The sequence below is a fragment of the Intestinimonas sp. HCP28S3_D6 genome, assembly GCF_052065695.1.
In the GTDB taxonomy this organism is placed as follows: Bacteria; Bacillota; Clostridia; order Oscillospirales; family Oscillospiraceae; genus Intestinimonas.
The window spans coordinates 1-45176 of record NZ_JBQHTM010000029.1; the positions used below are offsets into that span (position 1 = coordinate 1).

The window sequence follows — 45176 nt, forward strand, 5'->3', positions numbered from 1 at the left end:
CGCGGGGTTTACCGCGCTATGGTTTTTGCACCCTTGAGATGCCCTAATCTCTTTCGATTCCCATTTGCCTGTTTGCGGGCCGCTCTTTCCAACTGTTTTGCTCATCTCTTTCTTGCGTCAGATGCTCTGATGGGACGCCGCACCGCTCCAGCAGACGCACGGCCTCCATGTAGCGGGCAAACTCATCTTCCATGCCGGACAGCCCGTTCTCATAGAGTGCCTTGGCCGGTGCCAGGGCCTCCACATCCGCCAAGGCGTCGTACAGCGCCTGCTGCTTCTTTTTGTGCACATTGAGGATGGTGCGCTGCTTCATCAGATTGGCCAGCGTTTCCTCTGTGCGGCTTTGATAGGCGGTCATTTCGTCAGTGGTGGAAATGTTGTTCTCTCGCAGGAAAGCGAACTGTGTCCGGTACTGCTCAAATTTCATGACTTCCTGCCGCAGGTGCGGCGTCATCCTGGGGGGATACTGTCGCTGTTCGATTTTTCCCAACAGGTAGAGATAGTGAACGTACAGGGCCAAAAAGCCCGTGTATTTGGGGTGTCTGCGGTAGGGACGAAACATGGGTCTGTCCACAAAAGCGGCCCGTTGACCTGTCTCGATTTCCTCCAAATTGCCCAGGATGGCGGCACGGATACCGTCCTCTGTGAAGGCAGCATTTTTTCTGTCTGGATACTGAAACCGCTCCTGCCCCCGCAGACGGAATCCCAGACGGTTTCCGTGGCGGATCTCGTAGCCCTTGTGCTCCATGAGCAGGAAGAAGTGTCCCAGGTCATTGGCGTCCTCAATGGACTCCCGGAGATCCGCCTCCAGCATGGAGCGGAAGGTGGGTTGACCCTTGGATTGACGTAGCCACTCTACATAGCTCATGGATTTGGAGGTCTCTCCGGATAGGATCACGGAGAGGCCGTGCTCCCGGCACAGCCGGTCTGAGATGGCCCGGATCTGGCAGTAATAGCTTCTGGCGTTGCTATGATATTTCTCGCCGGTGTCTGCGTTTACGGAGTTGAACACAATGTGCGAGTGGATATGCCCCCGATCCACATGGGTGGCAATTACTGCCTCGTAACCGTTCAGATGCTCCGCAGCGAAAGTCTTGGCAATTTCCAGAGCCAGCTCGGGAGAGATTTCACCGGGCTTGAAGGACTGGACAATATGGTAATACTGGACGCCCCCCATGTTTTCGGTGTCCCGTTTCGTCTCCAGCATCTGACGGCACTCCCGGCCTGGCTCACAGCCCTGATGGGCAGTGAGGATCTTCTGCTCCGTCTTATCGCCATTCAGGATATAGTCGATCCCGATATCCAACCGACCTTTCCGAGCCAGGATCTTGGTGACGGCCATTACGGATTGGCCACCTGGTACATCAACTCATAGACTTTATCCAGCAGGAACAGTCCACGCCTGGCATCCTCTGCCGTGGCGATACCGGCATTGACGCTGCGGGCGATCTGGTTGATGTTATTGCCAATGTGATGGATCTCCGTGCGGAGGTCCTTGATTTCCTGGGAGGGTCTGGCCCGGATCGGAGTCCCGTCGATGAGCCGGACGATATAAGCCCGTTTACACAGCCCGCAGAGTTTGGCCTGACGACAGAGCTGCTGATACTGCTCCGCCGTCAGCTCAATGTGCAGATGGTGTTTTTCTTTTGGGAGCCCCAAGCGTGCCTCCTTTCTGCGGCTCTGCCGCAAACCTTCCGCCCGCAGGCGGCATTGGGGTCAGGGGTTTCCCCTGCAAGCGCGCAAAATGTACATTTGCGCTATGCTTGCCCAACGCCGCCCCAGGCGGCGTTGGCTCGGCCCCGCCGAAGCGGGGCCTTTTCTCATGCGGTAGGTGGATTATGATCCGGGCAGGCAGAGCCTGCCAACTCCTCGAAAAAGAAAAATCACCGCTCTGGACCAGAGCGGCGACGCTTATTGTGGGCTGGAATGCTCAATATTCCTCTGGCATGATCATCTCCACACAAGGGTGTCTATGTTAGCACCCTGAATGTCAAAAAATCCGGGCAGGGTGTCTTATGTGACACCCTGCCCGGATTGTAGCTATATATAATGTACCCAATAATGTAGACAGTTTATTGAAAAAACGACACCCTAATGATACGCTAATAAAACCCCGTTCTGTAGACAGTGAGGGTGCTAAAAGCAGGAGAGCGTATCCGCCCGGACACACTCTCCTGCGTCATCAACGCTCTGGCTCCGCAACTTTCCTTCCTGGCTGCATCCTTCGTTCCGGTGTCAGCTCCAAAAGCTGCCGCACACGTTTTTGCAAGTGCCGTTCAATCGCCCTCAGCCGGTCATCGGGCAGGTTCAGTCTAGGATGCCTTTGGAATGTAAAGCCAATCAGCTTGCGAAGCTGCCGCATCTGAACCGGCCCCATTACCTCCTGGCACACAGTTTCAAAGCTGATGCCATAGGGGGTCCCTCTGGTTCTGGCGTAGCTGTCCAAATCCTTGAAATCGTCTGGCATAGCGAAGTTGAATAGGGACAGACCATTGTCAAAAATCGGAGCCGCTCCGATCACCACTCCGCTGTGATTATCCCGCAGGACACCAAAGTTACCGAAGTGTCGATCCTCATTGTAGATCACAGCGTCGAACACCAGCATACTCTTGATATGTTCATACGTCTCCGGTCCCAGCTTCTCATAGTAGCCCAGGCAGGCTTTCAGACCACCCTCCCGCACAATACGGCCAATGGGGATATAAGATGTGTCAATATCGGTGAACAGTTTGCAGCGGGAGGCAAGGATGCCCTTCCAGTTCTCCAGCTCGTAGGGCACTGCGTTCAGGCCCATGGCCTGGGCCACCTGACTGGCGTAAAACTCACTGTATGGCTCGTTTCCGGTGTTTGCCGCACCGAAGGTTCCCCCTTTGTACAGGTAGATCCCCTTGCCATCTATGAAGCGCCATGCCTTGGGCAGCATCCCGTTGGTCGTCAGTTCCGGCGAGGTGGTAAAGGCGGCGTCACTTTGTCCGATGCCGGTGTAAGCCACCAGAGAGAGGATCTCGGAGAAGCGATTCTCATACAGATTATACTGTGCGAAGGTTCCAGAGAAGTCTCCAGGCACTACCCAGTAGCTGTCGTTGAGGGACAGCCCCTTGCACACGTCGATGATCCCTTTGGTATCATTGATGCTCAGGCCGAAGGTTTTCAAAATTTCCGCTACATAGGCTCTATTCTTGGGGATGACCCGCTTCTGGAGCCATTTCAACACACCGGCATCAGACAGCTCCATGTCCAGGGGCAGGAGCTGCCTGTGTTCCTCATTGGTCCACAGCAGCTTGGCCTTCAGACCTTCGATGCCCTGCTCCGCCAGGGAGAAAGACAGCAGATCCATATCATATAGACGCAGCATGTATTCCTGCTCCATGCCATGTTCACCTCCATTTCAGACAGTCAGAGATTTCTGGAATCGTATCAAGGTATGCATAAAACGGCTTTTTTATTTTCCTACTGTGGTACCCCGCAGCATCCAGACACTTTCCCTGCCTGAGACAACACATCTTCCTGTGTACCGTCATCATCATACCAAGTGCAGGAAGCCGCAAACTTGGGAAACCAATCTGTCCGAAGCAACGCCATCAAAATGGCCCACATATTAGAGAAATCTTCTTTGTGTCCGCTGTCTGTAAAAGTCATCGGCACATTGGCGGAGGTACAGCGCAGGCCCTTTGCGACAAAGCCTCTGAGAATCGTCTGCTTCACCGCATCCACAGTATATCCGTACTGCTGGATCTGCTCCTTATCAAAAGTGAACTCAACTTTCATGCACGCACCTCCTCCTGCTGTTTCATTATACCCGCCTGTTGGGGTGTTATCAAGGGCAATCTGCAGACATCCCTGTTCAAGCTAAGTGTTGATGGAAAAAAGTCCGTCGGTTTCACTAAATAGCAGTCCCTAACTTGAAAGCAGCCATGAGCAGCAGGTATTTTCCTAAAGCTCATGGCTGATTCTCTTTCTTGTAAGATTTAACTATCAATCAGAAAGTTGAGTTGATATATACCTACCCCTCCGAGCAGTTCTACTACCCGGTTACTTGGAAAAGTCTTTTACGACGGCCGCTGATGCTGGACACCAAGCACATGCTTCCAGATAGGGTGTAATACATAGGCAGCTGGTCGCAAGCTGATAATAATACCTTGCAGAAAGCCTTTTCATATTTTATGGCAATAAAAATGGAACATATTGAATTATTTTGCGTCTACATCAATAGAAACACATCTTAGATTGGAGGTATAGACATGAAAAAGTTAATAACACTGACCTTGACATTAATAACACTGTTCGTTCTTGCAGGATGTATGAATAATGGACAGTCAGATAAGCCTGCAGCTTCAGCAGGTAACACTTCAAATGTCAATAATACTGTGGCAACAAAAACACCTGATGACGCGATTAACGACAGCGGCAACAATGCGTGGACAGTCAAAATAGGGCATACAGTTGAGAAAATAGGAGAACTCTCACAAAAGGATATATCAACAATTTCTGATATATTAAATAGCGGTAATTGGATCAATGATGTGACAAAGTGTGCAAGTAATTGCGTGATTACAACAGCGGACGGTGAAGTATATGACTACCATTCTACCTGTGGTACATTCAATGATAACAAGAACCAGCGAAGTATGACCGTCACCAATGAAGAAATGAGAATGATAAACAGCATTCTCGTTCAGTATGGTGATTTAGAGGCAAACGATTGGGGATTAAGTCTCTCTGTGAAAAATGTTGCTTCCGCTGGTGCCACACTGGTAATTTCCCAGTCTAGCGGCAGTCCGTCCGGAGAGTTGTGGTATGGGCCAGCGTATAAAATCCAGTCTCTAAATGGGGATACCTGGGAAGATGTACCTTATGTTACTGAGGCTGATGTAGAGTGGACAGAAGAAATCTATATGGTAGAAATGGATACAGATTGCGAAATTGTGTTATCTTGGGATTGGTTATACGGCAACCTACCGGAAGGGCCATATCGTATCGTCAAGCAATTTATGGACGTCCGTAGTTCTGGAGATTATGATAAGGAAACCTATTATGCAAATTTTGAAATAAAGTAGCGTCAACGCTTAGAGCTAAGAGGACTGCGATTCATCAGAATTGATTGAGAATCAAAGGAGCCTTATCCTAAATTGGATAGGGCTTCTTTTCTTATCTAACTATGTTCCCGTCAAAAAGACGAAAAATTTCAATTTTCCTTGAAATCAACACCTTCCTTGAACTGGGAGCTGCAGACAGAAGACCGTCACGCACTCTGGGCCAGCTCCCGTGCAATCCGTTCTCTGGACAGAGCGGCGTAGGCGTCGGTGACCTCGATGCCGGTGGCGGAGTAGCCCTCCAGCACGGCGGCCAGCACTGTGCTGCCGGAACCGGCAAAGGGGTCCAGGATACGACCGCCCGACTCCGTGATCTTCACCACATCCCGCATGAGCTGCAAGGGCTTTTCCGTCAGGTGGATGCGGTTCTGGGGATTGCCATACTTGAATACGCCGGGCAGACAAGGGACAGGTCTACTGATGGGCATATCCCCGTTGGAGCCCCAGACAATGTACTCAGCCTGCTGGCGGAAGCGGCCCTTCTTGGGACGGCTGTTGCCTTTGTCCCAGACAGCTGTACCGCGCCAGATCCACCCCGCCCACTGGAGCGCATCTGTGGCTGCAGGGAGCTGCCGCCAATCGATGAACATGCACACAGGGGCACCGGGTTTACAGACCTTGCGGGCGTCATAGAGCCATTCAGCGGCCCAGCGGGTCCAGGAACGCTGATCCTTGGAGTCGCCGTCAAAGGGAGGGGGCGCGCTTTCCCCCATGCTGGAATATTTCTTGTCGGTGGACTTGTTTTTCTCCGCCTGGGTCCGGCCCCCGGAGGCATAGGGGGGATCGGTGATAACCGCATCAAAGGTATTAGGGTCGAACTCGCGCAGGACCTTCAGTGCGTCGCCGTGGATGATCTCCCAACTGGGACGGATCGCAGTGATGTTATCGCTCATAGGCATGTTTCTCCTTCTTTCCTTTGGATTGATTTTGGAGCGCGGGCAGATCCGTCTCCACATATTCGCTGATGATACACAGCGCCTCATGGTAACTGTGGCAATTCCCTCCGGTGATGCGGTCGCACATCTCTTTGGCTTGGTCACCCATGCCATGCTCCCGGAGCGTTCTGGACGCTGCCCCCATCAGGTTGAAGATGTTACCGTCTTGTTCAATCAGCGAACAGTACGGTTTTGCTCGCTCCTGCTGGTTCGGCTGATCCGGGAAACCACCCAGCCGATTGGGCACATAGTCGGACAGCCAAGTGCTGCCAAACTGGCTGTGTGTCTGAATCCGCCACACCGCAAGCTTTCCCACATTCAGCTGTACCCCCTCAAAAGAGAACAGCAGGTTTGTGAGGCCGTCGTGCTGGAATGTGGCCGCATGTTCAAATTTGGTGCCATTCAGCAGGATTCCTTCCTGGGTGAGCAGATCATTGATTCCGTCCACCCATTCCTGAAGGTCGCCGCCGCAGCCCTGGAGGATCAGCCCCTCCTCATCGGTCATGTGCCGCAAGTCCTCCGTGGTCTTTTCTCGGATCATTTGACCTCCTCGCGCTTGGCGCTTTTCTTTCTTCTGGGCGAAGTACGTCCCTTCGTTTTCAAATCGGTTACCACTGGGATATCCAGTTTATTGGCGCGATGGATCTCCGCCCACATCCCTTCCGTGACCGGTCCATAGACATTGACCTGCTGGCACTTTTCTACCAGCCGCAGGCCCATCTCCCGTGCGGCCTGATCCTGCACCGGATCGCCCGGATCTGCGATGGGCGGGAACATGAGATGGGGGCAGGCCGGGATGTCGCCCGCCTGAAAGACTTCCTGGGCTTTCTGTCTGGCAAACTCAATGTTTTTCTCTACCTCGCCTCGAAGGGGCGCACAAATGTACACCAATTTGGGGCCATGATCCTTCGCCGGGACTTGAATACGGAAGGTCTCCACATAGTCGCTGGCCATTTGCCGGAGCTGCCGGTAGTCCTCCTGGGAGGGATGGTAGGCATACCAATCGATCCGGTCACCATCTACCCAAATATGCGGATCAACGCCATCCCGCAGGTAGGGGTTGTTGGGGATTTTCTGTTTTCCCCATACATCCTTGAACCGAAGAGTCAGCTTGTCCACCACACCCTGATTGCTGTCCAGCAGCGTCAGGCGGAGAGCCGCATAATGATCCGCATGGCCCAGTGTAACAAATTCAGCCCTCACCTGACGATTTCTGTCCAAGCCACCCAGGCAGGCGCGGCCTACAAAGACCGGATCATGGATCACAGACCCGTCCGCAAACAGTTTGCGGAGTTCCTGCTCAAAAAAGTTGCTCATCTGCTTATCTCACAGCCTTTCTGTTTCTTTGGAGGAGAAGGAACTGGCTGTTGAGGAGCCAGTTCGTCTCGGGACGAATCCCGGATCACAGAACGGTTTTTCCCGCTGATCACCAGAGTATCCAGTGTATCATTGCGGATCTCCTCACCGCTGATCACCAATGCGCTGCCTGTCAGACGCACATCCCCGGATACTTTGCCATAGACCGCGCAGTGGCCAGACAGAATGGGAACACCCATGGTATCTTTGTCATTGAGGATCATGGAAAAACCGGAGGCCCTGGCAGAGGCGCTGAGCACAGCGCCGCGTATATAGGCATTGTCCTCTGCCCGCGCATGACCGGAAAGGACAGCGCCCATAGAGATATAAGCGTTGTCGCAGACGACCGCCTCTCCGCGCAGAACAGCCCCCTTGTCAACATAGGCGTCATTGCAGGCAATGGCATCGTCAAAAATCCATGCGGTATCGTCCGGCTCAAAGGAAAGGTTGCTCTCGCTCTCCACGAAGCCACCTAAATCACCGGCTTTGACCTCCGCACTCACATCCCGGAGTGCCCGGATACGATGAAGAAAGGGATACTTTTCGTGCGAGATCTCCGTGATTTCATATTTCTGATTGCTCGTTGTTCTCATCTCCTTTTTTATGCAGCATTTTGGAACAGACTCTCCTGCGCATCTTCCAGACGGAACTCCGCGTCAATGTCGGAGAAGGTCTCGCTGCGATTGAATTTCTCGCTCACCTTGTTGGGTAAGGCCTGCAGCTCCAACATCCGTTCCCACAGGTTCGAGTGGTAGTCATAGAGATGGCGCAGTTCTTTTCTTTTGGCGTTAGGGCAGAACCAACAGCCCCCGCGGGTTGTAAATGTGTAGACAGGCGAAAGCAGCCCTGCCCGCTGGCAGAGCTGCTTTGCATCTTCCTCTGTACAGTTGTATTTGTCCAGTACTGGGCTACCGGTGCGGAAAGGGAGAGCTGCACATTACCGGACTGTCCCTCCACACTGCTGGCGGGATAGAGCACCTTGAATGTGCCCGCGTAGCCATCCGAGGTGGGCTGGGTGGTAACGGCGGGGATCTCGTTGTTGTTGGCATCCACGATCTTTGTGCCATCCGGAACACTGCCGGGATCAGAGAACGATACGGTCACATCATAGTCGTACACCCAGGTCTCGCTCCAGACAGTAAATACCTGTTGCAAGTATGCCTGGCCGTCGATGGTCACGGGGTAGGCCGTAGACTTGTCCGCTGTGACGGTCATCCGGGGAGAGAGCATATAGTTGTAGGTCGTACCCCGCTTATAAATGTCCTTGGCAGCGGCTAGGATGCGATTGCCAATGTCCAGTTCAGAGCCGGTCAGGCCGGGGGCTACCTTCAGATTGGCGATATTCCAGTTTGGGAGCAGGTAGCACCAAAGGGCCATTTTGGTGGCGTAATATGCCTGATATTTGTTGTCCAGGTTTAGCTCCCCCAGGCTGCGGTGAGGGTAGCCGTTGGAGATGATACCCACCACTTTGGGGTCGCTGGCCTTTTCCTCGGCCAGGTACTTGATGCTCTCACCAGGGCCTACGCTCTGCGGGACGCCGGGGGTGGTGGGGTTGACGCAGTAGGCTGGGGACTCCTTTGTTGTTCCATCATTGGATTCGTACAAAAAGTAGGTGTATGTCTGCTTTTTGACTGCTCCGTTGATAGAGAGGTAGCCCAGTTCATAGTCTCCATTGTAGATGTTGACCTCGCCCAGGGCTTCTTCCACACTGTCTGCGGCAAAGACCGATGTGGGTAGGATGCCAAGCAGCAGGATACAGGCCAAAAACAGGGATAGCAGTTTTTTCATAGCGCCTCCTTCAAAATGGGCGGAAAGAGGTGTTGAACATACGTTGCTCATCACCTCTTTCTAAACATGATTTAGTTAAGATTCAGAAGAAGCAAAGAAAAAAGCGCAGTGCGTTTCCTTGTGTTGAGAGAAAACGCTCTGCGCTTAAAGTTCTACGGCCCGGACGCACCAGCGGTATGCCCGCTGATCCCGCACACAGGTAAACAACGTGATACGGTTGTCACTGGTAGTGGCGGTGCCGCTGGTATCTGTCTCCAATACCTTTTCTACACTGACCACCTGATAAGTGCGTGTGCCCAGCTTGGTGGTCCAGGTAATGGTATCGCCTGGCTCCAGGGTGTGCAGGTCTCCAAAATCATCCCGGACCCCGCGGTTGTGACCCGCAATGCAGCAGTTGCCGTCCCAGATGCTGGTGCCAGGGAAATGACCGGCCCCTTTTGACAGAGTGCTGCTGTCTGTCCCTTCGTAGACCTTGGTAGACAGGCCGATAGCCGGGATCTTGAGCGTCCCCAGATGTCCGCCGGAGTAGTAGAGATCGCTGGTGACGGCAGTATAGCCGACGTCCTGGCCAGAACTGCCCCCATTTCCTGTGTCGATCACAGGGTAGTTGACGCTCCCTGTCTGGGACACCAGCCCGCCGCCATCCAGAGCACCGGGGATGAGATTGGGCGTCAGAGGGTCGCCGCTGCCGGGGAGATAACTGGTAGGTGTGCCAAATCCAGGCGGGATCAGGGCGGTGTTCTTACTCCGGTCTACATTGGGATCTTCCCATTTGTAGATGGTGTCATCGCTGGTAGGTCTGCCGAATAGGTAATCGTCCGGGGCCTCCATGGTATATTCCAGGGCGCTGGCCTGTCCCACGCACAGGGCGCATAGCATTGTGGCCAGCAGAAGTGCTCTCAGCTTCAGTTAAATCAGCTCCTTCCTTTATACCGCTTGAACAGGAAAACCCCACCTGCAGTCAGCAAGAGAATCGCGCCGCCAATCAGGAGGGGCTGTTTGATGTCGATATCTGCCATGGCCCCGTTTGAGCTTTCGCTGGAAGGGGTATCTGTGGGGGCCGAGTCTGTCTGCTCCTCGGGAACCTCCATGCTGCCGAAAATGGCGGTATAGGTCAACACAGAGCAGTTGGTTTTGGAAATTTGGCCGGTATAGTCTGCCGTAACAGTGTAGCCAGTAGCATAGGTGCTGCTGGTAGTGCCGGTATATTTGGCAGTGGCGGTATAACGGGTGACGGCCCCATCCGCCCCGGCTTCACTGGTCTCGGCCCACTGGACGTCTGCCAGAGTCAGGCTTTTCCCATTGTCCTCAATGCTCTTTGGAATCAAAGATACATCCGCTTCCGAGAGATTGGGATAGGTGCGGGTGGCGGAGAGATCCTTTGTCCGGGTAGCATAACCGTCTGCCGCTACCTTAACCGTGGTATGATCCAGTGTCAGAGTGCCGGTATAACCGTCCTCTGTGGTTACCTCCAGCTGCGGTTCCAGACTCTGGAGGATCTTCTCCATATTGTTGGTCTCACTGGCCAGAGTTTTGGTCTGGGTGATGGTCTGAATGTCCACCCCAACCTCGTCCTTCCGCGTCATGTCCAGCAGATAATAGAGGCGGCCATCCCGCTCAAAATCCTCGGTGGGAATCTGGGAGGGGTCATCTGCCAGGGACAGCTGGTACACTTTCTTGATCCTGGGGCTGTCTCCCTCCATATACTCCTCCACCGATGTGGGGTAGTAACTGGCACTTTGCTCCGGTTCGGCGGCCAGAGCAGGGACAGATGCCGCCAGGAGCAGGGTCAGGGCGCACATTGTGGTCAAAATGCGTTTCATACTGGATTCCTCCTACAACAATTTTTCTTTTGATTTGCCGGAAATCATATTGTCATTTCTTCTTTTGGAAATTGTCACCCCCTTTCCCGGAGCACATTTCGTTGCAGCAGATACTCATTCCAATCCTTTCCCTGTGGCGGAAGTTGTTGAGACACCTCATAGCCCTCTACGCAGAACATTTCTCGGAGTTTTTGGGCTGCCTGCCAACCATGTTCATCGTTATCCAGGCACAGAATAATCCGGCGTATGTGTGGGTTGTCTCGCAAATAGGTCCGCAGTCCTCCTTCGTACAGCCCGCACAGCGCCACTGCGTTGGAGGTTACTTTCCGGTGCAGGGTGCAGAAGCTCATCAGGTCGATTGGGGCCTCAAAGACAAAACTGCATCATGCTTCTTGCTGCAGTGAAGACGAAATGCGATGTCCTTATTGCTGCCTGGGACATCCCCCTTAAAGCTGCTGCCGTTCCAATCATAGGTTCCTCGTTGATTGGCAAATACCGGCGCTCCTGATTGGTCCCGGCCAACAAAGACACAGTTGTGATGTTGGGCGTCCTCGTACAGCAATCCAGCCTCCACAAAGCCCCGGATCACTTGGGGTGCGATCCCACGCTTGCGGAGATAGGCAAACACCCTGCGGTGATCCACGTTGGCAGGTGGGAGGGTAAAGGGGACCTTTTCCTTGGTCTGCCGCGGAGTGCTCACCGGGGGAGAGTCACGGGCGCGGCCATGCCAGGTCAGCAGGTACTCCACGGCCTCCGGGAAACTTTTGTTATAGAACCGCTGGAGGAATGTGATGGCATCTCCGCCGATGCCCTCTGAGTAGCGGAACCAGGTACGTCTGTCCTTGATCCGGATGCTATCCATCTCCTGCGTGGTGTAGTACCTGCCGATCCGCTTCACCTGGTAGCCCAGGGAGATCAACAGATCCGGAAGGTCCGTGTCTCGGACAGTGGCCATTTCAGCCTCTGTAAAGCGCGTCCTTTCTGCTGTTTGCATCATGTCACCTCCTTCTCGAAAAAACAAAAAAGGGGCCGGAGGACACATCCGCTTGAGATGTGTTCTCCGGCCCCTTGCTTTGACTCCTTGTGTTATTGTTCGATGTCCGCTGTGTCTCTCTCCGCCTCCGCACTGGCCTCGCTGGCGTCTGGGGTGGTACCGGCGGCTCCACTGTCCTCCGGGGCTTCCTCGGTGCTCTCAGGGGCCTCCTGTGGGGCCAGGCTGGCTTCGGCTTCCGCCAGCGCCTGTTCGATCAGGCCCAGGACGAAGTCCCGCTGGGTGAGCTTTACGCCGGTCCGAGCCGTTTCTCTGGCCAGGTGGGTCTTGATGCGCTGGAAGAGTTCCTCGGGAATCTGGAATGCCATCGTTCTGCTGCCTGTCATGTTGATTCCTCCATTCTCATCTTTCATCTTGTAGTATTCAGTGAGCAGTGCTGCGATGTACTGGCTGGTAGTCATCTCCAGGCGGTCTTTTTCTTCTGTTACCCGGTTGTGCAGGGCGATGTCGATTTGAGCGCATAGGTTTTTCTTGTCTGCCATGGTCTGCTCTCCTTTCCTCGTTTTGCAACGCAAGTATATCCAAAACCATGGCAGAAAGCTATTACCAAGACCACCAAGGAACCAAGGACAAAGCAAGTAATACCACCAACTGAAACAGCTACGTAATAAAAAGAGAGAAGCCCCCGTTGGCAGTTCGATTTGAACTACCAGCGGGGGCTTCTCTCGCTGTTTTCTCTTTGCTCAGAGGTTCGAATCACACCACATCACGAAAATGGCCTTTTGCATCTCCATCTCGGCTGGTGCTCGATTTTTCCCTCTAAGACGGCTGAAACCCTTGCCGCAGCAAGGGTTTCAGGGGTTGCATCTTTTTCAGCAACCTTAGTTGGTCCGAGTGGCGCGACTCGAACGCGCGGCTTCCACATCCCAAACTTTTGAATAAAAATTTTTCTACTTTTTCCGACGCTTTATAGCCGTTTTTGCTTTATTATTGACGCTCTTCGCAACTCTTGGCTCCACTGTTTCCGCACACTCCACGGCTGTCTGTAGTCAAACATGTGGTCAAAAACCGCTTTCTGAACACCCTCGTGACAGGGGACAGAAAGCGGTTTTTCATAGTCTGCCGGAGTGCCGCGGGCAGGTAATCCGGCCCCCCGGTTTGCCGCATTGTACCTCTGATGAGGTGGTTAAGCAAGCCCTTTATGCAGGGATAGGCGGCGCAGAATTTGCATCGCTATAGACAAAGAATAGAAACTTTCCCTTAATACGAACTGCGTTTTAAGGGAAAGCGCACCAGAAGTAAGGGAAAGTGTCTGCGCTCTGCGAGTAAAACGCTGTTGACTTTCATCATAATTTTATCATGAATATTTTTCGATTGGTACTCAAAGCGAGGATAACCCGCAGGTTGGGTCAGGCATAATCTTCCTTCATCAATGGTGATCAATTCATAATCCTGAAACGGGTTTGCCCTATAATTCATTGTCTGACCTCCGTTCACTTTGCCCTCGCTATGAGGTGTTGGCATTGTAGCTCTGACTGCACGGAGGTTCAACTGTTTTTGCCTTGCGCTTAAATGCTGAACAATTCCTGCAAAACGGTCATATTCACCCGAAGTATAAGAGACTGTATTGAATAGAAGCCCGGCTTGTGCTACAATATAAATTAGGTTTATTATACATACTTTGCTGAGGTGAAAAGCATGAAAGCAAGCTACAAAAAATTGTGGAAGCTGCTCGTTGACAAGGAAATGAGCAAGGGTGATCTTCATAAAGCATCAGGGCTTTCGTCCAGCACGATGACCAAACTCAGAAAAGGCGAAGATGTGTCAATGGAAGCTCTGCGCAAAATCTGCATTTGCCTCGACTGCAATATCGGTGACATTGTGGAGTTTGTGGACGAAAGCAAGTAAGAGTCCGCTTTATGGGACAGCTAATATGATACAATAACAGCGAGCTTGGAAAACAAGTTCAGATGGAGAAACGCATGGAAAGATCCTTAATCTATAATGGGACGATCACGGCGGAACAGTTCCTCTTCTATGAAATCCGCATTGCATCGAAATATTACCTCGATGGGACATCCGTAGAGGACGCTATCGAAGAAATCAAAGAGAACAATCTGTTTCAATACCCGACCGAGCGGCTTGTTGCCCGCATGGCGCGAAGCTGCTACAAGCGGCTGGACGCATTAGACGATGAACAGCTCCGGCAGGAATTATCATCGGCTCCGGCTGAGATCGCAAAGCAGATCAACCTCTATGCCATGATGCGCTACAACCGCATTGTCTGGGACTTCATGGTCGGCGTGATCGGAGAAAAGTTCCGGAGTCAGGACTTCGAGTTTTCGCGGAAAGACCTGAATGTCTTCTTCTCCCACTTGCAGGAGCAGAACGACGATATTGCCGGATGGAGCGAGTCAACGGTCAATAAGATCAAGCAAGTGCTGACGAAGATTTTAGTTGAGGTTGAGATCCTTGACACCTTCAAATCGACGCGGCTCAATCCGCTGTTCCTCTGCGAAGAGTTGGAAGAAGGCATTCGCAGAAATAATGATCTCGAAGCACTCGTGGCTTTTAACTGCTTTAGATAGGAGGCTCTGGCATGAGTGACATCAAGCAAGAGTTAGATAAAATCAGAGGACGTATTTCCGAACCAAGTTTTCTGAAAAACGAAGGCTTGAGCAACGAGGTTGGCATTCATGTGTTCTGCTATGATCCGGCAGACGAGTTGATCGTCAGAGACTTCGTTTCCCGGCTGAAAGCGGAGAGCGGAACGCCATACCACATTAAGGAATGTGACCTCTACGAGATTTTCCTGAGACTCTTGGAGGACAAGCGTGTTCTGAAATCCGTGGACGGGCTGGAAGAAAAGCGCGGAAAGGAATACCTTCTCAAGCAGCTTCAAAAGATCGCAACGCCGGAGGCACTTCTGGAATACATGAAGTATGAGCCGCATGAGTACGGTGATGTTCTCTTCCTGACCGGCGTGGGAAAAATCTTCCCGTTTATGCGCTCTCATAAAATGCTGGACAGTATGCAGCATCTCTTTGAGGACATCCCTATTGTGATGTTTTATCCGGGATCGTTCAACGGGCAAGACCTCGGATTGTTTGGAAAGTTTCTGGACGGACACTACTACCGGGCATTCAACCTTTTGTAATTGGAGGAAAGCGGCATGAAAATACAAAGTATGTTCCAAAAGGACATTGACCGCCCTATCAACGGCGTTGTTAAGGTCATGCAGGATGACCAGCAGAGCTTAAAGGATGAACTGAGTGAATACATCATCACGAAGGAACTACGGCGTCACTTTGCCACATTCTTTGATAACTACGTCAAGGCGATTGATACCCCGACCGATAAGATCGGCGTCTGGATTTCCGGCTTCTTTGGCAGTGGTAAATCTCACTTCCTGAAAATGCTCTCCTACCTTCTCTCCAACAAAGAGGTGGACGGCAAACACGCCTTTGATTACTTTGCGGACAAGTTTGATGATCCGATGATGTATGCGACGGTGCAGAAATGCGTTCGCATTCCCACGGAGTCCATCCTGTTCAACATCGACATCGAGGGACCGATCAACAAGGACAAGACCGCCGTGCTGCGCGTCTTTGCGAAGGTATTCTACAATCACTGTGGCTTCTATGGCGAAGACCTCAAGGTGGCGAAGCTGGAACGCTTCATTGATAAGCAGGGCAAGACGGATGCTTTCCGCGCCGCATTCAAGGAAGTCAACGGGGAAGAGTGGGTCAACGCCCGCGATTCCGCCGCCTTCTTCGAGGATGATGTGGTTGAGGTTTTGCAGTCTGTTCTCGGCATGAGCGAGACAGCAGCCCGCAACTGGTTTAACGGCGAAGAGAACGCCGACATGAGCATCAAGCAACTCGTCTCCGAGATCAAGGAGTATGTGGACAACAAGGAAGGCAACTTCCGCCTTCTGTTCTGCGTGGATGAAGTCGGTCAGTACATCGGTGACGATGGTGATCTGATGATGAATCTGCAATCGCTGGTGGAAGAGATCGGTGACAAATGCCGGGGCAAGGTCTGGGTCATGGTCACCAGCCAGGAAGCGATTGATTCCGTTGTGAAAATCACCGGCAATGACTTCTCCAAGATTCAGGGACGCTTCAACACTCGTCTGAGCCTTTCTTCCTCGTCTGTCGATGAGGTCATCAAAAAGCGTGTTCTGGCGAAGACAGAGGACGCGGATCACCTCCTGCAAATGGAGTACGAGAAAGAGGCTTCCGGCTTAAAGAGCCTGTTTGCCTTTGATAATCCGATCCTCGATATCAAGGGCTTTACCAGCGCGGCGGAGTTCAGCGCGACCTTCCCCTTTGTGCCGTATCAGTTCATCGTCATCCAGAAGGTTCTCGCAGAGATCCGCAAGCACGGCAACTCCGGCAAGCACCTTTCGGGCGGCGAACGCTCCATGCTGTCCGGCTTCCAAGAGGCGGCGCAGAAAATCGAAAACAAGGATGAAAACGCCCTTGTGCCGTTCTATCAGTTCTATGACACGGTACATACCTTCTTGGAGAGCACCATCCGCCGGGTCATCGACCGCTGCCAGAATGCGGCGGATGCCAACGACGGCTTGGAACAGCAGGACGTGAATGTCCTCAAGTTGCTCTACCTTGTCCGCTACATTGAAGATGTCAAGGCGAACATCGAGAACATCGCCATCCTGATGATCGACGATATTCACACGGACAAGATCGCCCTCCGCGCGTCCATCACGGCTTCTCTGGAACGCCTTCTGTCTCAGAACTACATCTCCCGAAATGGCGATACCTACGCCTTCCTGACGGACGAGGAACAGGATATTGCCATCGACATCAAGAACACGCCGGTTGACAGCGCACAGATCGTCCAGAGTATTTCTCAGACGGTCTACGGCGAAATCTATCCGGCAAAGAAATATAAATACGGCAAGTATGACTTTGCCTACGATCAGTACGTTGACGAGACGCTGAACGGCGCGTCCACTGGCGGAATGCGGCTTCGCATTGTCACCGTGGCAAGCGACCTCTACGGCGTTGGAGACCAGCGGCTTATCATGGACTCGCAGGTCAACAACGAGGCAATCGTTGTTCTCTCGGCGGACACGCCCTATTTTGATGAGCTGGAACAGGCGATGAAGATCCGCAAGTATGTCAAGCAGCGGAACGTGTCGCAGATGCCGGAGAGCATTCAGCGGATCATCCGCGACCGTAACGACGAGGCACGGAAGCTGGAAAGCCATGCGCGCAGCCTGATCGAAAAAGCCATCGTCGAGGGCAAGTTCTATGTTCACGGCGAAATCCTCGACCTGAAATACGGCTCCGCAAAGGACAAGCTGGATGAGGCTATGAAGAGCCTTGTCGAGAGCGTCTATTCCAAGCTCAACATGGTCAATCAGTTTGTGGACAGCGACGCCGATATTCTCGCCATCCTTAACGGCGCGTATGAAGATGTCAGCTTTACCGGGCTGGGCGCGAACAACGAAGACGCCCTCAATGAGATCAGTCAGTGGTTGGAGCTGCAAAACCAGAAGATGCTCAAGACCTCGATGGGCGATGTGCAGCGCCGGTATCAGGCGATCCCCTACGGTTGGAAGGAAATCGACATTGCAGCCCTGATTGCCCGCCTGATCGTCCAGCAGAAGATCCAGATCAACTATGGCGGCGCGGTGGTCGGCAAGGAAGAACGCCGTTTGGTGGACTTCCTGCGAAAGAAGACCGAGATCGACAAAGCCATCGTCGCACGGCGCATTGCCCCCTCCGAAGAGCTGATCCGCAAGAGCGTCAACTTCCTTCGGGACTATCTGGGCGCGATGGACATTCCCTCCGACGAGGACGGGCTGATCCGCTTTGTCCTGAGTACCTTTGAAACCAAACAGAGCCACTATCAGAAGCTCCTTGACGAGTTCTACTCCAAAGAGCGTTACCCCGAAAAAGAAACCGTCACCGCTGCCCGCGACCTGATGAACGATGTTTTGAGCCAGCGCAAGGACAATGTTGCATTGCTCAAGCGGATGGTGCAGCGGCAGGACGATCTTCTCGATTCCGCCGAGGATATGGAAGGCGTGGAGATGTTCTTCAAGGCGCAGCGGACGGTGTTCGACGATGCCAAGAAGCGCCTTGCCAGCATTCTCAAGGAAAGAGACTACTTTGCGGCGGACGCAGACACGTTGAACGTCATCAGCACGATGTCTACGATCCTTGCCATGCCGAAGCCGTACTCCCGCATCGGGGAGTTGCCGGAGCTTGTCCAGGAGGTCAAGACTGCCTACGACAGCTTGCTGGATATGAAGCGCGAGGAAGTTGCTGAGAATATCCGCCAGTGTATGCAGGATGTTCACCAGCTTGCCAGCGAAGCGCGGGACGCTGGGGCACTGCTCCGTCAGGCGGACGATCATTTCGTGAACAAGCGTGAAGCGGCGAAAACGGCAACCTCCCTCACTGAACTGGACGCCATGATCACGCAGCTTCTTAACTACAAGGATACGATCTGCCGCCGCATGGAGGTCATGTCTGCCTCCCGTCAACAGGAAGCGCAGAAGCCCGCACCCACAGCGACCGCAGAGCCCGGAACACCCGCGCCGAAGTCCCCGAAGATCATGACCGTGCGCCGGTACGACCTCTGCTCGGTCAAGCGTCTGCAAAGCAAGGAAGACATTGATAAGTACGTCGAGGCAATCCGTGAAAAGCTCATGAAGACGCTCGAAAGCTGCGACGGCGTGCAGATCAACTGATTATATTTAGAAGGGACAGAACGGTATGCAGGAAATTAGATGCCCTAAATGTGGTGAAGTATTCCAGGTCGATGATAGCGGATACGACCAGATTGCACAGCAGGTGCGTGATAGAGAGTTTGAGAAAGAACTTGATCGCCGCAAAAAAGATTTGGATGCTAAACGTGAACAGGAACTTGAGATAATTCGCTTGCAAGAGGAAAAAGAGCATACTGCGAGTATTACACAGAAAGATGCTGAGATTTCAGAGAAGGATCAAAAAATAGCAGAACTGCAGGCCAAACTTGACGCCAGTGAAACGGCAAAAAAACTTGCTGTTGCAGAGGCAGTTGAACAGAAGAACGTGGAATTATCTCAAAAAGTGACTGAGATTGCCAACCTCAAGGGTGAACTAAAGAGCAAAGATACAGAGAGCCGCCTGAACGAGAAGTCCCTTCAAGAGCAGTATGAGGAAAAACTCAAGTTGAAAGATGAGCAGATTGAGTATTACAAAGATTTCAAAGCACGGCAATCAACAAAGATGATTGGTGAGAGTTTGGAGCAGCATTGCCTGACACAATTTAATACGATTCGAATGACAGCCTTTCCAAACGCCTATTTTGAGAAGGACAATGATGCTAAGACTGGCAGTAAAGGTGACTTCATTTACCGTGAGTGTGGTGAGGACGGTACGGAGTTCATCTCCATTATGTTTGAAATGAAGAACGAGGCAGATGAAACCGCCACCAAGCACAAGAATGAGGACTTTTTCAAAGAATTGGATAAGGACCGAAACGAAAAGGGCTGCGAGTATGCAATTCTTGTCTCTCTTCTTGAAATCGACAATGAACTGTATAACAACGGCATTGTGGATGTGTCCTATAAGTACCCAAAGATGTATGTTATCCGTCCGCAGTTCTTCATTCCGATGATTACACTCCTGCGGAATGCTGCGAAAAACTCCTTGCAATACAGGCAGGAACTTCAAATTGTTCGCAACCAGCAGGTTGACATCCGCAACTTTGAGGAAAACATGAACGCCTTTAAGGAAGGCTTTGCCCGGAACTATCGTTTGGCAAGTGAGAAGTTCTCAACGGCGATTGATGAGATTGACAAGACAATCGACCATTTACAGAAGACGAAAGCAGCACTTCTTTCCTCCGAAAACAATCTCCGTCTCGCAAACAACAAAGCGGAAGACCTTAGCATCAAAAAGTTGACAAAGAATGCTCCGTCTGTTAAAGCAATGTTTGATGAGTTGGGGAAAGAGAAAGCGTAATACACGCATAGTTAGGAGATAACGAGCATGAATAAAGGTGCAATTCAGAAGTTTGCGATCTGGGCGCGGAACGAGCTGATCGCTCAGGTTTCCCAACGTGCCTATCAATATGGAATTGACGAGTCCGGCTTCGGTGACGCTTCTGCGGACACCCTGAATGGGCGGCTGCTGACGGCAGAGGAAAAGTCCCAGCGGCAGGAACTCATCAAGCAGGTCAAGGAAAAGGGCTATAAGCAGGTTATGGAAGAGGTTGCCTACACTTGGTTCAACCGCTTCATCGCCCTGCGCTTTATGGAGGTCAACAATTATCTGCCCTCCCATATCCGCGTGTTCTCGGACGCTTCCGGCGCGTTCAAGCCGGAGATCCTGAATGACGTGCTGCACCTTGATCTGCCGGGACTGGACAGCGGCAAGGTGGCGGCGTATATCGAGAGCAACGACACGGAAGCCCTCTACCGCTATCTGCTGCTGACGCAGTGCAACGCGCTGAACAGTGCGCTTCCTGTCATGTTCGAGCGGATGGGCGGCTACACGGAAATGCTGCTGCCCAACAACATTCTCCGTCAGGACAGCGTTCTTGGTCACATGGTCTCCGACATTCCCGAAGAGGATTGGACGGATCAGGTGCAGATCATCGGCTGGCTGTACCAGTATTACAACACCGAGTTGAAAGACGATACCTTCGCCCAGCTCAAGAAGAATGTCAAGATCACGAAGGAGCGAATCTCTGCCGCGACGCAGCTTTTCACACCGGACTGGATCGTCCGCTATATGGTGGAAAACTCTCTCGGCAGACTTTGGCTGGAAGGACACCCCAATGCCGAACTGCGGGGCGGCTGGAAATACTATCTGGACGAAGCCAAGCAGGAGCCGGAGGTGGAAGCGCAGCTTGCCAAGCTCCGGGAGGAATACAAGACTATTAAACCGGAAGAGATCAAGGTCATCGACCCCTGCATGGGCAGCGGTCATATCCTTGTCTATGCCTTCGATGTGCTGATGCAGATTTATACCTCCGCCGGTTGGGATCAGCGGGAGGCGGCGCAGAGCATCCTCAAGAATAATCTCTACGGTCTTGACATTGATGACCGTGCGGCGCAGCTTGCCTACTTTGCGGTCATGATGAAGGCTCGGCAGTATGACCGGCGTTTGCTCACGCGCGGGATTCAGCCGAATATCTACTCTATCCGTGAGAGCAACGGCATTCAGGCAATGACCATCGAGTATTTCCACAGGAATGATCCGAAGCTGAAAGCCGACATTGAGAGCATCGTCACCGAAATGCGGGATGCCAAAGAGTACGGCTCCATCCTGAACATCACGCCCGTGGACTTTGCCGGACTGTACGCCCGGTTTGACGAGATCCGCGAGGACATCAATATGATGCAGATGTCGGCATTGGACGAACTGCTGCCGGTGGTCAAGTGTGCCGAAGTGCTGGCGCAGAAGTATGATGTAGTGGTGACAAATCCGCCGTATATGGCAGTCAGCAACGCCGGGGCAAAGGTCAACGACTATGTTAAGAAGAACTTCCCGAACAGCAAGGCGGATATGTTTGCCGTGTTCATCGAACGTTGCGGGCAGATGACGAAGAAGAACGGCTATCAGGCGATGATCACGCAGCACGCTTGGATGTTCCTGTCAAGTTTTGAGAAGCTGCGTACAAAGCTGCTGGCGGTCGATATTGTCAATATGGCGCATCTCGGCGCAAGAGCGTTTGAAGAGATCGGCGGCGAAGTGGTGCAGACCACATCGTTTGTCATCCGCAAAAGCCATATTGCAGATTATAAGGGCGAGTATTGCCGCCTGATCGAGCCGACCTCTCAGCAAGGGAAAGAGGATATGTTCCTCGCGGGCGAGAATCGATATGCGGCGGATCAGTCCAACTTCTCCAAAATCCCCGGTTCGCCGGTGGCGTATTGGATGAATCAAAATGCGCTGCGGGCATTTGAGAATACAACATTAGGCGAAAAAACCGTTGCTTCAGTTGGAATCCAGACCGGCGATAACGAACGATTTGTTCACTGCTGGTGGGAAGTGCTATTTGATGATATTTGCTTCTCGGCAAAAAAGGAAGCAGACTCCTTTCAAGAAAAAAAGCATTTTCCTTATAACAAAGGCGGCGAGTTCCGAAAGTGGGCAGGAAATGACTATTATGTTGTTTGGTGGCAGAATGATGGAGAACAAATCAAAGAGAGTAGCTTGCAGACTGGTCACCATTATCAGCAGTATTCTGATGATTTGAAATTCAAACCACTCGTTACATGGTCGCGCATAACAACAGGGTTACCAGCATTTCGATACAAAAACTCTGGTTATTTATCTGATATGGCTGGATTTTGCCTCTATTCTACCAATACTGATCTAAGGTATGTTGCGGCTTTTTGCAACTCGTCGGTTGCCGCGTATTACCTTCAAATCTTAGCACCCACGTTAAATATAATGACTGGACAGGTTCTTGCACTACCAGTATGCGCTTCAGCAGATAATGACAATCGTATTCTGTCGTTCGCAGAGTCTTGTGTCGATCTTGCAAAGGACAACTGGGATAGTTTTGAAAACTCATGGGGATTCAAGCGGAATCCGCTGGTGTGATATGGAAGCCGAGTAATAGCGTCATTACAATTAGTAAGATACCTAATTTCTCAATACTCTAACTACCAAAGGAGAATATATCATGGCGAAGGATAAGTTGAAAATAATGCTTAGTTTCATGCGCGAACTCAACGATAATAATATTCCCTGTGCCACAGATTATGATATTACTGCGGATGAATTTGGAGACATTATAGAGATGTGTCAAGATGCAGGGTATATCAAGAATGCAAAGGTAATTAGAGGTGGTCAAGGAAATAAAGTCTGCGGTTTGTGGCTGGATACAGTGAAACTAACGCTTTCCGGATTAGAATACCTGCACAATAACTCTGCACTGATGAAAACATATAAAGGAATGAAATTCATACAAGATTGGCTGCCGTGGTGATTCTGCGAGAAAGACTGATATTCAATGGATCAGTATATAGATAAGGATTTGAGAAGCAGACCTATGGGCGGAATGTTTTCCAATAAATACGCCGCTTCACAACACATATTCGGAGTATGATTACGGCTCCCACGAAACCTCGTGAGACTACAAGCGGAGTCTGTTGGCTTAGGAGGAAAGCATGGCTGATATAATTATCTTCAACAACAGTCAAATAACGCAAATTAGTCATCTGTTTGGTGACCGGGTGATGACAGGAAGTGAAATTACGCGCGTGTTCACCCGACTCGGCATTTCTGATAGCAGTGGAGAGTCTACAAAATGGCGCAGGCTGGAATACGCATTTACCGCTCGCCAGAATAATGACCACGCAGGAAATGCAATCTTGCGTTTTATTCAAGAAGTATTGTCACCTGTAAACTATGTTCAGCGGCAAGATGAATTTGAGGATTACCGTTCCGAGCTTAATGGCATCCTTTCGTTTAGTGGAATACAATATCGGAACGACGGAAAGTTTGAAAAGGTGTCAGCAGCAACGACTATAAGCGATGCTCAAAAAAGAATACAGAGCATTTTACCCAAACTTCGTCAACGAGGCGTTCACGCACGCGTAATTCAGTACTGCAACGAAGAACTTCTGAAAGAGAATTATTTTCACGCTGTTCTCGAAGCAACAAAAAGTCTCGCAGAGCAAGTTAGGCAGTTGAGTAACCTCACGGAAGATGGTTCGCCTTTGTATGATAAGGCATTTTCAACTTCCTCGCCATATTTGATATTAAACAGCCTCCAAACTGAAAGCGAAAAGAACCAACAAAAAGGTTTTTGTCTAATGTTAAAAGGTATAAACAGCATGGTGCGAAATGTTACTGCACATACGCCTAAAATCAAGTGGATTATTGATGAGGATGAAGCAGTAGACATCCTAATGACGATCTCGTTCCTGAATAAGTACTTGGACAGTTGCCAAGTTGTAAGAATGGAACCCTGAAATGATAAAGCGCAACGAAACAAAGGAGAAACGCTATGCCATATTTAGAAACTGTTCAAGAGTTTCCAAATGATGGAACATCGCTTAGAACTGACTTGCGACTAACTTGCAACCTGACACGCAAGATCAGTATTCAAGTTGTAGAAGGAAATATTGATATGGGAAAACTGACTTCCGAGAAATATGCTGCGACTCCGCAGCACAAAAGCAATCTCCGCAACATCCGCGGAACCTTTGCCGCCGAGGGCATGACGATCAGCAAATCCACCCGCAGCAACCTTGACCGGATCGCCAGCGGCCAGACCAGCTACCAGCAGGTCTTGACCGAACTGCGGGCAAAGTACGAAAAGAGAGGATAACGCCATGTTCTCCAAATATGACGTCTACACCACAGTCCAGTCCATGTACTGTTATCCGGACAGCGATGTTCTGAAAAATAAGCTGAATATCCGTGACAAGGCGGAGCTGAAACAGGCGGAAGAAGAGTTCACCGCCGTCAAGCAGCTTGTCCTGCTGCAAGAGCCGATGAAGGGCCGCTTTACGAAAACGCATCTCCTGCGGATTCATCGTTTTCTCTTTGAAGACGTGTATCCCTTCGCCGGTCATATCCGCAGAGAACAAATCAGCAAGGGTGATACGATGTTCTATCCGCCGGAGATGATCGACCGGCAGTTGGGGCGCGTCTTTGATGAGATCCACACGAAGAAGCTGCTGTCAGAACAGGATTTGAAAAAGCAGATTCAGAACCTCTCTCATGTAATGACGGAGCTGAACATCATTCACCCCTTCCGCGAGGGCAACGGACGCAGCATCCGTGAACTGATCCGCTGCATGGGATTGGAATACGGCCTGCGGCTGAACTGGGGCAATACCGACCGCGACACGCTGATCGACGCCGCGATTGCCTCGGTGGATGATGATATGGCGTTCTGCGATGTCCTGACGCAATGTTTGGAAACGGAGGAATAAACAATGGGAAGACTGATTTCTGAGAAATATGCTGCTTGGCAAGCCGAGTGTGAAGAGCGTTTCCAGCAGCTTAAAAAGAACGAGGAAGAACTCAACCGTATTTTCATTGACATCTACGGCTTGCAGGATGAATTGACGCCGGATGTGGCTGACAAGGATATTACTGTGCATCGCGTGTTCGACAGCAAGGACGATGTGCCGGAGTCCATGAAGGGCAGCAACTATGTCCGCACCATGCGCGACGAGATCGTCTCCCTCATCTCCTATGCCGTGGGCTGTATGTTCGGGCGGTATTCTCTGGACGTGGAGGGACTCGCCTATGCGGGCGGCGAATGGGACGAAAGCCAGTACAAGACCATCATCCCGGACAGCGACAACATCATCCCCATCTGCGATGACGAGTATTTCGACGATGACATTACCGGACGCTTCGTGGAGTTTGTCCGTAAGGTCTACGGCGATGATACGCTGGAAGAAAACCTAAAGTTTGTTGCCGACGCGCTGGGCGGCAAGGGTACGCCCCGCGAGGTGATCCGCAGCTACTTCCTGAACGACTTCTACGCCGACCACCTGAAAACCTATCAGAAGCGCCCAATCTACTGGCTCTTTGACAGCGGTAAGAAGAACGGTTTCAAGGCGCTGTGCTATATGCACCGCTATCAGCGCGATCTTCTCGCCCGGCTGCGCACTGACTATGTGCATGAACAGCAGGAGCGTTACCGCACCCAACTTGCCCAGCTCGGTGATGCTATCGACCATGCCAGCGCATCCGAGCGCGTGAAGCTGACCAAGCAGCAGAAGAAGTTCCAAGATCAAGCGACCGAGCTGCAAAAGTACGAGGAAAAGGTTCACCACCTTGCCGACCAGAACATCGAGATCGACTTGGATGATGGTGTGAAGCATAACTACGAACTGTTTGCCGACGTGCTGGCGAAGATTAAGTGAGGTTGCGTAATGTCAGACATTGATTTAGATAAGCTCAAAAGCATGAATTTTGCACTTCCAGAATATGATCTGCGCCCCATGCAAAGCCACATAGCCCAGCTAAACCGGCAGCAAGAGCAGACTATCCGTGCGATTGAGCAAGCAAGGGCAGAAAAAGAGGCAGAAGAATTGCGCCGCCATAACGAGATAGTAGCTGCCCTTAAAGAAGCCGGAGAAAAAGGCGCAACGATCGTTGTCGGAGACAATGCAAAAGATGTCCAGATACAGCAGAATACAACTGGATCGACTCAAGTAATTCAAAAAGCCGAAGAATTAGATTACGAAAAGGTCAAAGACGTTCTTACTGAAATCTGCGAATACTTTGCACTACCACAATTTCAGTCCGCATTTGGAGGAAATAGTGATAACGTCAAATCCATTGTTAAGGAAACACTGGATGCAGTAGAAAAGAAAGAGGACGAGACCCTTATTAAAAAATCTTTGCGTGTACTCCGAGAAATAGCTATTGGTGCAGCAGGTAACCTGATTGCATCCGGCGTTGTTGCTTTGCTGGGAACACTTCCAATCGGATAAAGGGAGGCAAGACGATGTCCACAGAATCCATTCAATTTAATTTGCGAGAGCGTTTTGCAGCCCCCTTGCCGGAGTTCTATCGCCGCAGGATCATCTTCTGGAAGGACGAGGATCGGGAGTTTGAGAAGGACGTTGACGAGCTGAATTTGGAAGGCGTCAAGATTATCAAGCTGACTGGCACAAACAATTTTGCCGTCAAGAAGCTGCTGCTTCACGATGACTTGGACAGCAACTATCTTATCTATTGCCCGATTACATATACCGGCGATGAAGATAACTGGCTGCAAGACATTGAATATTACAGTGAGACCTTTCGCGCGGATTTTATCTCGATGCAGATGGACGAGCTGAATATCGCGCCGTCTGCCGCAATGCGGAAGACGGTCAAGCTCTATGCAAAGTTCTTCGACAGCAAAGAGCGTATTCAAAAGCTGCGCAGGATCGGGCGTGACTATCAGACGCCCCTCCAGCTCCACATCGACATTATGGCGGTTCTCGCCGGTTTGAGCGAAGGTTCCGCGCAGGATGTCATCATCGCCGTCCTTGCCGCGGGTCTCGATAAGGAGACGAACAGCGTCTTGCAGAACATCCGCAAGTTTGGCAGCATCGAAGCCTTCTGGCAGCTTGCGCGGAAGTACACCGGATACATCGAGGAAGAGGACAAGCCGCTGGGCTACTTCGCGGCGCACGTTCTGCTGACCGCGCTTTCTCAGACGATGAACGCTTCCGTCCTGAAAGGCTTGGAGCGTTTCGTTTCTGAGACCAACAAAGCATACTGTTACAGCATCGTCCATGAATGGCGTTCCCGCGAAGATAACGAGGACTTGTATGAGCTGTGCCGCACCGTGGAGAACGAATTGCAGCTCCCGACGCGCTTTGACAAATTTGAGCCGGAAACGCTGATTACGGGAGACATCTTCCCGTGCATCAACGAAAGCATCCTGAAACAGCTCTTTGCGGAGATCAGCGACCATGTCGTGAAGGTCGATCTCATTAGGAAGGTCTGTGAAAACAGACGGACAGCCGGATGGTACAAGCGGTTTTCGGATTACTTTGACTGCCTTTTCTTCATCGGAAAGATGCAGACCTTCTATCAGGAACACGGCGGCGGATTCCATATCGTCGAGCCGAAGAAAATCTGGAAGCTCTATACAAGCGACCTTTACCGCATGGATGCCTACTATCGCCACTTCCATTATGCCTTCGGCAACTCTCTCAAGAATGCAAATGACATTCTGGAAGACGGCTTGAAGCACTCGACAGAGTTTGTCGAGGCTCTGTATCAGAACTGGTTCCTGCGTGAACTAACCGCTTGCTGGACTAACGCGGCGGCAGATGACTTTGCTACGCTTGGCTATGTCTCGGAGATCGAGAAGCAGCGGGATTTCTATAAGAGATATGTCGCTCTCGCAAGCAGCAAGAACACCCGCGCATTTGTAATCATCTCGGATGCGCTTCGTTATGAAGTTGCCTCCGAACTTTCCGAGCGTATTGTCCGTACAACAAAGGGAACTTCTGAATTGGAGTCGATGCAAGCGATCTTTCCGTCCATCACGAAGTTTGGTATGGCAGCACTTCTTCCGGGAAAGAGCATTTCTGTGAACGACAGTATGGACGTTCTCGTTGACGGAAATCCCACCCGTTCCACCGTGGAGCGAAACGCGATCCTGAACACGACGCCGAAAGCCAGCGTTGCCATTCAGTACAATGACCTTCTAAACATGAAGAAGGATGAGCGGCGGGAGCTGGTAGCCGGAAAAGATGTGATCTACATCTACCACAATTCCATCGACGCCATCGGAGACAAAGCCCCTACGGAGTCCAAAGTCTTTGACGCCTGTGAGACGGCAATTCAGGAGCTTTCCGGCATTCTGCGTATCATCGTGAACGAACTGAGCGGAACGAACATTTTCATCACGGCGGATCACGGTTTCCTCTATACCTATAAGCCTCTGAATGAGAGCGACAAGATTGACCGGAAAGCCTTCTCCGGCAATGTTTACGAGCTTGGACGGCGTTATGCGCTGACCGCTCCTGACACAACCGCTGATTTCCTGCTTCCCGTCAATCTGGAAAGGGAACTGGACGGAACGCCCATCAAGGGCTACGCCCAGCAGGACACCATCCGCATGAAGGTTCAGGGCGGTGGTGAGAACTATGTCCACGGCGGTATCAGCTTGCAGGAGCTTGTCGTGCCTGTGATTGCCTTCAAGAACCTCCGCACGAGCAACAAGAATTACGTCGAGGTTAAGAACGCGGAGCTGAAACTTTTGAGCGAAAGCCGCAAGATTTCCAACCTGATTTTCTCGTTGGAGTTCCATCAGCGTCAGCCCGTGGGCGATAAAATCCAGCCCTGCACTTACTCCATCTACATGACGGACGATGAGGGTGTAGTGATCAGTGACCGGCAGACAGTCATCGCGGATAAGACCAGCGACAACGCGGCAGATCGCGTGTTCCGTGTCCGGTTCAATCTGAAAGCCGGAACGTATGATAAGAAGAAAGTCTACCGTCTGGTGATTGCAAAAGAGATTGACGTGGAAGAGATCGAGTTCCACATCGACATCGCGTTTGCGGACGATTTTGGCTTCGACCTGTGAGGTGGCAAGAATGGATGAGCAGATGAAGACCGGAGAAACCGGCGATAAAAACGCAGTGATCGACCGAAAACTGCGGCAGTTCTTTGACGGAAAGATCGTCCGGAAAGACCTGACGAAGAAGATCAAGGAAGGCGCAAATGTGCCGGTCTATGTCCTTGAGTTTTTGCTTGGTCAGTATTGCAGCTCGGATGATCCAGAGGTCATCGAGACCGGCGTGGAGAACGATGTGCCGCGACATGGGCAGGTCAAAGCCGTTATGGACTGTACGCGCATGGTCGCGCCTTGGCCTCCGGAGCAGACAAAGACCGTCATCCGCACGATAGATGCTCCGGCAGTCATGCCGACTACGGAAGTTGCCGCGCCGGAGTCACAAAAGCGCGTGGAGCAGCCCAAGAAAAAGACTGAAAGTGTAGAAATCCCCGTGATTTCCGCGCCAGAAACAAAGGCGGAAGAGTCGAAAGCAGAACCCCAAGTCATCGAACCTGTTGTTTCAGAAAAAGATGAAGAGAAACCTGTGCCGCCAAAGAAGCCGTTCTCGCTGGGAAAGCTCATCGCGGCAGTTCTGGCAGTAGCCGTGATTGCTGGTATCTCTATTTCCGTCTCAAGCCGCAATAAGCAGAGAGCGGCGGCTTATGACGCAGCCCTTCAAGAGCTGTCAAATGGCAATTACACTTCTGCCGAGCAGGGCTTCTCTGGGCTTTCCGGCTATCGGGATGCGGCGTCGCTGTCCGTCTACTGCAAGTACGCGGATATGTACAAAGGCAAGACGGAATACGTGGGCGGACAAGACGAGTTAGCAACCATCACCCTGAAATATGACACGAGCTGGCAGCAGGATGTTGACGCGCTGGAAACCCGCGTCAATGGCTATAAGGCAGAGAAGGACGCCGCCGAGGAAGCTGAACGCAAGCGCATCGCTGCCGAGAATGCCGCGAAGCAGGAGCAAAGCCGGAAAGACCAGTATTCCGGGAAACTCCCGTGGATGGTATGCCTGTAAGCTGCTTGAAGTATACATCAATCGGATCGCCCACCAAAACCGAAAAATGCCAGTTCTATGACAATATGGATGTCCATAGGCGGTATAAAATCCTGCATTGGTACAATAGCGAAGGGCAGAGCATAGCGTACTGCCATTCCCATCAGCCAAAGGGCGAAACAGAAGATGTCATCTATGCCTTTACTTATTATGAGACACCTCTTGGCCGCCCCAATTCTGCCCCTCCTTGGACACCATCAAGTACATCGGGAGACAACAATTCCGGAAGCATCCGGGATGACTACGACAATCCCGAAGACCTCTGGGAAGAGAACCAAGATTGGTATGAGGACGAGGATGAAGCGTGGGATGAGTGGTATGACGGCTGAGCAGTAATTAAAAACAAAAATCCTCTATCGATACCAAACTTGGGGATCGGTAGAGCGCTCTTTGCCTGTTTTATGGGCATTTGAATATTTGTTGTTCAAAGGTGATATTAAAAACATCTGAGCTATGGCGTTATACTCAAGCAGGAAACATTTTTGAATTAGTTGGTTGTGCGGAAGAAATAAATGTGAATCTGGCGCTGCGATGAGATGGACTACCACAGTTATGCATCAGATAACCGGTAAGTCAACGATTCGCATTTTTGAGTGAAAGGATTGCCTATGGACGCACGAAAGCACTTAATCATCATAAAAGGAAAAGACCAGACGGACTCGGTCGCGAGCTTTCAGTTCCATGGCGGGAAGTGCGAGGTCATCTATACCAGTGCACCCAATAAGACATACGACTTTCAGAGTAGCAATGTGGAGATTCTGCCTCTGAAAAAGAAAATTGACCCTGCGCAGGTGATTGTCAACGTAAACGGGCAAACCATCAGCGGAATTGATGAGATTCTCGACTTCGGTGGGTATTATCGTATCATCGAAAGCAAAACTGTCCATGATTTTAAGTTTTGCAGTTGCGGCTCCTGCGCCGTGGACGGCGGTCACGATTACCTTCGCAGATGCGGAAACCTTGGAGATTGGGAAGAACTGTCCGAAGTGGAAGAGGTGGAAGACAACAGCGCATTGACTTGATCCTGGGTGATTAGGAATTGGAGTGATAGGATGTCTCTTAAAATTCAGCTTTTTGAAAACCAACGCATTCGCACGGCGTGGGACGAGGAAAAGGAAGAATGGTATTTTTCCATTGTCGATGTGGTTGGTGTACTGACGGACAGCGTTGATCCCACGGCGTATTGGCGCAAACTCAAACAACGGTTGAAGGCCGAGGGCAATGAAACCGTGACAAATTGTCACGGTTTGAAAATGACGGCTCATGATGGTAAAAAACGCCTGACCGATGTGGCCGATACCGAGCAACTTCTCCGTATCATCCAGTCCATCCCGTCACCCAAGGCGGAGCTGTTCAAGCTCTGGCTGGCACAGGTCGGCCGGGAGCGTATTGAGGAAACCATAGACCCGGAGTTGACCATCGAGCGGGCGTTGGAAACCTATCTCAAAAAGGGCTATACCCGCGAATGAATCAACCAGCGGCTGCAAGCCATCCAAGTTCGCAAAGAATTGACAGATGAATGGGATGCCCGCGGCGTGCAGAAGGGCGTGGAATACGCCATCCTCACCGATGAGATCTCCCGTGCATGGTCGGGGATGTCCACCCGGCAGTACAAAAACCTGAAGGGGCTTAAAAAGGAAAACCTCCGTGACAACATGACCACGCTGGAGCTGGTGCTGAATATGCTGGCGGAGGCCACCACCACGGAAATTTCCAAGCAGAAAGCACCGGCAACCCTTTCGGAGAACATCGACGTGGCCCGTGCCGGTGGCAAGGTGGCTGGCGACGCACGGAAGGCCATTGAGACGCAGACCGGCGTTCCCGTCATCACTTCCAAGAACGCCGCGCAGCTCAGCGAAGTGGTTACAAATCTGCTGGAAGATGCGGGGAATAAAGAAAAATAGCATTCAGCCCCTACATGGGGCGGTTTAAAATCTGCCTCGCTATAGACAAAGAAAACCGTGTGCGGACCGCAAGGTCAGCACACGGTTTTTCATTTGGATTCCTTCAGCCAGACCTCCAGTTCCTTCTGAGAGATCAGCCCCTGCTCACATTTATCCTTCTCCGCTCTGGCCCGCTCACTCCAATCGTAAAACTGCTGGTCGGTGATCCGTCCGGCCTTGATCCACGCAAAGCGCTTTTTGTACTCTCGGCGGTAGACCTTGAATACCTCATCGTCCCGCTTGCTGCGCGTCCATGTATTGATGGCCCCGACCTCCCGACAGGTGCGCCCGCGCTCGTCGGCCACGCGACCGCAGTACTCCGTCGCGCCATGCCGCATCACCGCAAAGTACCTGCCGCAGTTTTTGCAGCGACGCATCTTAATTTCCTGCTTCACACAGGCGCGGAGCTGGAAGTCGAGGATATCGTAGATGTTATTTGGCGTCAGAACCTCGGTAAACACTTCACCGATCAACTCAAACCCAATCGGCTGCGGATAGAATCGAAATGCCGTTTCGCCGCTGCGCTGATAATAGTCGACCATTCGCTTCGAGGTCGGCTCGTCGCTGTTGTCCGCATCCAGCACATTTTCAAACAGCTCCACGATCTGTCCCTGCATCCGTCGCAAGGTGTCCGGTAACGCATAGAGATATTTGCGTGGCAGCATATCCTCCGTGTACTGTTCGAAGATCACCGCCCGTGACAGCCGATACCTCCAGTCCAGCGCAAGCTGCTGAAAATAGATGTGCCGCAGTTCGAGCTCATCCAACAGTGCGTTTACTTCCTCGACATATTGTTTCTCCCGTGTTGTCGTAAGCTGCCAGAGTACCTCGTTGAGCTGCCGGATCGCCGGCTCGATCTCGTCGATGTTCATGTCAACGAGTGACAGCAAGCTCTCGGGAAACGACACGGTCTTCGATGTCTGCACCATGCCCTTTCCGTAGTCCGCGCCATAGCTATAATGCTCCGCACCATCCGCAATGTAGGTTTCGAATTGAAAAGAGATCATTTTCACTCTCCCGCTTTAGACTTATTTACAATCTGTTCATTTATCAGTCTTGACAGATTTTTTCATTTCTGTTAGTCTAAGTACATAGACCGAATATTCTTTATTTCAAAAATAAGTCTAACCTGTATGGGCGATAAAGTCAAGAGAAAAATTCGGTCGTCTCTGCACCTCGACAACTGAATACCCATCACCGGAGATGATACATGCCGGAGAAGTAACGCCAGGACGCCGCGGTAAAGCGGTCGAGCGTGCCAGGGCAGATGAAAACGCCGTGCGGGTCAAACAAGGCCGCAGGGCAGGAACGGGTACGGTGCGTGGTAGAAGATCGTTAAGAAAGGGGGGATCGGTATCTATCGTTCCTGCAAAAAGGAAAACCGCTGAACTGTTGCAGCAGTCCAGCGGCGCGCCGCGTTTCGGAAAACGCAGACTCCATCTGCAAACAGTCTAACAGAGGGACCTCCGAAACGCAAGTAATTTTTCTCTGAATTCTATTGGAGGTAACGATTTTGAAAATATCAACCTATCACAGCTACGATGAATTGCCGCTGTTCCTCAACGCGGAACTGGTGGCAAAGGTGCTGGGCGTGTCCATCTCCAGTGCTTACGAGCTGATGCATGAAGAAGTATTTCCGTCTGTGCGCATCGGCAGTCGGTTCGTGGTGCCCAAGGATAAATTCCAACAGTGGGTAGAGCGGCAGACTGGAGGCGCCAGATGAGAACTTGGACAAAGCGCGATCCGGTCAAGAACTATTTTCCTCTGCCCAATGAGATCTATCAGCTGGGACTGTCTCACGGTGCAATCGCTGTCTACGGTTACCTGCTCCGCATCGAAGACCGCAGAACCTACCAGTGCCATCCCAGCTATGCCACCATCGGCAAGGCGGTGGGCATGAGCAACAACACCGTGCGGAAGTATGTGCAGGAGTTGGAGGAACGCGGGCTCATCCGCACAGAGCGCACCAGCATCATCACGAGGGACGGGCGCAAGCAAAACGGAAGTCTGCTCTACACGATCCTGCCGATCCAGTTTTCCATTGACCAGTTTTATCAGCGGCAGATGGATGCTGTGGACAGGGCAAAGGAACGGCAGCGCGTGGCAAGACGCATGGAGCAGACCAGCGTGTGAAAACAGCGGATATGTTCTCTGCGTGCTGTTATCATGGACAAGCAAAACCGTAAAGCCCATCGGTGCGGTGAGAGAAACGGCAATGGGATCACGCAGCCCAGCGGGGCCGCGACGCCTCGGAACAGCGACGCGCATGAGCGCATCGCTGTTCCGCAGGCTCTCTGCGTTCTTCGGGAACACACCCGACCAAGGCCCAAAAGCGGCAAAGTATGCCGTTCTGACACCCGGCCACGCAGGGTTTCCGAACCGCGCAAAACGCTCCGAGGGTAGTGATACCACCCCCATCCAAAACGCCCCGTGTTTCGCCGTGTAAGCCGCTGTGTGCGCGGTTAGGGGCTGGGGTGGCGTGTGTACCAACCGCAGCCCCTTGAAACGAGCGTTGCGGCGTTTGTGCGAGTGTGATTTGAAACTGCTCCGGAGAGGACTTTCCCACGCCGTATGGGACGTAGCTTCGGCAGTTTGGGCGGTTATCGGAGGAACTTATTTATAGCAGGATAAAGGGCTGGCGTCGAAACCGACGCTCTGCCCGGTCACTTCTGCCCGCAGTGCGGGCAGTTGACGGGGGTTTCAACGCAGTCGGTTGTGGCGCCTTTTGACGGAAATTTCAGAACGGCTGGCGTCTTTGTTCCCGCAAGCGCAGGTGTTTCAACGAAAACAAGCGTGCCTTACGGCAGATTGGAGGGAATTATGAGCAAAAATGAAAACAGGCTGAACTTCCGTATGACGGATGAAACAGCCACAAAAATAGAGCGGTGGTATCAGGAAGATAACTGCCGCAGCAAAAATGAGTTCATCGAAAAGGCGGTGAACTGCTACGCGGATATGCTGGCCGCAGGCGAAAGCACCACGCTGCCCCATGCGGTGCAGTCCGCCATCGACAGTCGGTTGAAGCTATTCGAGGATCGCATCGCGTCGCTGCTCTACAAGCAGGCGGTGGAGATGGACATGGCAATGTCCATCCTCCTGCAAAGCCTCAACGTGAGCGAGGAAGTGCTGCGGCAGGAGCGGGCCAAGAGCATCGCCGCCGTCAAGCGCACCAACGGTCAGCTGCGGTTGGAACAGAAACTCCGTGAACTGGAGAGTGAAGCATGGCAAGGCTGATCGTCAAAAGCCCGTACATCAAGTGCGGCGCTGGGCAAAGTGCCGGTGGGTATCTCAAGTACATCGCGACGCGGGAGCGTGTGGAGATCATCCCGGATGACCGTCCGCCCACCAACAAGCAGACGCAGCTCATTGCAAAACTGGTGAAGGATTTTCCTGACGCACAAGAACTGATGGAGTACGAGGACTACCTCTCACACCCGACAAAAGCAACGGCGTCCGCACTCATCACACTGACGTTGGAATCGAATTGGGACAGGCTCTCGTCGATGGAGGGCTACGCCAAATACATCGCCCTGCGACCGAGGGCAGAACGGCTGGGGGAACACGGTCTCTTCGGTGATAACGATGCCGTTGACCTCGCCGCTGTCGCGGACGAATTGGATCACTACACCGGCAACGTGTGGACACACATCATCTCCCTCCACCGGGAGGACGCGGAGCGGTTGGGGTATGACCATGCGGACGCATGGCGCACATTACTGCGTATCCACCGCAATGACATCGCCGCGGCGATGAAAATACCGCCGGAGGATTTCCGTTGGTACGCCGCCTTCCATGACGAGGGCAATCATCCTCACGTCCACATGATGGCGTGGTCGACAAAGCCGAATCAGGCGTACCTGTCCAAAGACGGTATCCGCCAAATCAAGTCCACGCTGACCAACCAAATTTTCCGGCAGGAGCTGCTGCACGTCTATGAGCAGAAAAGCAAATCGCGAGACGAACTGGTGGCGGAAGCGCGGAAAGCCATGCTGGAATTGGCGAAGGCCATGCGGGAAATGACCTGCATCCACCCGGAGGCGGAGCAGATGATCTGGAAACTCTCCAAACAACTCAGCACCGTAGCGGGCAAGAAAACCTACGGCTATCTGCCGAAGCCAATGAAAAAGCTGGTGGACGAGATCGTCGACCAAATGGTGCGGCTGCCCACCGTGGAAACGTGTTACCAGATGTGGTGGGAGCTGCAATGTCAGGTGGAGGATTACTATTCCGAGGGGAAGAAACGTCTACGCCCACCGCTGTCTCAGCAAAAGGAGTTCCGACAAATCAAGAACGCCGTAATCAAAGAGGCGGAGCATCTTCGCATGAACAGGTTTTCCTTTGAGGACGAGGAAATGCAGGATGACGGCGAACAGATCAGTACCTACGGCATGAGCTATGAATGTCAGGATCTGCAAAGCGTGGCGAACGATGAGAGTTACCCTCTGGAGGAACGGGACGAGGCGGCAGAGCAGTTGGAGCAGCTTGCGGAGGACGGTGACGCCTACGCCCAGTACATCATCGGCACGGCGTACCGTGACGGTGGGCTGCTGATACCCGATGCAGCCAAAGCACAAAAGCTGTTGGAACGCGCCGCCGAGCAGGACTTGGACGTGGCACAGTACGCCCTCGGAAAGCTGTATCTCTCCGATGATGCCGACGTGCGCGATCCCGCCAAGGGGATCTATTGGCTGAAACGCTCTGCTGACAATGGCAACGATTACGCCGCCTACCGGCTGGGAAAGGAATATCTCAGTGACAAAAATGTGCCAAAGGGCGCTTCGACTGCGGCGGAATACCTGCGGCAGGCCGCGAACAATGGAAACGCCTACGCACAGTATCTGTTGGGCAAGCTGACCCTCATGGGTGAGGGCGTTCCCAAAGACATGGACGCCGCCTACGAATGGTTCGCGGCGGCGCGGGATAACGGCCATGCCTACGCGGAATTTTTCATGAAACGCATGGAGCGCGGCGAACAGGAGCCGCCCTCTATCCTGCTGTCAGCCACCCGGCTGCTCTACCACATGGGAAATATCTTTCGGGACAACGCCCCGGCTCCCGCTGCCAACGGCGTCCAAATCGACCGCAAGCGGCTGGCGCAGCTGCGGCAAAAGCGCGTCGCCCTCGGCCACAAGCCGGATGACCATGAGTTGGAGCAGCAACAGGGATTTTCAATGAAATTCCATATGTAAAGCGGGTCGAGGTGTTCAGTTTTTGCGCCGCAATAGTCAAAGAAACATTTCAGAAAACAGTAGCTTTGTGCGCCGGGTTGTGGTATGTGTTGTGGTTACCAAAAGGAGGTGCCGCAATGTACGACTACATGAAAGCCCTGCAAAAGCGTTTCAACCGTCAGGAGTATCCAGAGTTGGCCGAGCAGATCGAATACGCCCAAGCGGAACTGCGGCGGGACATGGACGCCACGGGGCGCAGAAAGCTGCTACGGCTGCTGGACGCACAAAACACACTGCTGGTTAAATCCAAGCTGATGAGCTTCACGGCTGGCTTCAAGCTGGCGTGGGGCATGGCAAAAGAGTTGGAGGCAGACGGGCTCTACTCCTTCGAACGGGAGGAAGAAGAACACATCTGCCATCCGGCGGAACAGGAGGATTAAATGACAAAGCGAAGACCTGCCGGTGACGGCATGGTGCGCAAGCGAGAGGATGGCCGCTGGGAGGGCCGTATCGTGGTGGGCCACAAGAAAAACGGTACGCCTATCTTCCAGCATGCCTATGCTCATACACAAAAAGAACTGACGGAAAAGCTCCATCAAAATATCGAACGCTATCAGGACGTGGAACTGACCGAGGACAGTCGCATGACCCTGGGGGAGTGGCTGGACCGTTGGCTGACGGACTATAAAGAGAACACCGTCCGCCCCGGCACACTCGCGGGATATCGAAGCTGCATCGAAAACTACATCAAGCCGCAGCTCGGCGGCAAGCAGGTGTCGCTGGTGACAGCGCAGGATGTGCAGAAACTCTATCGAAAGCTGAAAGAGAACGGCCGGATCAGGGAGCATCCGAGGTTTGGTTCCGCTCTGTCGGACACCACCATCAACCGCCTCCACGCCATCTTCCATCAGGCGATGGAGGACGCCCTCCACGCGCATATCATCGCTAAAAATCCCACCGTGGGCGCAACGGTGCCAAAGGCAAGCCATGCACCGAAACGTGTCCTGACCGACAAAGAACTGGACACATTTCTGGACGCCGTGCGGGAAGTCAAGATATGGGGTGACTTCTTCTACGTGGAGCTGACCACGGGCCTGCGGCGGGGCGAGATCTGCGGACTCATGTGGCAGGACTTTGACGCGCGGAACGGCGTCCTGCAAGTGCGCCGCACCCTTCATAACCGAAAGCTGGGGGTCGATATGCTGGGCAAGACCAAGACCCGCAGCGGTGAGCGCACCATCGTCCTGCCCCGCAGCACGGCGGAAATTCTGCGCCGCCGAAAAGAGAATGCGATCACGCAATGGATCTTCCCAGACCCAGTTCGACCGGAGCTGCCGCTGTCTCCGAACTGCGCCTACACGCACATGAAAGCGATCTTACACAAGGCGGGATTGCCGGACATTCGCTTTCACGATCTGCGCCACACCTTCGCCACCCACGCCATCGCCAGCGGCGTGGACGCCAAAACCCTGTCTGGAATTCTGGGGCATACCAATGCCAGCTTCACGCTGGATACCTACACCCACGTCACACCGGATATGCAAAAAGCCGCCAGCGGCATCGTTGGCGGCTTCATGGAAGACTTGCTCGGAAAGGGGCTGAGACCTTGGCAAAGAAACGGAAAAGCGGAACCGGCACCGTAAGACAGCGCGGCGACGGCCGATGGGAGGGCCGCGTTGTCATCGGCTATGATGACAATGGCCTTCCCAAGACGAAGAATGTTCTCGCCAAAACAAAGCGGGAATGTCAGGAGAAGCTGCGTCAGCTCACCGAAAGCATGGTGGGGCGGAATGACCGAAAAGTTAAGTCGGATATGCTGTTCGGAGACTGGCTGTGCTGCTGGTATGAAACCCACAGCAAGCCGACGCTTCGCGCCTCCACACAGAACAACTACGAAAACGTCATTTACAACCATGTCCTGCCGGAGATCGGGAAGATCCCGCTGAACAAATTGTCGCAGAATGATTTGCAGCAGTTCTACGGGCGGCTGAAAAAGAACGGCCGCAAGCGTCTGACGGAGCAATACGGCGCGGGCCTTTCCGACCGCATGGTGCGGATGTGCCACGCGGTCTGCCGCTCCGCCTTGGAACGGGCCGTGCGGGATGACCTGCTCCGTACAAACCCCGCCATCGGCTGCAAGCTGCCGCCGAAAAAGGCAAAGGAAATGCAGGTGCTGGATCGGGAGGAATTGCAGAAATTTCTCATTCAGGCGCAGGCGGACGGGTACTACGAACTGTTCCTGCTGGATCTCTGCACCGGCCTGCGGCGGGGTGAATTGATAGCGCTTCAATGGGAGGATCTGAACTTTGAAACCGGCGTGCTGACCGTCAACAAACAGGCGTACACGGTAAACGGCGAATTGCAGATCATCCCGCCCAAAACCAAGGCATCTGTCCGAAAGCTGGTGCTGCCGCCTGCGGTGCTGGCCGTGCTGCGGGAATACCGCAAAAAGGTGGACTCCCGCTGGATTTTTCCGTCCCCGGTGAAGGCGGACCGACCGATCACACCCGGCGTGGCGCGCAGACGGCTTCAGACGATACTGGAGCGGGCAGACTGCAAGCGTGTCAGATTCCATGATCTGCGGCACACCTTCGCAACGCTGGCGCTGGAGAACGGCATGGATGTGAAAACCCTCTCCGCCATGCTGGGGCATGTGTCTGCGGTGACAACGCTGGACATCTACACCCACATCACCGGCGATATGCAGCGCGCAGCCGCCGCCAGCATCGACCGGAGCATTGGCAAGATGGAGCCGCAGGAAGAAGCGGAGCCGGAGCAGAAAGGCATCGTGGATTTCCAGCCCTATGTGGGGAAGAAAAGAAAACCAGGCACCGGCTGCGTCAGCGAACTCAATGACCACCTGTTTGAGGGACGCTATTCTCCCATATGGCCGGACGGGACACAGCATTCCCGCAACGTCTACGCCCACACCCGCGAGGAGTGCGAGGAAAAACTCAAGGCGCTGATCACGGAGATGAACGAGGAACGCAAAAATCTCAAGGAGCAGCTTGCGGGCATCGCCCCGCCGGAAAAGCTGACCAAGAAACAGCGCAAGCTGTGGGACTATATGCGCTTCCACCCGGAGGTCACAGAGTTCTCGACCCTCGCCAAACGAACCGGCCTGGCACGGAATACGGTGAAGAAGCACTATGGGGTGGTAGCGGCAATGTTGGGGAGAAAATGGTAAAGGAATAAGAGAACAGCCCCTGAAATCATTCGATTTCAGGGGCTGTTCCTTGTGTTGACGAAAAAGATGTGCTCACCCTGAGGTTTCTATTCTTACCCAACCAAAGTCTCGTATAAGCGAGGCCGTTTAGGTGAGGCAGTGCAATAATTATATTTTTAATGGAAGATTAACACCTTGCATTATTATAGAGGAAATAGGAACTACTAAAATCCCTTATATTGCTGACTGGCAGTAGAGAAAGTATATGCAATGTGACTTGACCATTGTTATCTATATGTTTTTATTCTTCTGCTTTTTGAATTGCTGGAAACTCAATTATTTTTGAGGGTTCTTTATATGTAGTTAGTGTTCCAATTTCTAAATTCAATAGTTCCTCTATGACATCAGGTGAAACAGAAAATTTATTTGCAGCAAATAATGCTATAATATCTTGGCTGGTCATGTTCCCCTTAGTCATGAGGAGGTTAATCGCTTGCTTGAGCGCAACAGGATGCTTGTACTCAATCACATCGTCTAATGGCTCTTTCTGACGATAACCGTTCATACTCATTTGTCGCATCAAGTATGAATACTGATTAGAAGTTATATACCCCAATGAGTATGCACGCAGTATCATTGCCATAGCAGATACACACCATTTTTGCTTTAGCGCAACATAATGGCTAAGTCGGTTAGGATATATAGCTGCATCAGCACCAAAAGCAGTAGCAGGCAGTAACAACGCTGCTGCAAAGGCATTCGCTTCATTTTCACGCTCTCGAAATTCTTCTCTATCAATCTCGTTCAAGTCTGAATATCGTTCGTGCAAAATGATATGTCCTAATTCATGAGCACAGTTAAACTGTCTGCGGAAAAAACTTTTTTTATCTGCTCCCAATATGACGCAATATGTCGAACAATTATTCTCTTCATAATATTGATAGAAGGCATCAATGTCTCTGCTGCCTGTTGCAAATTCTCCTACAATAATTCCGTTTTTTTCCAACAGTGAGACCATGTTGGGAATTGGAGCATCCCCTAAATCCCAATAAGTTCTGACCCGTTGTGCGATTTCCTCAATCGAAAGTTGTTCTCCGTCAGTGAATACAGGTAGATTAAGTGGTTTAAATCTTACTTTAGTTGATAGCACAGAATGAATTTTCACTAAATATTTAGCTCGAATCTTCTGTGCTACCAAATCCTTCTTCTTACTGGAGTACAATGCTCGAAAATATGTATTACCAATAGTTGAAGGCTTGTCATATTCTAAGAAAAATGAATATGGGAAATCCAATGCTTCTGATATTTTTCGAAGCGTTAAAGGTTCAGGTGTTGTTTTATTGTTCTCAAATTGGGAAATTGCTTGTTTATTTATTCCAACGGATTCAGCCAATTCCGCAATGGTCATTTTTCTGAATAAACGTGCTTCTTTTATTCGCTCACTATTAATCCTATTGCCTTTCTGCATAATAACTAATCCTTTAATTACAAGAGTTCAACAAGAGTTCCCTCGTCTTCAGTATCATTCTGTTGAGGAATAATGTTCAAACCAGCAGCGTAAGGCATACCGATGAAATGAGACCAGTTTTCTTCCTCATTGGAAATTTCAAGGGAATGTGTAAGGCGGACCGCTCGTACACTTATGAGTCGATCACAATAAGTATCGAACAAAACCAGGATATGTCCTTTAATTTCACCGATCTCAGCATGAATAGCCCGTGCGAGCTGTTCTTGCGAACGGTAGACGCAATCTTCTAAGTCAGCAGATACGCCGGGGAGCGACAACTCCAACTGTTCATATTGAGCTTCCAGTTTTTCGTTAAAGTAAGCTGCTCCGCACAAGTAATGTTTCCCTTTGTCTTTGCGCTGCTGAACCCCTTTAAATGTATCCTCAGTCATTAGGGTGAAAATATAACCAGAAGAATGATGGAATAATACGGGAGTTTTCCATCCGCCTCGTGGGCAGATATTCAATTCCAGCCACCCCAAGTGCTGACATTTGTCGCGGAGCTGAGTTATAATTGGATTCCAACGGAACTGACCGTATCCATTGCGTTCCGACAAATGATGGTCACTCATGATTTCAGGCATGATATGTTCTATCGCTTCTTGCAGAGCATTGACAATAGCATGGTCAATCAGCGTCAAGTTAAAGCTGAAATTTTTGTGGGAACCAATCATAATTACACTTCCTTTCTTAGATGTATTCTATTTTTACACGCCAGATAAGAAAAGTCAAGTGCAACTGCAATATTTTTTAAATTTGACGGTTTGCGTCAATGAGAGAAAATAAATAATCCGAATTCATCTCTTCTCGGAAACAAATTCGGATTACATTGATTTGGTCCGAGATGGGAGACTCGAACTCCCGACATCTTGCTCCCAAAGCAAGCGCGCTACCAACTGCGCTAATCCCGGATTTAGGTTTTGAGTTTTGCGCCAGATGTGGTCAAACATGTGGTCAGGCGGTTTTTTTGACCACCTCGACTTGCGGGGGAAGTGCCTGTATCGCAGGCGTATCAAGGGATTGCGGACACGGTATTTTCCGGCTTGAAGGGGGAGCGACCCGCTCCCAAATGTGGCGCCCTACCAACTGGGCTACACCCGGATATTTGGTTGTCATGATTATAGCACGAAAGTCGTGCGATTCAAAGTCTTTTCCTGTCTGTGGTCATTTATGTGGTCAAAGTGGTTTTTTGGCCAGCTTTTCTGACCTGCCAAAATCCAGCAAATGCCCGTGTTGCAAGGGGTTCCGGGCTTTGGCTGTTCCCATCGTGGATAGACGGAGAATCGCTCCCAAAGCAGGCGCGCTACCAACTGCGCTACACCCGGATATGAAGTTGTGGGGTGGCCCGGGCGTATTCTCCCAAAGCAAGCGCGCTACCAACTGCGCTACACCCGGTTATGGAATTGTTTTATCTGTGGTCTTACATGTGGTCTTGGCCGTTTTTCGACCAACGGCTTTGCCGAAATGGTTCTCGCTTCTGGTAGTGTCCCAGCGAGTTGTGGGGTTGCGGTTTTGCTCTCATGGATGGGCCCCGCGTGCTCCCAAAGCAGGCGCGCTACCAACTGCACTACGTCTGCATATTAGAGGCTGTAAAATTCTTCTACAAACTGCCTGCTCCAATGTCCACACAGGGCATAAAAGAAGTATAATATATTCTCTAGCGCTTTGCAAGCAGAAAAACGGGTGCTGTCGGTAGAAAGCTGACAGCACCCGTTTTAGGGGTAAAATCAATGAACCTCAGAAATGTCATAGGGTGTGGTCTGGTACACGTAGTAATTGAGCCAGTTAGTATAAAGCAGCTGACCGGCGCTTCTCCAGCGGACAATGGGAGGACGGGAAGGGTCATTGTCCGGGAAATAATGATAAGGTACATGGATAGGAAGTCCCTTATCCCGATCCCGGAAATACTCCCGGGCCAGGGTATCCGGATCATATTCCGGATGACCAGTGATAAAGAACTGGCGAGAGTCCTCACTCTTCACTGCGAAGACGCCGGCGTCTCCGGAGACGGAGAGTAGCTCCAGGCCAGGAGTGGCCCGGATATCGCTCTCGTAGACCTCGGTATACCGGGAATGGGGGGCCTGAAAGACGTCGTCGAAGCCTCGAAAGAGGGGAGAGTTGGGTTTCAGAACCCGGTGGTCGAATACACCGAAGAGCTTTTCCGGCAACGAGCGCTTCTCAATCCCATAGTGGAAATAGAGACCTGCCTGGGCGCCCCAGCAGATATGGAGGGTAGAGTGGACGTGGGTCTTAGACCACTCCATGATCCCGCACAGCTCATCCCAGTAGTCCACCTGGGTAAAGTCCAGATTCTCCACCGGGGCGCCGGTGATAATCATACCGTCATAACGCCGGTTACGGATCTGGTCAAAGGTGGTATAAAAGGAGGACAGATGGTCCTCGTCGGTATTGTGAGACTGATAGCTGGAGGTGCGTAGTAGCTCCACTGTCACCTGAAGAGGGGTGTTGGAGAGCTTGCGCAGAATCTGGGTCTCTGTCACGATCTTCGTGGGCATCAGGTTCAGAATGAGCACATTCAGTGGACGGATGTCCTGGTGCATGGCCCGGTATTCTGTCATGACGAAGATATTCTCGCCTTCCAACGTCGTGCGGGCGGGAAGGGAGTCTGGGATCTTAATTGGCATAATGGGACCTCCCTGCTTTGCAGTGGGAATCACGGGTAGCTATGGGAAAAGGATTCCTAACATATTAAATAAAGAGTAGCACAATCCGACGGCATCTGCAACGGCAGGTTTTACGGACAGATGTCCACTGTAAAGGACAGGAAAAGAAAAAATGGAAAATTTGAAAAAAGGTGTTGACAATACAGGAATGATCTGATATATTAACTGAGCGCCTGACGAGAGGTACTGAATTCGGTCGATGACGAGAAGAAATTCTTTGAGACTCGAAAAAAGTTCTTGACAAGAACTCGATGATCTGGTAAAATAAATGAGTTCGCGTAAGACGCAAACGAGTTGAGCGCTCCGGAAACTTCGAAAGAGGTTGAAAAAAGTGCTTGACAAGCGCCACGGAATGTGGTAAAATAAAGACCTGTTGCGAAAGCGGCGTGTACCTTGTAAATTAAACAACGTGAAGAACGAAACACGAAGCACCAGAAAAGGACGGATGTCCTTTCTAGTCGAGTGACTTGAAAGGCTCTTGACAAGATTTCTTTGAAGCTTGTGGATAGCTTCAATAAGATGATTTGAAGAGCGAAAGCTCTTTAGATACCATTTTATTGAGAGTTTGATCCTGGCTCAGGATGAACGCTGGCGGCGTGCTTAACACATGCAAGTCGAACGGAGTGCTCATGACGGAGTTTTCGGA

40 protein-coding genes, 1 tRNA gene, 1 rRNA gene and 4 pseudogenes are annotated in these 45176 nt (G+C 51.7%); 26 read left to right on the forward strand and 20 right to left on the reverse strand.

Features of this window, described 5'->3' with window-relative positions; genetic code table 11:
* Window positions 1–43: 43 nt before the first annotated feature.
* The 4 genes from ACTNBK_RS10525 to ACTNBK_RS10540 form a co-directional block, all read right to left on the reverse strand.
* A complete protein-coding gene (locus ACTNBK_RS10525; RefSeq protein ID WP_441145919.1) occupies window positions 44–1342 on the reverse strand; it encodes a relaxase/mobilization nuclease domain-containing protein in 1299 nt (432 codons plus the stop codon).
* Window positions 1342–1659 carry a plasmid mobilization protein gene (locus tag ACTNBK_RS10530; protein WP_087378833.1) on the reverse strand — a complete coding sequence of 106 codons (318 nt, stop codon included), beginning with the start codon at window positions 1657–1659 and terminating at the stop codon, window positions 1342–1344. Before ACTNBK_RS10530 ends, ACTNBK_RS10525 begins: the two co-directional genes overlap by 1 nt.
* 523 nt (window positions 1660–2182) lie before the next feature.
* On the reverse strand, window positions 2183–3370 hold the full coding sequence (locus ACTNBK_RS10535; protein WP_441145922.1) for an XRE family transcriptional regulator: 1188 nt from the start codon (window positions 3368–3370) through the stop codon (window positions 2183–2185).
* Between the two features lie 80 nt (window positions 3371–3450).
* Window positions 3451–3768: a hypothetical protein gene (locus ACTNBK_RS10540; RefSeq protein WP_441145923.1), complete on the reverse strand. Its 318-nt coding sequence runs from the start codon at window positions 3766–3768 to the stop codon at window positions 3451–3453.
* 473 nt (window positions 3769–4241) lie between these two features.
* Between ACTNBK_RS10540 and ACTNBK_RS10545 the strand changes: the two genes are divergently transcribed.
* Window positions 4242–5057 carry an immunoglobulin-like domain-containing protein gene (locus tag ACTNBK_RS10545; RefSeq protein WP_441145925.1) on the forward strand — a complete coding sequence of 272 codons (816 nt, stop codon included), beginning with the start codon at window positions 4242–4244 and terminating at the stop codon, window positions 5055–5057.
* Between the two features lie 185 nt (window positions 5058–5242).
* Here the strand turns inward: ACTNBK_RS10545 and ACTNBK_RS10550 are convergent, their stop codons facing one another.
* The 11 genes and pseudogenes from ACTNBK_RS10550 to ACTNBK_RS10600 form a co-directional block, all read right to left on the reverse strand.
* Complete coding sequence (locus tag ACTNBK_RS10550) at window positions 5243–5986, reverse strand: DNA-methyltransferase (protein ID WP_441145927.1); 744 nt, start codon at window positions 5984–5986, stop codon at window positions 5243–5245.
* On the reverse strand, window positions 5976–6569 hold the full coding sequence (locus ACTNBK_RS10555; protein ID WP_441145929.1) for a hypothetical protein: 594 nt from the start codon (window positions 6567–6569) through the stop codon (window positions 5976–5978). Before ACTNBK_RS10555 ends, ACTNBK_RS10550 begins: the two co-directional genes overlap by 11 nt.
* Window positions 6566–7345, reverse strand: coding sequence for a DUF7768 domain-containing protein (locus ACTNBK_RS10560; RefSeq protein WP_302668357.1), 780 nt, complete (start codon window positions 7343–7345; stop codon window positions 6566–6568). The genes ACTNBK_RS10555 and ACTNBK_RS10560 overlap by 4 nt, the downstream gene beginning before the upstream one ends.
* Entirely contained in the window at window positions 7342–7977 is a 636-nt protein-coding gene (locus tag ACTNBK_RS10565) for a hypothetical protein (protein WP_302668358.1), read from the reverse strand. The genes ACTNBK_RS10560 and ACTNBK_RS10565 overlap by 4 nt, the downstream gene beginning before the upstream one ends.
* A gap of 307 nt (window positions 7978–8284) precedes the next feature.
* Window positions 8285–9172 (reverse strand): annotated as a pseudogene (locus tag ACTNBK_RS10570) (thioester domain-containing protein); the annotation flags it as partial.
* 144 nt (window positions 9173–9316) lie between these two features.
* Window positions 9317–10051, reverse strand: a complete 735-nt coding sequence (locus tag ACTNBK_RS10575; RefSeq protein WP_441145931.1) for a class D sortase — start codon at window positions 10049–10051, stop codon at window positions 9317–9319.
* A gap of 35 nt (window positions 10052–10086) precedes the next feature.
* Complete coding sequence (locus tag ACTNBK_RS10580) at window positions 10087–10995, reverse strand: hypothetical protein (RefSeq protein WP_441145933.1); 909 nt, start codon at window positions 10993–10995, stop codon at window positions 10087–10089.
* 74 nt (window positions 10996–11069) lie between these two features.
* Complete coding sequence (locus ACTNBK_RS10585; protein ID WP_441145935.1) at window positions 11070–11345, reverse strand: toprim domain-containing protein; 276 nt, start codon at window positions 11343–11345, stop codon at window positions 11070–11072.
* Complete coding sequence (locus tag ACTNBK_RS10590) at window positions 11345–11989, reverse strand: DUF3991 domain-containing protein (protein ID WP_441145937.1); 645 nt, start codon at window positions 11987–11989, stop codon at window positions 11345–11347. Before ACTNBK_RS10590 ends, ACTNBK_RS10585 begins: the two co-directional genes overlap by 1 nt.
* Before the next feature lie 92 nt (window positions 11990–12081).
* Entirely contained in the window at window positions 12082–12528 is a 447-nt protein-coding gene (locus ACTNBK_RS10595; RefSeq protein ID WP_441145939.1) for a translation initiation factor 2, read from the reverse strand.
* 718 nt (window positions 12529–13246) lie between these two features.
* Window positions 13247–13753: a hypothetical protein gene (locus ACTNBK_RS10600; protein WP_441145981.1), complete on the reverse strand. Its 507-nt coding sequence runs from the start codon at window positions 13751–13753 to the stop codon at window positions 13247–13249.
* Between ACTNBK_RS10600 and ACTNBK_RS10605 the strand changes: the two genes are divergently transcribed.
* From ACTNBK_RS10605 to ACTNBK_RS10685, 17 genes and pseudogenes are all read left to right on the forward strand, one after another.
* On the forward strand, window positions 13685–13894 hold the full coding sequence (locus ACTNBK_RS10605; protein WP_441145941.1) for a helix-turn-helix domain-containing protein: 210 nt from the start codon (window positions 13685–13687) through the stop codon (window positions 13892–13894). The two genes, ACTNBK_RS10600 and ACTNBK_RS10605, sit on opposite strands and share 69 nt — an antisense overlap.
* Window positions 13895–13956: 62 nt before the next feature.
* Window positions 13957–14574, forward strand: coding sequence for a DUF1819 family protein (locus ACTNBK_RS10610; protein WP_441145942.1), 618 nt, complete (start codon window positions 13957–13959; stop codon window positions 14572–14574).
* 11 nt (window positions 14575–14585) lie between these two features.
* Window positions 14586–15143 (forward strand): DUF1788 domain-containing protein, encoded by a 558-nt coding sequence (locus ACTNBK_RS10615; protein WP_441145944.1) that lies wholly within the window; start codon window positions 14586–14588, stop codon window positions 15141–15143.
* A gap of 30 nt (window positions 15144–15173) precedes the next feature.
* Window positions 15174–18713 carry a BREX system P-loop protein BrxC gene (gene brxC / locus ACTNBK_RS10620; protein WP_441145946.1) on the forward strand — a complete coding sequence of 1180 codons (3540 nt, stop codon included), beginning with the start codon at window positions 15174–15176 and terminating at the stop codon, window positions 18711–18713.
* Between the two features lie 25 nt (window positions 18714–18738).
* The gene (locus ACTNBK_RS10625) at window positions 18739–19971 is read left to right on the forward strand and encodes a DUF2130 domain-containing protein (RefSeq protein WP_441145947.1); all 1233 of its coding nucleotides are present in this window, start codon (window positions 18739–18741) and stop codon (window positions 19969–19971) included.
* A 27-nt stretch (window positions 19972–19998) separates the two neighbouring features.
* A complete protein-coding gene (gene pglX, locus ACTNBK_RS10630) occupies window positions 19999–22563 on the forward strand; it encodes a BREX-1 system adenine-specific DNA-methyltransferase PglX (protein ID WP_441145949.1) in 2565 nt (854 codons plus the stop codon).
* Between the two features lie 82 nt (window positions 22564–22645).
* Window positions 22646–22951 carry a YjcQ family protein gene (locus ACTNBK_RS10635; RefSeq protein ID WP_441145951.1) on the forward strand — a complete coding sequence of 102 codons (306 nt, stop codon included), beginning with the start codon at window positions 22646–22648 and terminating at the stop codon, window positions 22949–22951.
* A 181-nt stretch (window positions 22952–23132) separates the two neighbouring features.
* Window positions 23133–23939: a TIGR02391 family protein gene (locus ACTNBK_RS10640; protein WP_441145953.1), complete on the forward strand. Its 807-nt coding sequence runs from the start codon at window positions 23133–23135 to the stop codon at window positions 23937–23939.
* 35 nt (window positions 23940–23974) lie between these two features.
* Window positions 23975–24298: an antitoxin VbhA family protein gene (locus ACTNBK_RS10645; RefSeq protein WP_441145954.1), complete on the forward strand. Its 324-nt coding sequence runs from the start codon at window positions 23975–23977 to the stop codon at window positions 24296–24298.
* A gap of 4 nt (window positions 24299–24302) precedes the next feature.
* Window positions 24303–24908 carry a Fic/DOC family protein gene (locus ACTNBK_RS10650; RefSeq protein ID WP_441145955.1) on the forward strand — a complete coding sequence of 202 codons (606 nt, stop codon included), beginning with the start codon at window positions 24303–24305 and terminating at the stop codon, window positions 24906–24908.
* Window positions 24909–24944: 36 nt separating this feature from the next.
* Window positions 24945–25853 (forward strand): annotated as a pseudogene (locus ACTNBK_RS10655) (hypothetical protein); the annotation flags it as partial.
* Between the two features lie 9 nt (window positions 25854–25862).
* Window positions 25863–26426, forward strand: coding sequence for a hypothetical protein (locus ACTNBK_RS10660; RefSeq protein WP_441145957.1), 564 nt, complete (start codon window positions 25863–25865; stop codon window positions 26424–26426).
* A 14-nt stretch (window positions 26427–26440) separates the two neighbouring features.
* A complete protein-coding gene (gene pglZ / locus ACTNBK_RS10665) occupies window positions 26441–29026 on the forward strand; it encodes a BREX-1 system phosphatase PglZ type A (RefSeq protein WP_441145959.1) in 2586 nt (861 codons plus the stop codon).
* 22 nt (window positions 29027–29048) lie between these two features.
* Window positions 29049–29249: pseudogene (locus tag ACTNBK_RS10670) on the forward strand (anti-phage BREX system Lon protease BrxL); the annotation flags it as partial.
* A 755-nt stretch (window positions 29250–30004) separates the two neighbouring features.
* Window positions 30005–30391 (forward strand): hypothetical protein, encoded by a 387-nt coding sequence (locus tag ACTNBK_RS10675; protein ID WP_441145961.1) that lies wholly within the window; start codon window positions 30005–30007, stop codon window positions 30389–30391.
* 279 nt (window positions 30392–30670) lie between these two features.
* On the forward strand, window positions 30671–31084 hold the full coding sequence (locus ACTNBK_RS10680; protein WP_441145963.1) for a DUF7695 domain-containing protein: 414 nt from the start codon (window positions 30671–30673) through the stop codon (window positions 31082–31084).
* A gap of 30 nt (window positions 31085–31114) precedes the next feature.
* A pseudogene (locus ACTNBK_RS10685) lies at window positions 31115–31966 on the forward strand (BRO-N domain-containing protein).
* An 89-nt stretch (window positions 31967–32055) separates the two neighbouring features.
* On the opposite strand, the gene ACTNBK_RS10690 reads toward ACTNBK_RS10685, so the two are convergent.
* The gene (locus ACTNBK_RS10690) at window positions 32056–33012 is read right to left on the reverse strand and encodes a DUF6076 domain-containing protein (protein ID WP_418732641.1); all 957 of its coding nucleotides are present in this window, start codon (window positions 33010–33012) and stop codon (window positions 32056–32058) included.
* A gap of 506 nt (window positions 33013–33518) precedes the next feature.
* On the opposite strand from ACTNBK_RS10690, the gene ACTNBK_RS10695 reads away from it, so the two are divergent.
* From ACTNBK_RS10695 to ACTNBK_RS10725, 7 genes are all read left to right on the forward strand, one after another.
* Window positions 33519–33728 (forward strand): helix-turn-helix transcriptional regulator, encoded by a 210-nt coding sequence (locus tag ACTNBK_RS10695; RefSeq protein ID WP_050618000.1) that lies wholly within the window; start codon window positions 33519–33521, stop codon window positions 33726–33728.
* Window positions 33725–34138, forward strand: coding sequence for a helix-turn-helix domain-containing protein (locus tag ACTNBK_RS10700; RefSeq protein WP_297879708.1), 414 nt, complete (start codon window positions 33725–33727; stop codon window positions 34136–34138). The genes ACTNBK_RS10695 and ACTNBK_RS10700 overlap by 4 nt, the downstream gene beginning before the upstream one ends.
* Before the next feature lie 687 nt (window positions 34139–34825).
* On the forward strand, window positions 34826–35239 hold the full coding sequence (locus ACTNBK_RS10705) for a hypothetical protein (RefSeq protein WP_441145966.1): 414 nt from the start codon (window positions 34826–34828) through the stop codon (window positions 35237–35239).
* Window positions 35227–37194, forward strand: a complete 1968-nt coding sequence (gene mobP3 / locus ACTNBK_RS10710) for a MobP3 family relaxase (protein WP_441145968.1) — start codon at window positions 35227–35229, stop codon at window positions 37192–37194. The genes ACTNBK_RS10705 and mobP3 overlap by 13 nt, the downstream gene beginning before the upstream one ends.
* Before the next feature lie 116 nt (window positions 37195–37310).
* On the forward strand, window positions 37311–37613 hold the full coding sequence (locus ACTNBK_RS10715) for a DUF6809 family protein (protein WP_441145970.1): 303 nt from the start codon (window positions 37311–37313) through the stop codon (window positions 37611–37613).
* Entirely contained in the window at window positions 37614–38816 is a 1203-nt protein-coding gene (locus ACTNBK_RS10720; RefSeq protein WP_441145972.1) for a tyrosine-type recombinase/integrase, read from the forward strand.
* Window positions 38780–40360 (forward strand): tyrosine-type recombinase/integrase, encoded by a 1581-nt coding sequence (locus tag ACTNBK_RS10725; RefSeq protein WP_441145974.1) that lies wholly within the window; start codon window positions 38780–38782, stop codon window positions 40358–40360. Before ACTNBK_RS10720 ends, ACTNBK_RS10725 begins: the two co-directional genes overlap by 37 nt.
* Before the next feature lie 280 nt (window positions 40361–40640).
* Here ACTNBK_RS10725 and ACTNBK_RS10730 read toward each other — a convergent pair whose 3' ends face one another.
* From ACTNBK_RS10730 to metA, 4 genes are all read right to left on the reverse strand, one after another.
* The gene (locus ACTNBK_RS10730) at window positions 40641–41807 is read right to left on the reverse strand and encodes an ImmA/IrrE family metallo-endopeptidase (protein ID WP_441145976.1); all 1167 of its coding nucleotides are present in this window, start codon (window positions 41805–41807) and stop codon (window positions 40641–40643) included.
* Window positions 41808–41824: 17 nt separating this feature from the next.
* Window positions 41825–42520 (reverse strand): DUF5986 family protein, encoded by a 696-nt coding sequence (locus ACTNBK_RS10735; protein WP_333635397.1) that lies wholly within the window; start codon window positions 42518–42520, stop codon window positions 41825–41827.
* Window positions 42521–42681: 161 nt separating this feature from the next.
* Window positions 42682–42757, reverse strand: a tRNA-Pro gene (locus ACTNBK_RS10740).
* 816 nt (window positions 42758–43573) lie between these two features.
* On the reverse strand, window positions 43574–44491 hold the full coding sequence (metA, locus tag ACTNBK_RS10745) for a homoserine O-acetyltransferase MetA (RefSeq protein WP_441145979.1): 918 nt from the start codon (window positions 44489–44491) through the stop codon (window positions 43574–43576).
* Between the two features lie 592 nt (window positions 44492–45083).
* On the opposite strand from metA, the gene ACTNBK_RS10750 reads away from it, so the two are divergent.
* A 16S ribosomal RNA gene (locus ACTNBK_RS10750) occupies window positions 45084–45176 on the forward strand; the annotation flags it as partial.

Coding starts and splice junctions, on each gene's coding strand:
- ACTNBK_RS10525 (WP_441145919.1), bottom strand. CDS start 1,342: ATGGCCGTCACCAAGATCCTGGCTCGGAAAGGTCGGTTGGATATCGGG.
- ACTNBK_RS10535 (WP_441145922.1), bottom strand. CDS start 3,370: ATGGAGCAGGAATACATGCTGCGTCTATATGATATGGATCTGCTGTCT.
- ACTNBK_RS10540 (WP_441145923.1), bottom strand. CDS start 3,768: ATGAAAGTTGAGTTCACTTTTGATAAGGAGCAGATCCAGCAGTACGGA.
- ACTNBK_RS10545 (WP_441145925.1), top strand. CDS start 4,242: ATGAAAAAGTTAATAACACTGACCTTGACATTAATAACACTGTTCGTT.
- ACTNBK_RS10550 (WP_441145927.1), bottom strand. CDS start 5,986: ATGAGCGATAACATCACTGCGATCCGTCCCAGTTGGGAGATCATCCAC.
- ACTNBK_RS10555 (WP_441145929.1), bottom strand. CDS start 6,569: ATGATCCGAGAAAAGACCACGGAGGACTTGCGGCACATGACCGATGAG.
- ACTNBK_RS10560 (WP_302668357.1), bottom strand. CDS start 7,345: ATGAGCAACTTTTTTGAGCAGGAACTCCGCAAACTGTTTGCGGACGGG.
- ACTNBK_RS10565 (WP_302668358.1), bottom strand. CDS start 7,977: ATGAGAACAACGAGCAATCAGAAATATGAAATCACGGAGATCTCGCAC.
- ACTNBK_RS10575 (WP_441145931.1), bottom strand. CDS start 10,051: ATGCTATGCGCCCTGTGCGTGGGACAGGCCAGCGCCCTGGAATATACC.
- ACTNBK_RS10580 (WP_441145933.1), bottom strand. CDS start 10,995: ATGAAACGCATTTTGACCACAATGTGCGCCCTGACCCTGCTCCTGGCG.
- ACTNBK_RS10585 (WP_441145935.1), bottom strand. CDS start 11,345: ATGAGCTTCTGCACCCTGCACCGGAAAGTAACCTCCAACGCAGTGGCG.
- ACTNBK_RS10590 (WP_441145937.1), bottom strand. CDS start 11,989: ATGCAAACAGCAGAAAGGACGCGCTTTACAGAGGCTGAAATGGCCACT.
- ACTNBK_RS10595 (WP_441145939.1), bottom strand. CDS start 12,528: ATGGCAGACAAGAAAAACCTATGCGCTCAAATCGACATCGCCCTGCAC.
- ACTNBK_RS10605 (WP_441145941.1), top strand. CDS start 13,685: ATGAAAGCAAGCTACAAAAAATTGTGGAAGCTGCTCGTTGACAAGGAA.
- ACTNBK_RS10600 (WP_441145981.1), bottom strand. CDS start 13,753: ATGAAGATCACCCTTGCTCATTTCCTTGTCAACGAGCAGCTTCCACAA.
- ACTNBK_RS10610 (WP_441145942.1), top strand. CDS start 13,957: ATGGAGAAACGCATGGAAAGATCCTTAATCTATAATGGGACGATCACG.
- ACTNBK_RS10615 (WP_441145944.1), top strand. CDS start 14,586: ATGAGTGACATCAAGCAAGAGTTAGATAAAATCAGAGGACGTATTTCC.
- brxC (WP_441145946.1), top strand. CDS start 15,174: ATGTTCCAAAAGGACATTGACCGCCCTATCAACGGCGTTGTTAAGGTC.
- ACTNBK_RS10625 (WP_441145947.1), top strand. CDS start 18,739: ATGCAGGAAATTAGATGCCCTAAATGTGGTGAAGTATTCCAGGTCGAT.
- pglX (WP_441145949.1), top strand. CDS start 19,999: ATGAATAAAGGTGCAATTCAGAAGTTTGCGATCTGGGCGCGGAACGAG.
- ACTNBK_RS10635 (WP_441145951.1), top strand. CDS start 22,646: ATGGCGAAGGATAAGTTGAAAATAATGCTTAGTTTCATGCGCGAACTC.
- ACTNBK_RS10640 (WP_441145953.1), top strand. CDS start 23,133: ATGGCTGATATAATTATCTTCAACAACAGTCAAATAACGCAAATTAGT.
- ACTNBK_RS10645 (WP_441145954.1), top strand. CDS start 23,975: ATGCCATATTTAGAAACTGTTCAAGAGTTTCCAAATGATGGAACATCG.
- ACTNBK_RS10650 (WP_441145955.1), top strand. CDS start 24,303: ATGTTCTCCAAATATGACGTCTACACCACAGTCCAGTCCATGTACTGT.
- ACTNBK_RS10660 (WP_441145957.1), top strand. CDS start 25,863: ATGTCAGACATTGATTTAGATAAGCTCAAAAGCATGAATTTTGCACTT.
- pglZ (WP_441145959.1), top strand. CDS start 26,441: ATGTCCACAGAATCCATTCAATTTAATTTGCGAGAGCGTTTTGCAGCC.
- ACTNBK_RS10680 (WP_441145963.1), top strand. CDS start 30,671: ATGGACGCACGAAAGCACTTAATCATCATAAAAGGAAAAGACCAGACG.
- ACTNBK_RS10690 (WP_418732641.1), bottom strand. CDS start 33,012: ATGATCTCTTTTCAATTCGAAACCTACATTGCGGATGGTGCGGAGCAT.
- ACTNBK_RS10700 (WP_297879708.1), top strand. CDS start 33,725: ATGAGAACTTGGACAAAGCGCGATCCGGTCAAGAACTATTTTCCTCTG.
- ACTNBK_RS10705 (WP_441145966.1), top strand. CDS start 34,826: ATGAGCAAAAATGAAAACAGGCTGAACTTCCGTATGACGGATGAAACA.
- mobP3 (WP_441145968.1), top strand. CDS start 35,227: ATGGCAAGGCTGATCGTCAAAAGCCCGTACATCAAGTGCGGCGCTGGG.
- ACTNBK_RS10715 (WP_441145970.1), top strand. CDS start 37,311: ATGTACGACTACATGAAAGCCCTGCAAAAGCGTTTCAACCGTCAGGAG.
- ACTNBK_RS10720 (WP_441145972.1), top strand. CDS start 37,614: ATGACAAAGCGAAGACCTGCCGGTGACGGCATGGTGCGCAAGCGAGAG.
- ACTNBK_RS10730 (WP_441145976.1), bottom strand. CDS start 41,807: ATGCAGAAAGGCAATAGGATTAATAGTGAGCGAATAAAAGAAGCACGT.
- ACTNBK_RS10735 (WP_333635397.1), bottom strand. CDS start 42,520: ATGATTGGTTCCCACAAAAATTTCAGCTTTAACTTGACGCTGATTGAC.
- metA (WP_441145979.1), bottom strand. CDS start 44,491: ATGCCAATTAAGATCCCAGACTCCCTTCCCGCCCGCACGACGTTGGAA.